This window comes from Candidatus Palauibacter scopulicola (assembly GCF_947581915.1).
Classification (GTDB): Bacteria; Gemmatimonadota; Gemmatimonadetes; order Palauibacterales; family Palauibacteraceae; genus Palauibacter; species Palauibacter scopulicola.
Map to the genome: position 1 here is coordinate 1 of NZ_CANPWG010000066.1, position 50,266 is coordinate 50,266.

At 70.2% G+C, this 50,266-nt stretch carries 41 protein-coding genes and 1 pseudogene; 17 read left to right on the forward strand and 25 right to left on the reverse strand.

What is annotated here, in order from left to right:
- Positions 1-602: 602 nt before the first annotated feature.
- The 6 genes from RN743_RS13790 to RN743_RS13815 all read right to left on the reverse strand — a co-directional run bounded on the left by RN743_RS13790 (position 603) and on the right by RN743_RS13815 (position 6,201).
- Positions 603-893, reverse strand: coding sequence for a BrnA antitoxin family protein (locus RN743_RS13790; RefSeq protein WP_310780679.1), 291 nt, complete (start codon positions 891-893; stop codon positions 603-605).
- Positions 874-1,152 carry a BrnT family toxin gene (locus RN743_RS13795; RefSeq protein WP_310780681.1) on the reverse strand — a complete coding sequence of 93 codons (279 nt, stop codon included), beginning with the start codon at positions 1,150-1,152 and terminating at the stop codon, positions 874-876. Before RN743_RS13795 ends, RN743_RS13790 begins: the two co-directional genes overlap by 20 nt.
- A gap of 186 nt (positions 1,153-1,338) precedes the next feature.
- Positions 1,339-2,892 (reverse strand): FAD-dependent oxidoreductase, encoded by a 1,554-nt coding sequence (locus RN743_RS13800; RefSeq protein WP_310780740.1) that lies wholly within the window; start codon positions 2,890-2,892, stop codon positions 1,339-1,341.
- A gap of 6 nt (positions 2,893-2,898) precedes the next feature.
- Entirely contained in the window at positions 2,899-3,579 is a 681-nt protein-coding gene (locus RN743_RS13805) for a hypothetical protein (RefSeq protein WP_310780683.1), read from the reverse strand.
- A 26-nt stretch (positions 3,580-3,605) separates the two neighbouring features.
- Positions 3,606-4,631 (reverse strand): peptidyl-alpha-hydroxyglycine alpha-amidating lyase family protein, encoded by a 1,026-nt coding sequence (locus tag RN743_RS13810; RefSeq protein ID WP_310780685.1) that lies wholly within the window; start codon positions 4,629-4,631, stop codon positions 3,606-3,608.
- 124 nt (positions 4,632-4,755) lie between these two features.
- The gene (locus RN743_RS13815) at positions 4,756-6,201 is read right to left on the reverse strand and encodes a HupE/UreJ family protein (RefSeq protein WP_310780687.1); all 1,446 of its coding nucleotides are present in this window, start codon (positions 6,199-6,201) and stop codon (positions 4,756-4,758) included.
- A 147-nt stretch (positions 6,202-6,348) separates the two neighbouring features.
- On the opposite strand from RN743_RS13815, the gene RN743_RS13820 reads away from it, so the two are divergent.
- Both RN743_RS13820 and RN743_RS13825 read left to right on the forward strand, forming a co-directional pair.
- Positions 6,349-7,545, forward strand: a complete 1,197-nt coding sequence (locus RN743_RS13820) for a hypothetical protein (protein ID WP_310780689.1) — start codon at positions 6,349-6,351, stop codon at positions 7,543-7,545.
- A 56-nt stretch (positions 7,546-7,601) separates the two neighbouring features.
- Positions 7,602-8,819 (forward strand): hypothetical protein, encoded by a 1,218-nt coding sequence (locus RN743_RS13825; RefSeq protein ID WP_310780691.1) that lies wholly within the window; start codon positions 7,602-7,604, stop codon positions 8,817-8,819.
- Positions 8,820-8,832: 13 nt separating this feature from the next.
- Here the strand turns inward: RN743_RS13825 and RN743_RS13830 are convergent, their stop codons facing one another.
- The 3 genes from RN743_RS13830 to RN743_RS13840 all read right to left on the reverse strand — a co-directional run bounded on the left by RN743_RS13830 (position 8,833) and on the right by RN743_RS13840 (position 13,541).
- The gene (locus RN743_RS13830) at positions 8,833-10,080 is read right to left on the reverse strand and encodes a DUF4325 domain-containing protein (protein ID WP_310780693.1); all 1,248 of its coding nucleotides are present in this window, start codon (positions 10,078-10,080) and stop codon (positions 8,833-8,835) included.
- A gap of 74 nt (positions 10,081-10,154) precedes the next feature.
- Positions 10,155-12,728 (reverse strand): TonB-dependent receptor, encoded by a 2,574-nt coding sequence (locus RN743_RS13835; protein WP_310780695.1) that lies wholly within the window; start codon positions 12,726-12,728, stop codon positions 10,155-10,157.
- Positions 12,729-12,740: 12 nt separating this feature from the next.
- Complete coding sequence (locus RN743_RS13840) at positions 12,741-13,541, reverse strand: TonB-dependent receptor plug domain-containing protein (RefSeq protein ID WP_310780697.1); 801 nt, start codon at positions 13,539-13,541, stop codon at positions 12,741-12,743.
- Positions 13,542-13,735: 194 nt separating this feature from the next.
- Here RN743_RS13840 and RN743_RS13845 point away from each other — a divergent pair, with 194 nt between their 5' ends.
- The 4 genes from RN743_RS13845 to RN743_RS13860 all read left to right on the forward strand — a co-directional run bounded on the left by RN743_RS13845 (position 13,736) and on the right by RN743_RS13860 (position 19,426).
- Entirely contained in the window at positions 13,736-15,082 is a 1,347-nt protein-coding gene (locus tag RN743_RS13845) for an alkaline phosphatase PhoX (protein ID WP_310780699.1), read from the forward strand.
- A 23-nt stretch (positions 15,083-15,105) separates the two neighbouring features.
- On the forward strand, positions 15,106-15,735 hold the full coding sequence (locus RN743_RS13850; protein WP_310780700.1) for a septal ring lytic transglycosylase RlpA family protein: 630 nt from the start codon (positions 15,106-15,108) through the stop codon (positions 15,733-15,735).
- A gap of 168 nt (positions 15,736-15,903) precedes the next feature.
- Entirely contained in the window at positions 15,904-19,068 is a 3,165-nt protein-coding gene (locus RN743_RS13855; RefSeq protein ID WP_310780701.1) for a BamA/TamA family outer membrane protein, read from the forward strand.
- Positions 19,069-19,075: 7 nt separating this feature from the next.
- Complete coding sequence (locus tag RN743_RS13860) at positions 19,076-19,426, forward strand: phage holin family protein (RefSeq protein WP_310780703.1); 351 nt, start codon at positions 19,076-19,078, stop codon at positions 19,424-19,426.
- Positions 19,427-19,465: 39 nt separating this feature from the next.
- Here the strand turns inward: RN743_RS13860 and RN743_RS13865 are convergent, their stop codons facing one another.
- Genes RN743_RS13865 through RN743_RS13880 form a run of 4 tightly spaced genes read right to left on the reverse strand, consistent with a single transcriptional unit; the run spans position 19,466 to position 21,994 of the window.
- Entirely contained in the window at positions 19,466-20,062 is a 597-nt protein-coding gene (locus RN743_RS13865; protein WP_310780704.1) for an iron-sulfur cluster assembly accessory protein, read from the reverse strand.
- A gap of 51 nt (positions 20,063-20,113) precedes the next feature.
- Positions 20,114-20,683: an orotate phosphoribosyltransferase gene (pyrE, locus tag RN743_RS13870; protein WP_310780741.1), complete on the reverse strand. Its 570-nt coding sequence runs from the start codon at positions 20,681-20,683 to the stop codon at positions 20,114-20,116.
- 27 nt (positions 20,684-20,710) lie between these two features.
- A complete protein-coding gene (locus tag RN743_RS13875) occupies positions 20,711-21,211 on the reverse strand; it encodes a Fur family transcriptional regulator (protein WP_310780705.1) in 501 nt (166 codons plus the stop codon).
- A gap of 48 nt (positions 21,212-21,259) precedes the next feature.
- Positions 21,260-21,994 (reverse strand): hypothetical protein, encoded by a 735-nt coding sequence (locus RN743_RS13880; protein ID WP_310780707.1) that lies wholly within the window; start codon positions 21,992-21,994, stop codon positions 21,260-21,262.
- 132 nt (positions 21,995-22,126) lie between these two features.
- Here RN743_RS13880 and RN743_RS13885 point away from each other — a divergent pair, with 132 nt between their 5' ends.
- Both RN743_RS13885 and RN743_RS13890 read left to right on the forward strand, forming a co-directional pair.
- Positions 22,127-22,639, forward strand: a complete 513-nt coding sequence (locus RN743_RS13885; protein WP_310780708.1) for a DUF192 domain-containing protein — start codon at positions 22,127-22,129, stop codon at positions 22,637-22,639.
- Between the two features lies 1 nt (position 22,640).
- On the forward strand, positions 22,641-24,029 hold the full coding sequence (locus RN743_RS13890) for a class II fumarate hydratase (protein WP_343219042.1): 1,389 nt from the start codon (positions 22,641-22,643) through the stop codon (positions 24,027-24,029).
- 5 nt (positions 24,030-24,034) lie between these two features.
- On the opposite strand, the gene RN743_RS13895 is transcribed toward RN743_RS13890, so the two are convergent.
- The 3 genes from RN743_RS13895 to RN743_RS13905 are packed head-to-tail and all read right to left on the reverse strand — an operon-like array spanning position 24,035 to position 28,280.
- Positions 24,035-24,985 carry a DUF4340 domain-containing protein gene (locus RN743_RS13895; protein ID WP_310780711.1) on the reverse strand — a complete coding sequence of 317 codons (951 nt, stop codon included), beginning with the start codon at positions 24,983-24,985 and terminating at the stop codon, positions 24,035-24,037.
- Complete coding sequence (locus RN743_RS13900) at positions 24,982-27,237, reverse strand: Gldg family protein (protein WP_310780713.1); 2,256 nt, start codon at positions 27,235-27,237, stop codon at positions 24,982-24,984. Before RN743_RS13900 ends, RN743_RS13895 begins: the two co-directional genes overlap by 4 nt.
- Positions 27,234-28,280 carry an ATP-binding cassette domain-containing protein gene (locus RN743_RS13905; RefSeq protein WP_310780715.1) on the reverse strand — a complete coding sequence of 349 codons (1,047 nt, stop codon included), beginning with the start codon at positions 28,278-28,280 and terminating at the stop codon, positions 27,234-27,236. The genes RN743_RS13900 and RN743_RS13905 overlap by 4 nt, the downstream gene beginning before the upstream one ends.
- 162 nt (positions 28,281-28,442) lie before the next feature.
- On the opposite strand from RN743_RS13905, the gene RN743_RS13910 reads away from it, so the two are divergent.
- Positions 28,443-30,389: a hypothetical protein gene (locus RN743_RS13910; protein ID WP_310780716.1), complete on the forward strand. Its 1,947-nt coding sequence runs from the start codon at positions 28,443-28,445 to the stop codon at positions 30,387-30,389.
- Between the two features lie 61 nt (positions 30,390-30,450).
- On the opposite strand, the gene RN743_RS13915 is transcribed toward RN743_RS13910, so the two are convergent.
- The 5 genes and pseudogenes from RN743_RS13915 to RN743_RS13935 all read right to left on the reverse strand — a co-directional run bounded on the left by RN743_RS13915 (position 30,451) and on the right by RN743_RS13935 (position 35,070).
- Positions 30,451-30,867: a PIN domain nuclease gene (locus RN743_RS13915; protein ID WP_310780717.1), complete on the reverse strand. Its 417-nt coding sequence runs from the start codon at positions 30,865-30,867 to the stop codon at positions 30,451-30,453.
- A 275-nt stretch (positions 30,868-31,142) separates the two neighbouring features.
- Positions 31,143-31,280, reverse strand: a pseudogene (locus RN743_RS16050) (antitoxin); the annotation flags it as partial.
- Positions 31,281-31,357: 77 nt separating this feature from the next.
- Positions 31,358-32,362 carry a sugar phosphate isomerase/epimerase gene (locus RN743_RS13925; protein WP_310780719.1) on the reverse strand — a complete coding sequence of 335 codons (1,005 nt, stop codon included), beginning with the start codon at positions 32,360-32,362 and terminating at the stop codon, positions 31,358-31,360.
- Positions 32,359-33,573: a Gfo/Idh/MocA family oxidoreductase gene (locus RN743_RS13930; protein WP_310780720.1), complete on the reverse strand. Its 1,215-nt coding sequence runs from the start codon at positions 33,571-33,573 to the stop codon at positions 32,359-32,361. The genes RN743_RS13925 and RN743_RS13930 overlap by 4 nt, the downstream gene beginning before the upstream one ends.
- An 18-nt stretch (positions 33,574-33,591) precedes the next feature.
- Entirely contained in the window at positions 33,592-35,070 is a 1,479-nt protein-coding gene (locus RN743_RS13935) for an MFS transporter (protein WP_310780722.1), read from the reverse strand.
- 178 nt (positions 35,071-35,248) lie between these two features.
- On the opposite strand from RN743_RS13935, the gene RN743_RS13940 reads away from it, so the two are divergent.
- The 3 genes from RN743_RS13940 to RN743_RS13950 all read left to right on the forward strand — a co-directional run bounded on the left by RN743_RS13940 (position 35,249) and on the right by RN743_RS13950 (position 40,706).
- Positions 35,249-37,618 carry a DPP IV N-terminal domain-containing protein gene (locus RN743_RS13940; protein ID WP_310780723.1) on the forward strand — a complete coding sequence of 790 codons (2,370 nt, stop codon included), beginning with the start codon at positions 35,249-35,251 and terminating at the stop codon, positions 37,616-37,618.
- 25 nt (positions 37,619-37,643) lie between these two features.
- Positions 37,644-38,876 (forward strand): hypothetical protein, encoded by a 1,233-nt coding sequence (locus tag RN743_RS13945; protein WP_310780725.1) that lies wholly within the window; start codon positions 37,644-37,646, stop codon positions 38,874-38,876.
- 255 nt (positions 38,877-39,131) lie between these two features.
- Positions 39,132-40,706: a serine hydrolase gene (locus RN743_RS13950; protein WP_310780726.1), complete on the forward strand. Its 1,575-nt coding sequence runs from the start codon at positions 39,132-39,134 to the stop codon at positions 40,704-40,706.
- On the opposite strand, the gene RN743_RS13955 is transcribed toward RN743_RS13950, so the two are convergent.
- Entirely contained in the window at positions 40,703-41,593 is an 891-nt protein-coding gene (locus RN743_RS13955; RefSeq protein ID WP_310780728.1) for a 5'-3' exonuclease H3TH domain-containing protein, read from the reverse strand. The two genes, RN743_RS13950 and RN743_RS13955, sit on opposite strands and share 4 nt — an antisense overlap.
- A gap of 201 nt (positions 41,594-41,794) precedes the next feature.
- Here RN743_RS13955 and proB point away from each other — a divergent pair, with 201 nt between their 5' ends.
- A complete protein-coding gene (gene proB / locus RN743_RS13960) occupies positions 41,795-42,964 on the forward strand; it encodes a glutamate 5-kinase (protein ID WP_310780729.1) in 1,170 nt (389 codons plus the stop codon).
- Positions 42,964-44,310, forward strand: coding sequence for a glutamate-5-semialdehyde dehydrogenase (locus RN743_RS13965; RefSeq protein WP_310780730.1), 1,347 nt, complete (start codon positions 42,964-42,966; stop codon positions 44,308-44,310). The genes proB and RN743_RS13965 overlap by 1 nt, the downstream gene beginning before the upstream one ends.
- 78 nt (positions 44,311-44,388) lie before the next feature.
- Here RN743_RS13965 and RN743_RS13970 read toward each other — a convergent pair whose 3' ends face one another.
- Entirely contained in the window at positions 44,389-45,180 is a 792-nt protein-coding gene (locus RN743_RS13970) for a DUF1080 domain-containing protein (protein ID WP_310780732.1), read from the reverse strand.
- Positions 45,181-45,326: 146 nt separating this feature from the next.
- On the opposite strand from RN743_RS13970, the gene RN743_RS13975 reads away from it, so the two are divergent.
- A complete protein-coding gene (locus tag RN743_RS13975) occupies positions 45,327-45,545 on the forward strand; it encodes a DUF6290 family protein (RefSeq protein WP_310780733.1) in 219 nt (72 codons plus the stop codon).
- Positions 45,546-45,594: 49 nt separating this feature from the next.
- On the opposite strand, the gene RN743_RS13980 is transcribed toward RN743_RS13975, so the two are convergent.
- A complete protein-coding gene (locus RN743_RS13980; RefSeq protein WP_310780734.1) occupies positions 45,595-46,830 on the reverse strand; it encodes an MFS transporter in 1,236 nt (411 codons plus the stop codon).
- A gap of 9 nt (positions 46,831-46,839) precedes the next feature.
- Positions 46,840-48,825 (reverse strand): acetate--CoA ligase, encoded by a 1,986-nt coding sequence (gene acs, locus RN743_RS13985; protein ID WP_310780736.1) that lies wholly within the window; start codon positions 48,823-48,825, stop codon positions 46,840-46,842.
- 187 nt (positions 48,826-49,012) lie between these two features.
- Between acs and RN743_RS13990 the strand changes: the two genes are divergently transcribed.
- Positions 49,013-49,330: a hypothetical protein gene (locus RN743_RS13990; protein WP_310780737.1), complete on the forward strand. Its 318-nt coding sequence runs from the start codon at positions 49,013-49,015 to the stop codon at positions 49,328-49,330.
- Between the two features lie 10 nt (positions 49,331-49,340).
- Complete coding sequence (locus tag RN743_RS13995) at positions 49,341-50,213, forward strand: cation diffusion facilitator family transporter (RefSeq protein ID WP_310780738.1); 873 nt, start codon at positions 49,341-49,343, stop codon at positions 50,211-50,213.
- Positions 50,214-50,266 lie beyond the last annotated feature (53 nt).

Consider the following 50,266-nt stretch of genomic DNA (forward strand, 5'->3'; position numbering starts at 1 on the left):
CCACCCCCGACCCCTCAACCCCCCAATGATCCCGTAGCCCGGCGACATGGGGGCGGATGGGGCCCCGCGGAAGCTTGACAACCACCGGAGTCATACCGAGAATCGAGGTGCGGTTGGGAGGGCTGCCCCGGCGGTCCGCTGAGCTGATCAGCTCGCCCGGCCGCTTTTTTTTCGCCCACCCAGGGTCAGCGGCCCGCACCCTTCCCGGTGTCGGCGGATTCTCCCGTCCTGTGCCGCACGTAGCTCTCACAACCGAACGGAAGAGGCCTTCTTCAGGGTCGGCGGACGGCCTGCTCCAGCCCCTGTTGCGGGTGCAGGCGCGTCAGCGTCGTCATAATGCGCGGCAAATTGACGACACCATCGTCATTCTGTCGACTCACCCCATGCTCCCCTCACATGGTCGGCGACTCGGGCGGCCGGGGGAGGACTCGTCCGCGTTCCCGCGGGAACGTCCCCGGAAGGTCGAAATAAAATGGGGCCCCGCTCAACGCGGGGACCCCAATAACAGGGCCGGAGAGGCCCCAGCCAAAACTCATTGCTGCCAGCGATGTTATGGTCCTGCGTTCGGGCTTCGCAAGATCAGATGCTACCGTCCGCGCCGGTCAGGGGCCCGCACTCTCCCCGGTGTCGGCCGATCCCCCGGTCCTGTGCCGCACGTAGCTCTCGAGCACGCGGTTCATTCGCGTCTGGTAGCCCTTCCCCGGAGCCTTGAAATAGGCCAGCACGGAGCGTTTGACGCGCATGGTGATCTGGTCGGTGAGATCGGGCTCGACAAGCTCGGCTCGCTCCCAGAACCCTTCGTCCAGTTCCGGGATGTCGCTGAAGTCGATGCTCTCGTCCTTCACCGCCGCAATCTGCTCGGGCGTGAGCGGCTTATCGTAGCGTCCGCTCATGGTAGACTCTCCTTTCCTTCCTCGACGCGGGGCGGGCAGAGATCAGACGGATTCGCCCACGGCGCTCGGTGTGGGTGACCACGATCAGCGCTCCGGGCCCTACCCGGCCAATGCTGATGCGGCGGTCCTCGCCGTAGTCGCGGCGTCGGTCGAGCGATGTCGCGATGATCCCCTCGAAGATGCGCTTGGCGGTGTCGAACCCGATGCCGTGCTTGCGGATGTTCGCCTGATTCTTGGCCTCGTCCCACTCGAATTCCATCGACCTATCATACATATAATTTGTAGTTATAGCAACCGAACGGAGAGGCCCCGGCCGGTCGAGCGGGCCGGCGCTCGGGCGGCCGGGGGGAGGATCCGTCCGCGTTCCCGCGGGAACGTCCCGGGCGTTGGCGTAGCACGCGGAAACGTGAAGCTTCCGCCTCCGGCGCGGGGTCAGCGGCTGACGTCAGGCGTCGCTTGCGAGGTCGAGGAAGCCGGCTCCGACGGTGAGCGCGAGGGCGGCGAGGAAGTCGGGGAGAGGCGCCGGGTCCGCGCGCCGGTTGTAGGCCTCGTAGATGTCGGGCACCTGGTCGAGCGTTGGTGCCACTTCGACGAGTAGCCGGAGGTCGACGTTGCGCACGTAGCGCGCGCCGCCCGGCAGCCGCTCCGAGACGAGGTGGGGTTCGAGGGCGATCCGGTCTCCGGCCACGGCGGGGGCCGAGACGATCTCCAGCCCGGCGGCCGGGCGAAGGCGCACGGACGGGAGCGCGCGGATGGTCTCGTACGCCGCCCGCACCTCCTCGCTTCCGAGGAACGCCTCGGCCCGATCCTCCGCGAGCGAGCGCTCTCCGGGCTCCAGCATCCCGGACGCTCCAGACGCTCCGGGCGCGGCCACCGGTTCCCGGATCCCGCCCCCCGCCGCGCGCGCGGCGTCGAGCCGGGCCTCCCAGAAGGGGTGGTCGTTCGCGGCCGCGGCCTGCTCGAGGAAGGGGACGGACAGCGCCCGGTAGGTGCGGTACACCTCGCGTTCCCGGTCGTCGTACAACTCGCACGCGGGGCCGGCCATGGCGTCGTCCTCGAGCCCCGTGTGCGCCACGATCGCGGCGAGCCAGGCGGAGGCGAGCGCCTTCTTGACGCCGTACGAGGAGAGGGGGTCGATGAAGGAGCCGGCGTCGCCGACGAGGAGCAGGCCCGGCCGGCCATGCAGGGTCGCGCCGTAGAGCGACGCGGGGCATGCCCGCACGGGCCCTTGCAGCCGGCCGCCCTCGAGGCGCCGCCCGAGCCGCGCCGCCTTGGCCAGTTCGGCGCGCCACATGCCGTCGAGGCCCCGTTCGCGCGCCAGGTGCGTGCGGCGCGGGTCGACCATCGCCGTGACGCAGCGGGTACGCGGCGAGGTCGGCACCGACCAGGCCCACCCGTCGCGGTAGCTCTCGATCAGCGTACAGCCGGGGTCCGGTGGAGCGTGGCCGCGGTTCGGGGTCCAGCGGCCGACGAGCGCGAGCGTGGCGATCCCGCGTTCGCGCGTCCGGAGCCCGCGCCGGGCGAGCACCCCGGCCCGTCCGGAGGCGTCGAGCACCCAGCGCCCCCGGTAGCGCGCGCCCGAGGTGCCCACGCGCCAGCCATCCGGCTCGGCGGCCGTCGCCACCACCGGCCCCTCCGCCACCAGGCGCGCCCCCGCCTCGCGCGCCACCCCCTGGAAGGCGGCCTCCAGCGCCGCCCGCTCCGCATGGAAACCGCGCTCGGGCGCCCCGAACCGCTCGTCCCGCCGCGGCTCGCCGGCCCACCACACGGTGTTGCCCTCGTTCGGCACGAGGCCCGCCGCGTCCAGGGCGTCCAGCGCGCCCACGCGTTCGAGGAGCTTCCGCGCCGAGCCGGGGATGGATTCGGCGAGCCATTTCGCCGGCGGCGCAGGCCGCGTGATCAGCGCGACATCGTGCCCGCGCCGCGCCAGCGAAGCCGCGGCCGCGCAGCCCGCCGGCCCGCCGCCGACGATCAGGACATCAAAGAAGGTGTTTGTCAGGCGAGCTCAGTTCGCCCGCGGCCGCAGCGCGAACGCCCCCGCGCCGCCCGGCCCGTCCATGGCGAAGCAGTAGAAGCGCCCGTCGCCGCCCGTCCCGCGCAGGTCCTCGAGGCTGCAGCCCCGCGACCCGTGCGCCTCGTTCCACGAGGTCGGGTTCTGTCCGCCCCCGGTGCGGTCGTGGTGTCCGACCAGCGCGCTGCCCTCGCCGCCCGACGTCCAGTTGCTGCACGTCGTGTCGCCGTCCGCGCCCGAGGCCATGCCGTTCATCAGCGTCCCGGTGAGGATGTCGTGCTGGTTCGGCTGGTCGCCGCGCCCGTTCACCTCATCGCCGTTCTCCGTGAGGATCGTGGCCTTGGTCAGGTTCGGGCCGTTGCTGTGCAGGTGCTCGACGTCCCGGGCGATCATCGTGCCCGCGTGGTTGAACCACGGCCCGTCTCCGATCCGGTCGCGCGCGTTCACGCCGCCCGTGCCCGTCGTGCTGAGGTAGGCCCGCCACATGCGGTCGGGCAGCCCCGCCGCGTCGGCCAGCGTCGCGCAGTAGGCGTCCGCCCCCTCGAGACCGCCGAGATCCGCGCCGTCCCCCGGATTCGAACTGGTGATGAAGAAGCTGACGTTCTCGTCCTGTGCCGCCGCCCCGCTCGCGCCGAACGCGAACAGAAGGGCCATGCAACCGATCGTGCGTCTCATTTTCGACTCCCGTGCTTGGTGCTGCCTTAACGGCGGATGTATTTCCTCATCTGTCGGGGCCCGACCTCGGCCCCGTAGAGGTTGCCGTGCGCGTCGACCGCGATCCCCTCCGCCCCGCTCGTCCCGGACGCGTCCTGGTTGGGCTCCGGGTCCGGGATGAAGGTCGTCACCCAGCCGGTCGCCGCGTCGCCGATGTAGATGCCGCGGAGCCATCCCTTGTTGCGGCGCGCGTTCGACTCGGAGTCCGTCGAGTAGAGGACATCCTCCTCGTCGATGAACAGCCCGCTCGGCCGCCCGAACTGGTGCCACGTCTCGAGGTGGTTCCCCTCCTGGTCGAAGACCTGGACGCGGCTGTTGCCGCGGTCGCCGACGAAGAGGCGTCCCTGCGAGTCCATGGCGAGCGCGTGCGGGTCGCGGAACTCCCCGTTCGCCGTCCCCGCGCGTCCCCACTCCATGAGGAAGGTGCCGTCCGGCGCGAACTTCACGATGCGGTTGTTGCCGCCCGCGTCGTGCCCGTCCGCCACGAAGATGCTGCCGTCCGGCGCGATGAGGATGTCCGACGGCTTGTTGAAGTGATGCGGGCCGTCCCCCGCCACGCCCTTCTCGCCCAGCACCATCAGGACCTCGCCCTCGGGGCTGAACTTGTAGACGACGTGTCCCCAGCCATCCGGCACGGGCGCGTATCCCACCGCGTCGGCCACCCACACGCTGCCGTCCTCCTCGACGAACATCCCGTGCGGCCACGCGATGAGCCCCGAGCCGAAGCTCCGCACGACGTTCCCCTCGGTGTCGAAGAGCAGGATCGGGTCGACGTCGCTCTCGACGCACAGGTTCGCGCCGCAGCGCTCGCCCACCCAGATGTGCTCGCCGTCCGGGGCCGGGTAGACGGCGCTGGTCGCGCCCCACGAACGTCCGTCGGGAAGCTCCCCCCAGCCGTCCATGGCCCTGTACGGGTTCGGCGCCGTCAACTGCGCCGCGAGCGCGCCGGCGCCCAGGGCGGCCGCCGTGAGCGCGAGTACCGCGCCGAGTCCCATTCGCCTGAAGCTATGCATCCAGTCCTCCTGTCGGTGCAGTCTGTCGCATCCGTACCGGACGGGTGACGATGGACACGACCGGCGGGACCGGCAAGCGCGCCCGGACGTTCCCGCGGGAACGCGTGGGGCCTCGGCGCGCCGGTCAGGTCGGATCCCGTCCGTCCGTGGCACGAGCCGCTGCTCGCGCCGGTGCCTTCCCGCCGCCCGTCGCTCTGGCGGCCAGCTTGCCGAAGGGTCCGCTGATCGCCCACGCCGCCCCGACGACGATCACCGCCAGCGCCCCCCACCGCATGAGCGCCGCACCCAGCGCCCCGTCGAAGGCGGGCCACGTGAAGCGGTAGGCCAGCAGGTCCGAGCCCCGGTCCGTCATCCAGTGCCAGCCCGTGTGCGCCAGCAGCGCCGACCCGATGATCGTCCCCATCCGCTCCGCCACCACCTTGCGGAACAGCACTTCGACCACCGGCACGGCGACCGCGACCACGACGAGTTGCCCCAGTTCCACGCCCACGTTGAAGGCGAGCAGGGAGGCGAGCAGGTGTCCGCCCGCGAACTGCAGAGACTCGCTGAGCGCGAACGAAAAGCCGAACCCGTGTACGAGCCCGAACCCGAACGCGAGCAGCCAGCGCTTCCGGGGTCTCGCCCCGACGATGTTCTCGAGCGCCATGTAGACGATCGAGAGCGCGATGAGGGTCTCGATCAGCGGCGGGAACCAGAGCGCGCGCGGCGCGATGCCGAAGGCGGAGGCGATGAGCGTGATCGAGTGCGCGATCGTGAAGGACGTGATGACCGGGACCAGACCCCACAGCGTCCGCAGCGGGATGACGAGACAGAGGAGGAAGAGGAGGTGGTCGATCCCGTCCAGGATGTGCGTGAAGCCGAGCGACACGAAGCGCAGCGCGGCCTGGTGCCAGCGGGGGTCGAGCCGCACGAGGCCCGGGTCGCCGACGTACTGGAAGGCGCGCTCCGGGCGGTCCGGCGGCCGCAGGCGCAGCACCGTGACCGTGCGCAGGCCGAGGTGCGCGAAGCCGGGGTCGATGGAGAAGCGGGATTCGTCGGACTCGATGTCGTATTCCAGCAGCACGTCGAGCAGCGCCTGGCGCCACGGAAGCTGCAGCCCGGGGTCGAGCGGCGGGTCGTCGAAGTGCGCCAGCGCCGTCTCGTAGCTGGCGAAGGACCGGTCCGAGGGGAGGGAGACGCGGGTCGCCACGATGCGGGGCGCGGCCAGGCGCCGGTCCTCCTCGTAGAACGTCACGTAGTCGGCGAGCCAGAGTTGCGCGGCATCGCGGAGGAAGGGGTCCGCCGCCTCCAGTTCCAGGTACCCGAGTCCGTACGTGGGGAACTCGATGTCCCGCATCGCCTCGAGGGGCGCCCGCACGAGGAAGCGCAGGCGGGAACCCTCCGGCACGACGAACGCCTGCACCGTGACGTCCGCCGGAATCTCGTGCGGCAAGGCGCCGCCCGCCTCGCCCGCCCGATCCGGCGCCGCCCGCGCCGCCCCGGCCAGACTCGTCAGCCCGTAAAGCGCGAGCACGCACCCCATCAGGGGCGCCGTGCGCCGGCTTGGATGCCGTGTGTGGCCTCGCTTCATCCGCGATCCCCGAACTTCCTCGAGCGTTCCCGGTCCGCCCGCACGATGGCGCGGCCGGCGCGCGCCGTCGACCCCGGCCGATCTCTGGACGAACGCGAACGGCATCGGTAGCGTGAATCACTACACTATTCGCAAGGAGAGACGGCCATGAATGGAAAGCGGCGAACCCTCATCTTCGGCGTGGTTGCGGGCATCGCCCTCGCGCTGGCGTGCGGCCAGGCGGCCATGGACGACGGGGCCCAGGCCAGCGAGGGACAGGGCGTCGAGGCGCCGATGTTCGAGGTCGATCCGTTCTGGCCGAAACCGCTGCCGGACCACTGGGTGCTCGGCTCGGCGATCGGCGTGGGCGTCGACTCGCGCGACCACGTCTTCATCGTGCACCGGGGCAACCTCACCGAGCGCACCGAGGGCGGGGCCGACGCCGACCCGCCGATCGGCGACTGCTGCCGCGCCGCGCCCCCCGTGCTCGAGTTCGATCCCGAAGGGAACCTCGTCAACGCCTGGGGCGGCCCCTCCGAGGATTACGTGTGGCCGGGCTCGAACCACGGGATCACCGTCGACCACATGGACAACCTGTGGATCGGCGGCAACGGGCCGAACGACACGCACATCCTGAAGTTCTCGCGCGACGGCGAGTTCCTCGCCTCCTACGGCGAGCCGGAGGCGGGGCCCGCGGCCGACAGCCACAGCGAGACGCGCTTCAACCGGGTGGCGAAGCTCGCGTTCGACGCCTCGGCCAACGAGGCCTACCTCGCGGACGGCTACGGCGGCCGCCGCGTCGCGGTGCTCGACGCCTCGACCGGCGCCTTCAAGCGCTACTGGGGCGCCTACGGCAACGCGCCCGACGACACGCCCACGCCGCCCTACGACCCGGACGCGCCGCTCATCCAGCAGTTCCGCACGCCCGTGCACTGCGCCGAGCCCTCGCTCGACGGCCTCGTCTACGTGTGCGACCGTCCCAACGACCGCATCCAGGTCTTCCAGACGGACGGGACGTACGTCGATGAGGTGCGGATCGCGCCGCGCACGCTGGGCGACGGGTCGACGTGGGACGTCGCCTTCTCGCGCGACGCGGACCAGAAGTACATGTACGTCGCCGACGGCAAGAACATGCGGGTCTACATCATGGACCGCGCCTCGCTCGAGATCCTGACCAGCTTCGGCGACGGCGGCCGTCAGCCGGGCCAGTTCTTCGCCGTCCACAGCATCGCGACGGACTCGAACGGCAACATCTACACGACGGAGACCTACGAGGGGAAGCGCGTCCAGAAGTTCGTGTACATGGGCTTGGGCCCGGTGCCGGCCGAGCACCAGGGACCGCCCTGGCCGCGCGGCGACCAGTAGACGGAAGGACCGGCCCGAAAGGACCGGCACGGAAGGACCGACGAGGAGGTATGGCCATGAACGGCAAGCGGCGAGTCGTCATTGGTGGCGTGGTTTCCGGCGCGGTCATCGCGCTCGCCTGCGGGCAGGCCGCGATGGACGACGCGGACTCGACCGCGGGCTCGGCCGACCCGGGCTCGGGCGGCGCGGGGCAGGGCGTCGAGGCGCCGATGTTCGAGGTCGACCCCTTCTGGCCCAGGCCCCTGCCGGAACACTGGCTCCTCGGTTCCACGGTCGGGGTCGGCGTGGACTCGCGCGACTACGTGTTCATCATCCATCGCCGCGCCTCCATCAACCCCGGCACGGAACTGGGACTCGACGCGGATCCGCCGACCAGCGAGTGCTGCCGGGCGGCGCCGGAAGTGCTCGTGTTCGACCCCGAGGGCAACCTCGTGAACTCGTTCGGAGGCCCCTCCGACGACTACGTGTGGCCCGAGTCGAACCACGGGATCACGGTCGACCACATGGACAACGTGTGGATCGGCGGCAACGGGGCGAGCGACTCGCACATCCTCAAGTTCTCGCGCGACGGCGAGTTCCTCGCTTCCTACGGGCAGCCGCAGGTGGGGATGGAGCCCGACAGCCACAGCGAGACGCGCTTCAACCGGGTGGCGGAGGTCGGCTTCGACGCGGAGGCGAACGAAGCCTACGTCGCGGACGGCTACGGCGGCCGCCGCGTCGCCGTGCTGGACGCGTCGACCGGCGCCTTCAAGCGCTACTGGGGCGCCTACGGCAACGCGCCCGACGACACCCCGCCGCCCCTCTACGACCCGGACGCGCCCCCCTCGCAGCAGTTCCGGACTCCGGTGCACTGCGCGCAGCCCTCGCTGGACGGTCTGATCTACGTCTGCGACCGCGCGAGCGACCGCATCCAGGTCTTCCAGCGGGACGGGACGTTCGTCGACGAGGCGATGATCGCGCCGCGCACGCTGGGCGCCGGCTCGACCTGGGACCTCGCCTTCTCGCGCGATCCGGAGCAGCGGTACATGTACGTCGCCGACGGGTCGAACCACCGCGTGTACGTCATGGACCGCGCCTCGCTCGAGGTGTTGACGATGTTCGGCGACGGCGGCCGCCAGCCGGGACAGTTCATCGGCGTCCACAGCGTGGCGACCGACTCGAGGGGCAACGTCTACACGACCGAGACGTACGACGGAAAGCGCATCCAGAAGTTCGTGTACATGGGCATGGGCCGCGTACCCCCCGAACAGGGCCCCCTCTGGCCCGGCCGCTAGTTCGACTGCGCGTTCAGCCGTTCTCCGCTTCGTGTTTGACTCTTTGGAGAATTGCTTGATCAACCACGGAACGAACCGTCGGAGAGACCCCTCTCAGCCGGATCGCGTTCATGAATCGTAGCGCGCCGATCCGCACGAAGAGCTTGCCGAGGAACTCGTCGGCAAAGCTGCTGGAAACGATGGATACGCCATCGAAGTCCACGTTGATCGGGTGGGTCGGGTACATGGCCATGAGCTTCTCGATCTTCGTGCGGGTCGATCTCCCCGAGAACCTCGACCCCACCGAGCCGGCCTCTTTCCTGACGACGAAGTTGAGAACGTCGTCGGTCGCGTCTTCGTAGCGAAGCTCGACGTAGTCAGCCGAGTCAAGCCGCTCCGGATTCTCGAGAGCGCGCCACAATGCCTCGGGCTCCGAGTAGTCCAGCCGGACGACCACGAGTGTGCCGGTGACGGGGATACTTTCGTCGCGGGCGCCGGCATCTGAACCGATACTGGCGTAGCCGGAGTGGATCTCGAAGTGGCCCGCGCCCACGCTGGAGGCCTGGTGGGTGCCGAACAGACCATGCCCCATTCCCTCGGCGGTGCTGGTGACTCCGCGCTCGATCGAACGTTCAAGAGCTTCAACGTCGGATAGCTTGGGCATCGTCGTTCTCATCGCGCGTGGGATTCCCCGTCCCCCATCGGCGACGACGAACTCCAGTTGCTGTCTCGCCGGATACTGACTCAACTGAACAAGTCCGCCCTGGGAACAATCAGCATGCCGAAGCACGTTGTCCACGACCTCGAACACCGTCCAGTCGAAAGCAGCCAGGTCCCGCTTCGTCAGTTCGGCCGAGGAAGAAAGCACCGCGTCATTGATTTGAGATACGATCTCCTCCTGCTCATCCGGGGACGTAAACCGCCGCGCCGGAAGAACATCGGTGGGTTGCCACGTCGATCTCTCGAATTTCCCTGGAGTTGCCAGGTGCGCCCAGTTGGCGTTGGTAAACAGGCGTCTCAGCTTACCCTCGGCGGGACGAATCAAAGTGAAGTCTACATCCAGTTCGTCCCGCAGCCGTGCGCATGTGGCCAGGACCGCGAGCATCGGGCCGGGGAACGCGAGCTTGGCCTCAGAGAAATCCAGCTTAACGTCCGTAAATCCCTTGACGTGCGTAGCTTGGTGCATTGCCGCGAGGACAACCCGGAACGAACCGAGGACGAGGTCGCCCGCGATCCGAACGTGACCCCCTTCGCGCTCAACATGGAGACTGCCGGGATTCATCGTACTCGTCTCGTGGAACGGGTGCGCTTTGGCCCGCCAATGCTACCGTTGGCAGACATGTCCAACAAGCTTGATCAGGAGACCTGCAGGCGGGCGTAGAGGTAGCGGCCGTTGAACCCCATCGCCGAGAAGGAGCGGTAGGGGAAGATCCCTCCGAACGCGTCCACCCGCGCCGGGAAGGCGTCGAAGAGGTTCTCGCCGCCGACCGTGAGCCGCCACCCTCCCGCCACGTCGACGTGGACGCGCGCATCGAAGGCGACCTTCGGCTGGAGGAGCCGGATCCTGTGGGGGTGCTCGCCGACGCCGAGCGCGCGCAGTTCCTCCTGCGCCCCGTAGACGTTCGCCCCGAGGCCGACCTCGAACGCCCCGCTCGTGAAGCTAGTTTCGAACCTGCCGCGCCAGTCCGGCCGCCCCTCCTCGAGGAAATGGACGTCGAACCCGTCGTAGATCCGGAACGATTCGTCCCGCAGCGCCTCGTTTTCATGCACGCAGACCGCGATGTCGTCCTCCGGGCAGCGCCCGCGCACCTGCCCCCAGCCCACCGAGGCCCCGAGTTCGAGGCGTGAGGCGTCCCCGAGCCGCCGCCCCCACGTGAGCGCCGCGTCGACGCCGTACGAGCGCAGGTCGATCGCGTTGGCGAAGAAACGGACCGATTCCGCGGCGAAGTCCGCCAGCAGGTGATCGACCAGGCCGCTGGCGCCTTCCGCGAGCGGGTTGGAGAGGAGGATGGCGTCGTCGACCTCCGTCGCGTAGCCGTCGATCGTGAAACGCAGGCCATCGGCGGGCGCGAGCGCGAACCCCGCGCTGACGGAGCGCGACTTCTCCCCCCGGAGGGGCGACGCGCCGACCGCCCCGGCTTCCGGAGCGTCCACCGGGAACGTGCCCGCCTCGAACCCGGCGATCGCGCCCGGCTCGTCCGGGTCCTCGCGGCGTCCCGCCGTGACGTGTCCGTAGCGGGACTGGCTCAGCGCGGGCGGCCGGAATCCCGTGGAGGCGCTCGCCCGGAAGGCGGCGGCCCCGGAGAGGGCCAGGCGCAGCCCGAGCTTCCCGGTCAGCGCGCCGCCGACATCGCTGAAGCGCTCGTAGCGTCCGGTCGCGGAGAGCAGGAGCGGCCGCAGGAGCGGCGCGTCGACCTGGCCGTGGAGGCTGTAGCTCGACCGGTACCAGATCCCGGTCTCCTCGGGCCGGAAGCCGGTGAAGCGCTGGGAGCCCGCCGCCGCGATGCCGCCGCTCTGGGTCGGGTGGAAGCCGTCCACCCTCGACGCGGGTTCCCCCGCCAGGATGCGGTAGCCGTCGAGGCGGAACGTGGCCCCGAGGGCGACGCGTAGCGGCCCCGCGCCGAGTCCCGTCTCGATCCGGCGCCCGATGTCCGCGTTCGCGAGCAACTGGTGGGTCTCGAGCGCGCCCGTGGAGAACCGGGTCCGGTTCGGAATCCCCGGGTCGTCCGCGGTCCCCGGGATCCCGTCCGCGCCGGGGGCGCACGCCGTGTCGAGACAGGGCCCGAGCGACGGGTTGAGCGTGTCGAACAGGTCGTGGTCGACCCGGTTCGAGCCGTACTGGGTGCTCAGGTCCCAGCTCCACCCGCGCCCCGCGTCCGCCTCGGAGCCGATCTCGGACCCAGCCTCGGGGCGGCGCCGGAAGCCGGTGACGAGCGACACGTCGCGGGTGTCGGCGTCGAACTGCGGCAGGAAGCCGAGTGGATGGATCCCCGGCCAGTTACGGTCGTCCATCGAGCGCACGAAGAAGCCCGCGTGCCGGTCCCGGCGCCGACTGTAGCCTCCGAAGGCGTAGAACTCGGCCCCGCCGGGGCGCTCGCCCGCCGCCGCGAGGGGGAGTTCGAAGTTGGCGAACAACATGAAGTTCGAGGACTCGCCATCGCCCCACAGGTGGTTCGGCTGCGCCACCTCGTTGTGCTTGAGGATGACGAGACCGCGGTCCACGAAGTCCGCGTCCCCGGGGAGGACCTGGTCGCGGCCGTCGGCCCCCGCGCGGTTCGTCGGCTCCCGCTGGCTGAACGCGCCCGTGAGGTTCAGGACGCCGCCGCGTCCGACCCCCAGCCCCCAGTGCCCCGAGAAGTCGTAACGCAGCCCGTCGTCATCCCATTCGTCCGGAAAGTGGTGGCCGACGGAGGCGATGAACTCGGGCGCCGAGACCGCGTTCCGGAGACGCAGGTCGATGACCCCCGCGATCGCGTCGGCGCCGTGCCGCGTCGGGCCCCCGCCGCGCGCGACCTCCACCCGGTCGATCGCCTGCAGCGGAAAGGCGTTCATGTCCACGCCGCTCGCGCCTGGAAAGGCGCCGGCGCCCCGCGTGTGCACGACCGCGGTGGCGTGGCGGCGCTTCCCGTTCACGAGGACGAGCGTGTGGTCCGCCGACAGCCCGCGCAGTTGGAAGGGCCGCACGCCCGACGTAAGGTCCGCGACCTGCCGGCGCGGGAAGTAGGCCGACGGCAGAAGTTCGTTCAGGACGGAGGCGAGTTCCGCCTGTCCGGCCTCGAGAATCTCCGCCCCCGAGAAGACCTCGACGGTGTCGGCGCCGCCGCGCTCCGCCTGTCCGGTCTGCGCCGCGGCGGCCCGGGGCGCGGCGGCGGCGTACGCCACGGCGCCGGCAAGGAGCAGCGTCCCGAGCGCGAACCGCGCGCCGTTCAAAGACGCGTTCTGCTAGCGGTCTCGCGTCGTAATGGCGATCGCGCCGACGAAGCCGTCTCCGCCGTAGCGAGCGGACGCCTCGGTACGCGACAGGATCTCGATCCGGCGGATCTCATCGATCGACAGGTCGCGGATCGCCCCGATCGCGTCGGGTTCCCGCCGCTCGTTGATCATCACCTGGACCGACTGAATCGTGCCGGCGCGGGCGCTCGACGACGTCGCCGCCATGAGGAAGATCACCTCCCCCCTCCCGCTCAGGCGGTCGAACCGCAGCAGCTGGTGCCGCCGCAGCAGGTCGTACACGCTCATTTCGGGCAGGTCGAGGAGATCGTCGGCGCGGATGATCTCGGAGCTGAACGCCCGCCCGGAGCCCCCGCTGCCCCCTCCGGAAAGCGACCCGACCTCCTCCCTCACCTCGGGCTCGCCGGTGAGCGAGATGAAGAGGTCCTGCTGGGCGAGCGGCGCCGCCGTCGCGTACGGGACGGCCTCGCCGCGCCGGTCCCCGAGCAGGGCCCGCAGCGAGACCTCCATCTCCTTCGGCAGACCGCACAGGATGTAGAGGCCTTCGAGGTTGGTCTGGACTTCGATGCGCTGCCTGGCGTCGTCCTGCACCCAACTGGCGGCGACGGTCGCGCCGGGAACGGGGATTTGCGCCTCGGGATCCGTCAGGTAGCCCACGACGGCGGCTTGCGTCGCTTCGTCGCCCCCCGGACAGAAATCGACGAACGACTGGGCCGCCGCCGAATTCGCGATGACCAGAAAGATGATCAGAAACAGGACAGGCCCCGGAAGGCGCTGGAGCAGGTGCCGCATGTCGATCTCTCTCCTCTCCGATGGTTCTCTCGGCCGCAGGACGCCCGTAGAATACTCCCCGTCCGATTCGCGTTTAGTCGGGGGCCCGGTCTGAAAGCCGACCGCCCCGATCTCTACTGACCCCGCAACATACCGTGGGTGCCGCCCCGCGCGTCACGGAGGGACCTCTGAACAATATCGACCGACGAGACTTCGTGCGCCGCGCCGGACGCTGGGCCGGGACCGCCGCGCTCGCGCCCTCGCTCGCGGGTCTCGCGGCGCGCGCCCGGCCGGCGGCCGCGTCCACGCGCGGGACGGCTCGCGGATCCGCCGCATATGGACCCCTGCGCCCTGCGGGTCCGGAACTCGCGCTCCCCGAAGGGTTCTCCTACGCCCTCCTCAGCGTGGAGGGCCGCCCGATGTCCGATGGCCGGCCCACGCCCCGCGCGCACGACGGCATGGGGCTCTTTCCGGTGAGCGACGACGTCGTCCGCCTGGTCCGAAACCATGAGGATCAGGACCCGCCCGGCCTCGCGGTCCCGCTCGTGTCCCCCGAACTGGCGTACGATCCCCTCGCGGGCGGCGGCACGACAACGCTGGAGGTCCGGATCGAGGCGGATGGGCGTGCGGTCCTCGTGCGCGACTTCGTGAGCGCGGGGGGGACGATGATCAACTGCGCCGGGGGGACGACGCCGTGGCGCAGTTGGCTGACGTGCGAGGAGACGACCTTCGGACAGGGGCGCGGCTGGACCGTGCCGCACGGGTACGTGTTCGAGGTCCCCGCCGATGCGGACGAGCCGGTCCGGGCCGAGCCGCTGCGGGACATGGGACGGTTCACGCACGAGGCCATCGCGGTGGACCCCGCGACGGGGTTCGTCTACGAGACGGAGGACTACAACCGCCGCTCCGGCTTCTATCGCTTTCGGCCGCATACGCCCGGCGTCCTCCGGGACGGGGGCGCGCTGGAAATGCTCGCCGTGCGGGGGGAGCCGCAGGTGGATCTCCGCACCGGCCAGCGGCCGGGCGAGTGGCGCGGGGTCGAATGGGTGCCGATCGAGAACCCCGACCCGCCCGAGGCCGAGCGCAACGCGACCACGGTGTGGATGGAGGGGTTCGAGGCGGGCGGGGCCCGGTTCTCCCGGCTCGAGGGCTGCTGGTACGCGGACCGGAGCATCTACTTCCATGCGACGAACGGTGGCGACACCCAACTGGGCCAGGTGTGGCGGTACGTGCCGGACGAGGAGGCGCTCGCCCTCGTCTTCGAGTCGCCCTCGGAGGAGGTGCTCTCCGGCCCGGACAACATCACGGTGAGTCCCCGCGGCGGCATCCTCATCTGCGAGGACAACTCGGGCGAGACGCACCTCCACGGGTTGTCGCCCGAGGGGGAGATCTTTCCCTTCGCCCGGAATATCCTGAACGCGCGCGAGTTCGCGGGCGCGTGCTTCAGTCCCGATGGACGGACGTTGTTCATCAACCTCCAGGGCGACACGATCTCGATGGGCCCCGGGAATCTCGGCTACACGTTCGCCATCTGGGGGCCCTGGGAGCGGGGGCCGCTCTGAGCCGGCGCGGGGCGGCGCTGGGCGTGGCGCTCGCCGGCGCGCTCTCCGCTCAGGCCTGCGTGTGGTCCGTCCCCCTCGCGACGACGCCGTCCGCCGGCCCGACGACGCCCGCCGACCCGTCGAGCTACGCCGTCGGCTGGACGCAGACCGGCATCGCCTCGTGGTACGGGGAGCCGTTTCACGGCCGGACCACGGCGTCCGGCAACACCTACGACATGGATGCGATCTCCGCCGCCCACCAGACGATCCCGTTCGGGACCCGGATCCGCGTGGACAACCTCGACAACGGGCGCTCCATCGACCTCGACGTGACCGACCGCGGCCCCTTCGTGGCCGGCCGCATCCTGGACCTGTCCCGGGGGGCGGCGAGGGAGCTCGAGATGATCGGGCCCGGTACGGCCCGCGTGCGGATCACCGTCATCGGGACGGCTACCCCGGTCACCGCGCGCGGCGGCTGCGTCGTCGTCCAGGTCGCCTCCTTTCGCGAGCGCGGGAACGCCGAGGCGAAGCGGGACGAACTCGTGCGGGCGGGGTTCGAAGCCTCGATCGAGCCGTACGAAAACATGTACCGCGTCGTGGCCGGCCCCTTCGCGGATGAGCCGGCGGCCGGCCGCGCCCGCGAAACGCTGGGCGGGTTCCTGCGCCGCTGCTGACCGTGACCTCGCCCCCACTTCAGTCGTGCTAGACCGGAATAGCGAAGGTCGGGTGCCTCGGGTAGCTTTCGACACCCCCTGACTGCTTGCCGTCCGCGTGGCGGCACGGCCCCCCGGGGTCCAGGAACCCGGACGGGCCGAAAGCAGCGGTCTCCTGGTGGAGGATGTATGCTTCGCAGAACTCACGCGCTCGCCGCGCTTGCCGCTCTCGCGGTCTTCTCGGGTCCCGCCGCAGCCGCGCTGGAAGGGCAGGCCGGCCGGTATTTCGGCCGGAACAAGGTCGTCTACGAGTCCTTCGACTTCGAGGTGCTCAAGACGCAGCACTTCGACATCTACTACTACGAGGAGAGCGCCGTCGGCGCGCAGATGGTCGGCCGCCTGGCCGAGCGCTGGTACGCCCGCCTCTCCCGGGTGCTCAATCACGAGTTCCGCCAGCGCCAGCCGATCATCCTCTACGCCGACCACCCGGATTTCGAGCAGACGAACACCTCCGGACAGTTCATCGACGAAGGCACGCAGGGCTTCACGGAGATCCTGAAGCGGCGGCTCGTCATGCCGATGATGGTGTCGCTCCACGAGACCGATCACCTGCTCGGCCACGAACTCGTGCACGCCTTCCAGTTCGACATGACGGGGCAGGGGACCGGAGGCCCGGGACTGGACGTTCCCGGCGCGATCCGGCTCCCGCTGTGGTTCATCGAAGGGATGGCCGAGTACCTCTCGATCGGGCCCATCGACCCGTTCACGACGATGTGGATGCGGGACGCCCTGGACCTGGAAGACGGGTTCCCGACGATCCCGGAACTCGCCGACCGGCGGTACTTCCCGTACCGCTACGGCCACGCGTTCTGGTCCTACATCGGCGGCGCGTTCGGGGACGACCGGATCGGCCGGATCCTCAACCTCGCCGCGCGCACGGGGAATGCGCTGGCGGCGATCGAAGCCGTCCTCGAGGTGCCGATCGGAGAGCTTTCGGACCGCTGGAAGAGCGAACTCGAGACCTACTTCGCGGACGCGCGCCAGGAGACCCGCTCCCCCGACGACTACGGGCGCCGCGTCGTCTACGAGCCGCCCGATGAGGGCAAGCTCCACCTGGGCCCGGCTCTGAGTCCCAACGGCCTCGACATGGTCTACGTCTCGCAGAGCGACCTCTTCTCGATCGAGATGTTCGGGGCCGACGCGCGCACCGGAGAGGTGAAGCGCCGCCTCACGAACAACGCGGTCGACCCGCACTTCGAGAGCCTCCAGTTCATCCACTCGGCCGGGGACTGGCACCCGAACGGCCGGCTCTTCGCGGTCGCCGGCATCAAGACGGGCAACCCGTTGCTCACGATCATGGAGGCGGAAAGCGGGAACATCGTCCATGAGATCCCGGTCGAGGGGTTTCAGCTGGGCGCGATCTTCACGCCGAGCTGGTCGCCGGACGGGTCGCACATCGCCTTCAGCGGCCACTCCGCCGGGTTCACCGACCTGTACGTGATCAACGTCGAGACCGGGCAGCTGAGGCGGCTCACGGAGGACCCGTACGCCGATCTCCAGCCCGCCTGGTCGCCCGACGGCCGGTCGGTGGCGTTCGCGACGGACCGCTTCACCACCGACCTGGAGTTGCTCGTCCCGGGGACGTACCGGGTCGCGCTGCTGGATCTGGAAAGCGGTGAGATCGAGCCGCTGCCGGGCTTCGACGACCAGTTCCGGAACTACAATCCGCAGTGGTCCCCGGACGGCGAAAGCCTGTACTTCGTGTCGGACCACGACGGGATCGCCAACCTCTACCGGCTCGACCTCGAGACGCGGGAGCGGTACCTGGTCACCGACCTGTGGACCGGCGTGAGCGGACTCACGGCCATCAGCCCGGCCGTGTCCGTGGCCCGCGGTACGGGCGATGTCGCGTTCAGCGTGAACAAGGGCGGGCCGTTCAGCTACGAGATCTACGTGATCGACGATCCGGAGGTCCTGGCCGGAGTGCCGGCGCCCGAAATGCTCGTGGGCGTCGACGCCTCGATCATCCCGCCGCGCGAACGGCTGTCGACCGCGCACGCGGAGCTGCTCGACAACGCCCGGCTCGGCCTCGCCGACCCGATTACCTTCGAGGACGCCGAGTTCCGGTCCCCGCTGTCCCTCGACTTCATCTCGCAGCCCACGATCGCCTTCGGGGCGAGCGACTTCGGCGTCTTCTTCGCGGGCGGCGCGGCGCTGTTCTTCTCGGATCTGCTCGGCAACCGCACGCTCCAGACCATCCTCCAGGTCAACACCAGCTTCGGGGATCTGCTTCAGGGCACGGCGGCCCTCGCGGGTTACGAGAACCGGTCGAGCCGCTGGAACTGGGCCTTCATCGGGGGGCAGGTGCCGTTCGTCACGCGCCAGCTCGGGCTCCAGCGGGTGACGGTCGGGGGCAGGCCCGTGAACGTCATTCGGGACTTCCGCTGGTTCGAGATCAACCGGGAGCTGACCGGGATCGTCGCCTATCCGTTCAACCGGAACTCGCGCGTCGAGTTCTCCGCCTCGGCCCGCCAGATCGACTTCTCCGGCGAGATCGAGGAGATCGCCTTCGACTTCTTCACGGGTCAGCCTCTGGTCAACGAGGTCACGGACCTGCAGGACTGCGAGGGAGACGTGCTGTCGTTCAGCGCCGGGCCCTGCGCCTTCGCGTCGCTGTACACGGCGAGCGCAAGCGCGGCCCTCGTATACGACAGTTCGATCTTCGGCGGCACGAGCCCGATCGCCGGACAGCGCTACCGGCTGGAGGTGGAGCCGGCCGTCGGAACGCTGAATTTCCTGACGGTGACGGGCGACGTCCGCCGATACGTCCGCGCCGGGCCGTTCACGGTGGCCGGACGGGCGCTTCACTTCGGCCGTTGGGGAGGCGGTTCGGAGGACCCGCGGCTGGGCCGGCTCTATCTCGGGGTGCCATCCCTCGTTCGCGGGTACGACAACCGGTCCATCGACGTCGCCGAGTGCACCGTCGCGAGCGGCCAGGCCGGGTTCTTCAGTTGTCCTCTCATCGGGAACCTCATCGGCAACCGCGTGGCGGTGGGCAACGTGGAACTGCGGCTTCCTCTCCTGGGCGGAATCGGCGTGGTCCGGGCCCCGGGGGTACCGCCGGTCGAGGTCGGCCTCTTCTACGACATGGGCAAGGCGTGGTCGGGCGAGACGCCCCTGAACTGCCCGGAAGGAAACTGCGCGTTCGAGGACCGGACCTGGGTGTCGAGCGCCGGCTTCCTGACGAGGGTCAACGTCTTCGGCCTCATGATCGCGGAAATCAATTTCGTTCGGCCCTTCGATCGCCCCGACAAGGGCTGGATCTGGCAGTTCAACCTGACGCCCGGCTTCTGACGGATTCGTGGGCCTGATCCGGAGCTGGCTCGTCAACGCGGCGGCGCTGTACGCGACCGCATGGCTCCTCGCCGGGGTCCGGGTCGACAGCCCGCAGGCGCTCATCGGCGGGGCGCTCGCGATCGGTCTCATCAACGCGACCGTCCGGCCGGTTCTGCGTCTCGTGACCTTCCCGATCACGGTCCTGACGCTGGGGCTGTTCTACTTCGTCCTCAACGGCCTGATGTTCTACCTGGCCGCGTCACTGATCCCGGGGTTCGAACTCGCCGGTCTCGTCACGGCCATCGGCGGCGCGCTCGTCATGTCGATCGTCGCGACCGTGCTGCACGTCTTCCTCAAGCCGCGCAAGAAGAAGTAGCCGACGACGGCGCTCCGGGCAGCGTGTGAGAAATCCGGGCTAGGCGTAATACGGATTGCTGCCGGCGGCGTGGTCGGTCACGTCCTGCACGTCGACGATCTCCGGGGCCGCGTCCCGGATCATCTGCTTGATCCCCTGCGTGAGCGTCACGGAGGCCATGCCGCAGCCCTGGCAGCCGCCCCCCATCGTCACGTAGACGACGTTGTCGCGGATGTCGACGAGGCGCACGGTCCCGCCATGCGACGCCACCCCGGGGTTGATCTGCTCGTCGATGACGCGGCGCACGCGGTCGACGAGCGGCCCGCCCAGCGGCGCGGAGCCGAGCGGCTGGATGTTGGGGTTATTGAAATGAAAGCCCGAGCCCTGGAGCGACTCCACCCAGTCGATGCGGGTTCCGGAAAGGATGTCCACGCTCTTCGAATCGACGACGACCTCGAAGCCGGGGGTGTCGAACGACTGGTCCTCGGCTTCCCGCTCGAAGGGTTCGATGAGCGCCATCTCGTACTCCGGCGCGATGGGGCTCGCGTTTTGAACGCTGACCCGTACCGCGAGGCCTTCCGCGGGGTCCTCGCTGATGAACGATCGGATCCGCTCGCTGGCGGCGTCCGTGAATGTCAAAAGATCCTTGTCGGACACGTTCTCTCTCTCTCTCTCTCTCCTTGGCGGTCTTGGCGGCGACTGCCGCCCTCAGGTCGCCCCCGCGGCCACGGCCGCCCTCAGGTCGCTCGCCGTATAGAGGACCATGGTCCGCAGACCCGCCCCCTCCAGCGTGGCTTTCCCCCCCTCCTCGCGGTCCACGAGGCCGAGTACCCCGAGCACCTCGCCGCGGGCCCGATTCACCGCCTCGACGGCCTGGAAGGCGGACCCGCCGGTCGTGATCACGTCCTCCACGACGACGACCCGCGCGCCGGGCTCGAAGCAGCCCTCGATCAACTGTCCCTTGCCGTGTCGCTTGGCGCGCTTGCGGACCGAGAACGCGTGGATCGGGTCCCCCGCGCGCCAACTGGCGGCGGCGATGGCGTAGGCCAGCGGGTCCGCGCCCATCGTGAGGCCGCCGACCGCATCCGGCCGCAGTCCGGCGTCCCGGATGGTCGCGAGGCCGACCTCGCCCATCAGCACCTGGCCGTGCGCGTGCATGGTCGAGGTCCGGCAGTCGATGTAATAGTCGCTCCGGGCGCCGGAGGCGAGCACGAAATCCCCGAGCCGGAACGAGCGCTCGGCGAGCAGGTTCAGAAGTCTCGTATGGGCGGAACTCAGCGGAACCTCCTGGTGTCGTGTGCCGAACTAGCTGACCTGGCGAAGCGCCTGGCCGGATTCGACTTCGCAGCGGGCACAGAGCCCGTACAGCTTCAGTTGACGGTTCAGTACGTGGAAACCGAACTGCCCGGCGACCTCCGTCTGGAGCCGGTTGAGTTCATCGCGCTCGAACTGGACCACGTCGCCGCACGCCGTGCAGATGAGGTGGTCCTGGTGCGCCCCGCCGATCTTCGCCTCGTACCGCTTGAAGCCCTCGTCGAAGTCGTGCTCCGTGGCGAGGCCGACGCGCACGAGGAGGCCGAGGGTCCGGTAGACCGTCGCCTTGCCCGCGCGTTCGCCGTCCTCCCGGAGGCGTTCCACGATCTCGTCCGCCGAAAGGCGCTGCCCGGACTCGAACAGGGCGCGGGAGATCGCTTCCCGCTGATGTGTGACGGGCAGATGATGCTCCTGCAGCGCGGCCCGGAAGAGGCCGAGCATCACGGCGGCGCAGCCGAGAGGCGGTCGGGGGGTGAGGGTGTCCGTAGTCATGGTGCTGGTGGTCGTGTTCTCAACGCGCTGAGAAAATACGCGCGCTCGTCACGCCTGCAACCAGCGCGCCTCGAAGTCGTCCACGACCTGCCTCAACAGCCGGTCGACGGGGGAGGCCGGCCGGGGCGTGAGGTAGCGGTCCGAAAAGCGGTTCAGCGCCACGCGGAGGGCCGTGAAGGCCTTCGCGGCGTCGCGATAGCAACCGTCGAGTTGCTGGCGGCGGGCGAAGGGGGCGTCGGCGGCCAGCGAGAAGCCGGTCTGGCCCATGGCCTCGTAGTAGCCGAGGTCGGGTCCCCCTCGGCGTCGCTCCCGCGTGCTGATCCAGTCCGGGAAGAGGCCCGACAGCCAGAGCGCGAAGTTCCCGAGATGCGCGCTGAGGAGAAAGCCGCGGCGGCCGTCGGATTCGGCGATCTCCGCCACGAGGTCGACGAGATAGCGGTACTCGCAGTCGTCGTATTCGGCGATCCGGTGGGCCCGCGCCTCCCTCGCGAAGTGAAGGAAGATCGAGGTCACGTAGTCGGCCATGAGGCGGGACTCGACGCCGCCCTCGAGCAGGCTGTGACGCAGCGACACGTAGGAGAAGAGCGCCAGCGGCAGGGCCGCGAGTCCCGGTTCCGCGGCGAGCGCGCCGGGGGCTTTCGGGTGGTCGAGCAGCGCATCGATTCCCCGCTCCGAGACCAGCGTCTCGAGGCGGGTCCGGTCCTCGCCCTCGCGCGCGAGCAGGTAGACGAGTCGGGCCGCGTCATCCCGTCCGAAGGAAGCTCTGACATCCGGAAGAATCATGCCGCTCCCCCTTCCCGTGGTCCCCGTCCCGCCGGCCCCGCCACCTCGTTCCATACCCCAACCTCGCCTGCTAGTTTTGAGTTCGAGAGTGGCAGTCCGCAACGGAGTCGACCCGAATGACGACGATCTGACATGCTGAGAAAACGATGGAGAGAGCCCGGATTCGTGTGGCTGGCGGCGCTTGCGGCCGTGTTGCCGGGGTGCGGCTCGGTGGACGCGGGGGTTCGCGACGCCGGCGCCGCGGCGAATGGCGGGCAGGCCGCCGAAACGGGAACGGGCGCCGTCGCCCAGGCGCTGGAACTGGTCCCGCTCCGGGTGGGCGGGATCGAGATCCGGGTGGAGATCGCCGACGACGCCGACGAGCGCCAGCAGGGACTGATGTACCGCGAGTCGCTCGAGGAGAACCAGGGGATGCTGTTCGTCTACCCCGAGCAGCGCACGCTGGGATTCTGGATGAAGAACACGCTCATCCCCCTCGACATCGCCTACATCGACCGCGAAGGCCGCATCGTCGACATCCAGCAGATGGAACCGCAAACCACGGAGACCCACGACTCGGCCGCGCCCGCCATGTACGCGCTGGAGATGAACCAGGGCTGGTTCGAGGCCAACGGGATCCGCGTCGGAGACCTCATTGAGTTCTAGCATGGACCACCGCATAGAGAAGGACTCCATGGGGGAGATGGCGATCCCCGCCGACCGGCTCTACGGAGCGCAGACGGAGCGGGCCCGCCAGAACTTCCCCATCTCCGACCTCCGCTTCGGGCGTCGCTTCATCGAGGCGCTCGGCGCGATCAAGCTGGCGGCTTCCCGCGTGAACCGGGAGCTGGGACTCCTCGAGCCCGACCTCGGCGACGCGATCGAGCGGGCGGCCGGCGAGGCCATGACCGGGGAACTCGATTCCCACTTCGTGCTGGACATCTTCCAGACCGGGTCGGGCACGTCGACGAACATGAACGCGAACGAGGTCATCGCGAACCGCGCCATCCAGCTCCTGGGCGGGGTCGTGGGTTCGCGGAGCCCCGTCCACCCCAACGATCACGTGAACCTGGGGCAGTCGTCGAACGACGTGATCCCCACCGCCACCCACGTCTCGGGACTGGTCGCGGTCGAGCGCGAGCTGCTGCCCGCGCTGGAGCGGCTGCGCGCGGCGCTCGCGGAGAAGGCGGAGGAGTTCGATCACATCGCCAAGGCGGGGCGCACGCACCTGCAGGACGCGACGCCCGTCCGCCTGGGGCAGGAGTTCGGGGGCTACGCCAGCCAGTTGGGGCACGGGATCCGGCGCGTCGAAGCCGTTCGCCCCGCGCTCGCGGAACTCGCCATCGGCGGGACGGCGGTGGGGACCGGCATCAACACGCCCGCCGACTTCGGCGCGCGGATGTCGGCCGCGCTGAGCGAGATCCTCGGGGTCGATTTCGTGGAGGCGTCGAACCACTTCGAGGCGCAGTCGGCGCGCGACGCGGTGGTCGAGGCGAGCGGGGCGCTGCGCACGGTCGCCGTGAGCCTGACCAAGATCGCGAACGATCTGCGCTGGCTGTCATCCGGTCCGCGCACGGGCCTGGGCGAGATCAACCTCCCCGCGGTGCAACCGGGCTCGTCGATCATGCCGGGCAAGGTGAACCCGGTGATGGCGGAGTCGGTGCTTCAGGTCTGCGCGCAGGTCATCGGCAACGACGCCGCGATCGTCGTGGGCGGGCAGTCGGGAAACCTCGAGCTCAACGTCATGATCCCGGTGATGGCCCACAACCTGCTTGAGAGCGTCCGGATCCTCTCCACGGCGAGCGTCGAGTTCGCCGAGCGCTGCGTCCGGGGGATCACGGCGAACGAGGAGCGCTGCCTGCGGAACGCGGAATCCACCGCGGCGCTCGCCACCGCGCTCGCCCCTGTCATCGGCTACGACAAGGCGGCCGAACTGGCCAAGCTCAGCCTCGCGGAAGACCGCACGCTGAAGGAACTCGTGCTGGAACAGGGGCTCGTCGCCCCGGCGGAACTCGACCGCATCCTCGATTTCCGCGCGATGACCGAGCCCGGCTGACCCGGCTAGCCGCTGCCCGGCTCGCCGTCAGGGGAGGGGACCAGCGCCTCCGGGAGCAGGCGGTCCACCGTGAGACTTGAGAGCCGGAACGCCTCCGCGCCGTCCGCGAGGCGGGCGACCCAGTCTCCGCGTTCCTCGTCCTCCAACAGGAGGATCGAGAGTTCGAGTTGCCGGCCCGTCACGTCCGCGGAGCCCTCGGAGAACACCTCGACCCATCCGTCCGGGAGCGTGAAGTCGGCGGCCGCCTCTTCCTCCGCCGTGGGGAAGCCGGAAGCGGAGACGGAGGGCAGGACGGAGAGGAGCCGCTGCACGAGCGCCGAATCCGCCGGCGCGTCCCCCGCGAGCCATCCCTCGTCGCTCCGGCGCAGCACGGCCTCCCGGTCCCCGCGACGCATGAGGACTTCGCGTACGGCGGCGGTGTCCACCGAGGCGATCAGGCGCGGGCGCCAGCCGTCGCGCTCGCGGTTCAGGTAGCCTCCGGCCGGACCGTCCAGCCGATAGACGACATCGTCGGCGGGAAGGCGCACGAAGTAGCCCCCGGAGCGCGTGTCGCGGTCGCCGAGATGGAACCGCCGCACCTCGCCGCCGGCCGTCCGCACTTCAATGCGCCGGCCCCCCTCCGCGACGCCCAGGCCGGCGTGATTCGAGGGGTTGCGCGCGACGAGTTCCGAGGAGGAGAGCTGCCCGATCACGTCCAGCAGGTCGCGGATCTTGGGTTCGTCCGCCACGTAGCCGTCCACCGTCCACCCCGCGTCCGTCCGCGCGAGACGCACCGTCCCGGCGCCGTCCGCGAGGACGATGTCCACGCCCGCGATGGAGTCCGTCACCGCGAAGGAGAAGCCGTCCCCGACATCCAGCGTCCCCTCCTCGCCGCTGCCCCTGAACAGCCGGGGCAGGGTGAGAAGCACCGCCACGCCGAGCACGATCGCGATGACCTTCAACTGCTTCGCGTTCACAGGAGCGCTCCCCCTTCGGTGAAGGAACGCTGCTGCACCTGCCGCCGCCGTGCGAGCCGCAGCACGCCGATGAGGACGAAGAGCAGCGGGACGCCGGCCAGGTTCCCGTACCGCGTCAGGTCCGGAAGCCACTCGTTGGGGAAGAGGAGGAGCGGCGGCGCGCGGTCCTTGGACCGGATCGAGATCAGCGCCTCGTCCTGCGCGAGCCAGTCGACCGCGTTCTGGAAGAAGACCATCCCGGCCAGCCCGGCCATCGACTGCGAGAGCGTCTCGTCGTGGATGAACGACGAGGAGCCCGCGAGGACGATGCGGCCGCCGCCCGGTTGGGTGTATGCGACCGCCAGCGTCTCCATCGCCACGTCTTCCTCGGAGACCCGCCCATCCGGCGCGATGACCGCGTCCCAGTCCTGCATCGCGTCGATCGAGAGCGGAGTCGCCAATCGTCCGCCTCCGTCCGAGGTCGTGAGCAGCGGGGTGACCAGAGTGCTGTCCTCCACCTCGACGAGGAGCGGGCTTCCGAACCGGATCGGCACGTTCGCCACGCCGTCCACGATCACGTGCCCGGAGGCCGGCTGGGCGAGCATCCAGAGCGGATACGGCATGACGACGGCTCCGAGGTTGGACGGGACCTGCACCCGTTCGTGGAGCAAATAGTCGAAGGCCATCGACGGGACGATGCCGAGTCCGCGCGCCTGCAGCAGCGAATCGAGCGCCGGATCGAAGGTGGGGCCCGCGAAGCGCGCCTGCATGTCCGCCGTCACGCCGGACTTCAGGACGAAGAGGCTCCCGCCGCCGTCGACGAAACGGCTCAGGATCTCGCCCGCCGCGGGCTCCAGTGGCATCTGGCCGCCGGCGATCACGATGACGTCGATCGAGTCCGGCACCGCCACGGTCATCGAGTCGACGCGGAACTCCATCAGGTCGTACTCCAGGGCGAGGCGGCCGCGCGCGAGCCGCAGCCCCGCGTCCAGGCTCAGTTCGCCGTGCCCGCTCAGGATTCCGATGGTGGGGCGTTCCGGCCGCGTGAGGGCGCGGATCATCGTGGCGAGACGGTACTCGAGATCCGCCGTCTGCCGGATGAACGGGATCGTCTGGCTCTCGCCGGCGTACTGGACCGCGAGCGCGAAGTAGCGCTCCTGGTACGACACCTCGTCGTCGTCGAGGACCTGGAAGGGCACGGGCCGGATGCCGAGCAGTCCCGCCTCCTGCTCGGCAGCGGGATCCTCGTCGGGATCGAGGCGCACGAGGTTCACGTTGGCGCCGCCGGTCGCGTCGAGATCCCGGAGGAGGTCGTCCACGTCCCGGCCGATGGCCGCGAGTTGCGCCGGCAGTTCGGCGGACTGGAAGAGCTTGAGCGTGACGAGGTCGTCCACGCCGCGCAGCAGGTCGGCCGTCGGCGGGGACAGCGTGTAGACCTTTCCGGGCGTGAGGTCGAGCCGGCCGCGCACCTGCCCGCCCGCCAGCGCGGCGAAGACCGCGATCCCCACCAGGCCGAGCACGCCCACCCGCAGCCGCCCGTACGCCGGCCGCGCGCGGCTGAGGCGTTCGCGCATGACGGAGAAGTACGTGAGCGAGAGGAACGCCGTCCCGAGGGCCGCGAAGTACAGGATGTCCCGCAGGTCGATCACGCCGCGCGCCACGTTCGAGAAGTGCCCGAGCACGCCAAGTCGCGCCGCCACCGCCGCGAGCGGGCCGGGGAGGGAGAGGGTGACCGTGGGGAGCCCGATGAGGTAGAGGGCGAAGCTGACCGTGACCCCGATGATGAACGCGGTCACCTGGTTCCTCGTGAGCGAGGACGCCCACAGGCCGACCGCGATGAGGGCCGAGATGAGGAACATCGACCCCAGGTACTGCGAGAAGACGACGCCCCACTGGAGGTCGGCGCCGAGTGCGAGGCCGAGCGGGATGCCGAGCGTCCCCGCCATCGCGACCAGCAGGAAGAAGAGGACGCCGAGGAACTTGCCGAGCAGGAACTCCACGACCTGGATCGGCTGCGAGAGCACGAGTTCGAGCGTCCCCGCGTTCCGCTCCTCCGCGAACGACCGCATGCAGACGGCCGGGATGAAGAAGAGCAGGAGCCACGGGAGGAGAGAGAGCATCGGCCGCAGCGACGCCTCGCCCAGGAGGTAGGCCTCCTGGAAGTAGAAGTAGAAGTTGATCCCGAGGAAGATGACGAGGAGGATGTAGGCGGTCGCGTGGTCGAAGTACCCCGCGAACTCCCGCTTCGCGACGGTGAGGACGCGGCCGATCATCCCTCCACCTCCTCGCCGGCTTCCGGCGCCTCGTCGCCCGTCGCGTCAGGGGTCTCGCCGCTGGCTTCGTCGGCCGTCTCGTCGCCCGTCTCGCCGGGCGGTCCCGCGCTCTCGGCGGTGAGCCGGTGGAAGAGATCCTCCAGGCTCGCCTGGGCGAGGTGCAGTTCCCACAGCGGCCACCCCCGCGCCGCGGCGAGTCGCGAAAGGTCCGGCCGCGGGTCCTGGCCGGGGGCGCCCTCCACCGCGAACCGGGCCCGCCCGCCGGCATCCGCCTCGACGGCGTCGGCACGCGCGACGGAGGGAAGATCCCCAATGGCCTCCGCTACGGCGTCCGCGGGCGCGTCAAGTTCGACCATCACGCGGGCGCCGCCATGTCCGGCGACGAGCGCATCGACGGAGCCATCCGCGACGATGCGGCCCTCGTTGATGATGACGACGCGCGAACACGTCTTCCGCACCTCCTGCATCACGTGGGTGCTCAGGAGGACGGTGCGGTCGGTCCCTACGTCGCGGATGAGGCTGCGGATCTCGACGCGCTGGTTCGGGTCGAGCCCTTCGGTCGGCTCGTCGAGGATGAGGATCTCCGGCTGCGAGAGGATGGCCTGCGCGAGGCCCACGCGCTGCCGGTATCCCTTCGAGAGCTGGTTGATCGGACGGTAGTAGACGGCTTCGATGCCGGTCTGCGCGACGACATCGTCCGTCCGCGCCCGGATCTCCTCGGTGCCCATCCCGCGCAGCCGGCCCATGAACGTGATGTACTCGCCGGCGAGCATGTCCCGGTACAGGGGGTTCGTCTCGGGCAGATAGCCGATGCGGCGCCGCAGTTCGACCGGGTGATCCTCGATGGACAGGCCATCGATGGAGATCGTGCCCCCATCGGGTTCGAGATACTGCGTGAGCAGCCGCATCGTCGTCGTCTTGCCCGCGCCGTTCGGCCCGAGGAAGCCCACGACCTCGCCGCGGTCGATCGAGAACGTCGCGGAATCGACCGCAACGGTCTCGCCGAACCTCTTCACGACATCGGTCAGCGCTACGAGTGACATGCGAGTGACATCGGATCCGGTTTTGGAGGTCTGCGACGGGGCGCAAAAGGTAGATCGGGCGCGGTGCGAGTCAAGCACCGACCGGGCATTGGACATCCCGCGGCCGTCCTCCACGGGCGGGGATCGCAGACAGACGGGCGGCGTGCCTGTAGCTTCGTTCGCATGAGCGTGTTCCTCGATGCGGGCCGCCGGGTCCTCGGACTCTGTCTGGTCGTGCTTGTCACCGCCCCTGTGTTTCTCATCCTCGATCCCACCGGGTCCACCACGCCGCTCGATGTATCCATGCGCCGCGCGGGGTGGGATTACTGGTCGCACACGTGGGGCGCGTCGACCGGTGTCTGGACTCTCCTCGTGCTTGGAGCCGCCATCCTTGCCGGGTTGCTCGCCAAGGGGAGGGTGTCCCGCGCCCTGTCCCGGACGGGTCGGGCCATCGCACGTCCGCCAACGTGGTCCGTGGCCGCGTTGATGGGGCTTTTGGGCGCCGCGCTCACCGCCGCGGTGGCGGTGCTGGTCTTCGATGGACGCGCGCTCTTCAACGACGCGAGCGTGCAACTCGTGCAGGCCCGCTATTTTGCGGGCGGGAAGCTCTCCGGGCCGCCCCTCGCGTTGCCCGAGTTCTGGACGATTCAGTTCATGGTGCCAACGGCAGCCGGGTGGGTGTCCCAGTATCCGCCGGCCCACGCCCTGTGGCTTGCGGCCGGCTTCAAGCTGGGAGGTCCGTGGATCGCGGTGGCGGCGACCATGGGAATGCTCGGCGTCTTCTCCGTTCCGTCGTTCGAGCGCCTGCTGCCCGGTCGGATCGCGGCCGCCCGCCTCGGCGCCCTGCTCGCCGTCACGAGCCCCATGCTGCTGGCCCTCGCCGGGACCTACATGAACCACGCGACGGTCGCGGCCTTCGCCGCGCTCGCCCTCTGGCTGTCGCTTCGGGCCGAGACGGGCCGGGCCGTGTGGGCGCTGGCGGCGGGCGGCGCGATGGGCGTCATGGTCACGACGCGCCCCATCTCCGGCCTGCTCATCGGCGCCGCCGTGACGGCCGGCGTGTGGCTCACCGCGCCGCGCCGGGAACCGGGCCTGCACCGGCCGTGGCTTCTGCGCCGCTTCGCCTGGTGGGCGTTGGGCGGCCTCCCGTTCGCGGTCGGCTTCGGCTGGTTCAACGCCCGCTTCTTCGGCAGCCCGCTCACCCTCGGCTACACGGCCGCCGCCGGCCCCAGCCACGGCCTCGGCTTCCACATCGACCCCTGGGGCCGCGTCTACGGATTCACGCAGGCGCTCGGCTACACATCGACCGAGCTCATTGCGCTCGGGCGCGAGCTTTTCGGTACCGTGCTGCCGGTTGCCGCGCTGATCGGACTCTACCTTCTACTCGCGCGCCGCCTGGAGCGCGGCGAGCGCATCCTCGCCGCGTGGGCGTTGCTACCCGTTTTGGCGAGCGCGCTGTACTGGCACCACGACCTCATGGTCGGCCCCCGCATGCTCGGCGAAGCCGTCCCCGCCTGGTGCGCGCTCCTCGTGCTGGCGACGATCGGCGTCGCGCGCGCCGCGCGTCGCGACTGGCTTTCGGACGCGGTTGCCGTACTCGTCGTCATCGCCATCGGCTATGGTCTCGCAGCGGGAGGGCAGGGGCGCGTCGTGCGCTTGACGGGCCGTCTCGCGCCCGTTCCCGAGGTCCCGGAGCCCGGCCCGTCGCTCGTGTTCGTGCACGAATCGTGGCAGGACCGGATCGGGGCCCGGCTCGCCGCCCGGCCGATGCGCCTCGACAGCGTGCGCGCGCTCATCAACCAGTTCGATCCGTGCCGCCTTGAGGGCGCCCTCGTGGGCGCGCAGCGGCCGGAAGAGGTCGCGGATCGTTGCCAGCGGGAGATCGGCTCGGATCGGCTCGGCCGTCTCGGCCTCACCGACTACCTGTGGCGTGGCGACCTGCCCGGGCTCGGCGACTCGGGCGTGCTATGGGCCCGGGATCTCGGTCCCGAAGCGAACGCGCACCTCATCGAGGCCTACCCCGATCGAACGCCGCTCCTCGCCATGCCCGACCCTCAGCGCAGGGGCGACGGCCTCGTGGTCCCCTACCAGATGGGCGTGAATGCACTCTGGGGCCCCACCCCGCCGTAGCGGCCCGCGACACAGCTCCGCCGTGTTCGGAAGGGGCCTCGATTGGGACGGGGGACCTTGCTCAGGCGTGCGATTCCGGCGCCGTCGGAACGACGAGTTCGAGGTCCGTGTGGCGGGCGATCGTGTCGAAGTCGCGATTCCGGGCCAGCAGCGGGCGCTGCGCATCCAGGGCCGCGGCGGCGACCATGCAGTCTACCGAGGACCGAATCGTACGTCCCGCCCGCTGACACGCGCGGTAGATCCGCGCCGCGCTCTGGAACTGGCCCAGCGAGTGCGGGACCAGGATCTCGAAGCGGCCGAGCAGCTTCAACAGATCCCGCTCCTCGGTTTCATTGCGACAGCCCGAAAGGAGTTCCATGACCGCGGGAGCGGGCGTGGCGATCGCGCTCCCGGTCCGTACGGCGTGTCTCAAAGCAAGGTGGACGGGGCTTTCCGTGCAGCGCAGGTACTCGATCCACGCGGACGTGTCGACGATCACAGGGGCTCGATTGTGTTGCCGTCTCGCATCTCATCCAGGTCGCCCGCCCAGCCCACACCCTGCATGGCGAGTGCCTCCTCCTTCGTCATCGGGACGAAGGACTGGCGGAACACCGCTTCCTTCACGGCCGCCGACCAATTGGTTCGACCGTACCGCTTGCGCACCGCCTCCAGGTGGTGCTCCGGCAACCTCACTTCCAGATCGACGAACCGCAGGCCGGCGGACTCGGCGGCGCCGTATCGCGGCTCCGCCTCGCGCACGGCGAAGACGGCGCCACCCCTCAACTCGCGTTCCCGCGCCTCCCGCAGCGCCCGCCGCACCCACGCGGACACCGTGACGCGGTTGCGCCGCGCCGCATCGCGGATCTCATCCAGCTCCGCCTCCGGCATCACCACCTGCAGTCGTTTACTCATATCGTGAGTATGATATACTCATCGGGTGTCATCTCGCAACGGTCGCCGGGGGTTCGACCCCCTTCGCGGGGCGGAAGTCAGTCCTCGGAGAAGGCGGCGTCGAAGGCGGTGGCGGAGGGGGGGAAGGTGAGGGCCCGGAGCCGTTCGCAGGCTTCGCGGGCGCCGTGTTCGCGGTCCATGCCGCTGTCCTCCCACTCGATCGAGAGGGGGCCGTCGTAGCCGATCCGGTCGAGGGCGCGCAGTACCTCCTCGAAGTCCACGCGCCCGCGCCCGATGGAGCGGAAGTCCCAGCCGCGGTCGGCGTGCCCGAAGTCGAGGTGGCCGCCGAAGACGCCGGAGCGGCGCGGGGTGTCGGACCACCACACGTCCTTCATGTGGGCGTGGTGGATGCGGTCGCCGAACTCGAGGATGAAGCCGACGTAGTCGACGCCCTGGTAGGCGAGGTGGCTGGGGTCGTAGTTGAAGCCGAACGCGGCGTGCCCGGCCACGGCCTCCACGGCCCGCGCCGCGCTGGCGGCGTCGAAGGCGATCTCCGTGGGATGCACTTCGAGGGCGAACTTCACGCCGGCCGCGTCGAAGGCGTCGAGGATCGGGTTCCAGCGGTCGGCGAAGTCGGCGAACCCGGCCTCGACGAAGCGCGGCGGGTGCGGGGGGAAGGCGTAGGCGGCGGCCCAGATCGAGCTGCCGGTGAAGCCGTTCACGACCGGGACGCCGAGCGCAGCCGCCGCGGCCGCCGACCGGCTCATTTCCGCCGCGGCCCGCCGCCGCACGGCCTCGGGGTCGCCGTCGCCCCACACGCGCTCCGGCAGAATGAGCTGGTGGCGGGCGTCGATCGGATCGCACACGGCCTGGCCAACGAGATGGTTGGAGATCGCGTGCACCTCGAGGCCGTGGGCCGCCAGCAGGTCCCGCTGCCCGGCCGCGTAGCCCTCCTCCTCCGTCGCGCGCACGACGTCGAAGTGGTCGCCCCAGCAGGCAAGCTCGAGCCCGTCGTAGCCCCACGCGGCTGCCTTCGCGGCGAGCGTCGCCAGCGGCATGTCCGCCCACTGGCCGGTAAACAGCGTGATCGGTCGTACACTCATCGCGTCGGCTCCCCCGGCTCTCCCGACTCCCCGGGCTTCCCCGGCCCTCCCGGCGGTTCGTAGCGCGCGTCCACCCACGCGCCGCGGCGTCCGCTCTCCACCGCCCGTTCGAGGAAGTGAACCCCGCGGGCCCCGTCCCACACGGTGGGGAAGTCGAGGTCCGCAGCGTCCGGCGTCCGCCCCTCATCGAGCGCTCCGATGGTCGAGATCACGTTCCGGTACAGGTTCCCGAACCCCTCGATGAACCCCTCGGGATGCCCCGGCGGGACCCGCGACGCCCGGGCGGCCTCGGGCGAGATCCAGCCGTGTCCCCGGCGCCGCGCCCGCGCCTGCCCGTCCGGCGTCCGGTGCCACAGCGTCTCCGCGTCGTCGTGCCGCCAGGCGATCGAGCCCTCGCTCCCGAACACGCGGATCGCGAGCCCGTTCTCCTCGCCCGCCGCCACCTGCGACACCGTGAGCGTTCCCCGCACCCCACCGCTCCAGCGCAGGAGCAGGCTCGCGTCGTCCTCCAGGCGCCGCCCCGGCACGAACGTCGTGAGCTCGCCGCACAGCGCCTCGACCTCCAGCCCGGTCACGTAGCGGGCCAGGTGGTGCGCGTGCGTCCCGATGTCCCCGAGCGCGCCCGCCACGCCCGCCCGCGCCGGATCCGTGCGCCACACCGCCTGCGGGTGCCCCGTCTCCTCCAGCGGCGTCGCCAGCCACCCCTGGAAGTATTCGAGTTGAACGCGGCGGATCTCCCCCAGCGTTCCGCCGCGCACCAGGTGGCGCGCATCCTTGATCATCGGATAGCCGCCGTAGTTGTGCGTGAGGGCGAAGACGCGGTCCCCGCCCGCCACGAGCCGGCACAGGGCCTCCGCGTCCCCCAACTCGGTCGTCAACGGCTTGTCGCACACCACGTGGAAGCCCGCGTCGAGAAAGGTCCGCGCCACGTCGAAGTGGAGATGGTTCGGCGTGACCACGATGACGAAGTCCAGCCGGTCCTCTCCGGCGCGCGCCGCCTCGGCCTCCGCCATCTCCGCGTAGCCGCCGTACACGCGCTCCGGGTCCAGTCCGATCTCGGCCCCCTTGGCCGCCGACCGCTCCGCGTCCGACGAGAAGGCGCCGGCCGCGACCCGCGCGAGACCGTCGAGTTCCGCGGCCATCCGGTGTACGTCTCCGATGAAGGCGCCGGGTCCGCCCCCCACCATCCCGTAGCTGAGCCGTCGCCTCATCCGTGCCTCATCCGTGCCTCATCCGTCGCCCGACTCCGTCCCGATCCGAACCGCCCGGTACCCGCCGGCCCGACGGTCGCGCGCATGGAGGAAGCCGAAGATGAGAATGAGCGCCCCCGTGAACGGAAGGATGTACCGGAACGAGACCCGTCCCCCGTAGTTGTCCGCCGGCCCGAGGATGGCGTTGGCCCGCTCCGCCAGCGCCTCATCCCCCCCGGAGTTGATGATCGCCCGCAGCGCGTTCGCCGTGACCGACTCCGGCAGCGCGCCGTCCGGCCCCACCCCGGCGAGCGCCTCGCCCGCCGCTTCGCCCGCCGCCGCCAGATCCGGGGCGGTGCTCTCGTCGGCCCCGGCGAAGGCCGCCGCCGCATCGGCGAAGAGCGCCTGCGTCTCGACCGCCGGGAGCCGCTCGTGCCCCACTTCGTCGGCGATCCTTCCCATCCACGGCGTCGTCCACAGCCCGACGACCGCCATGCCCGTCGCCCCCATCATCCCCAGCCCCAGCGCGCCGGAACGCGGCACGCGCTCCGACACGAAGCCGAGCATCGTCGGCCAGAAGTAGCACACGCCGACCGCGAACACGGTGGCCGAGGCGAACGCCATCACGGTCGTCTCCGCGTAGCTCAGCCACAGCAGCCCCACGACGGAGATCGCCGCGCTCGCCGACAGCACGCCGGTCGGCGAGAGCCGCTCCACCGCGAACCCGGCCCGGTACCGCAGGATCGCCATCAAGCCGTTGATCCAGGCCAGCACGAGGATCCCCGGAATCCCGCCCGCCTCCAGCACCGCCGGCACCCAGCGGTTCGGCCCCAGCTCCGTCGAGGCCGTGATCGCCATGCAGAAGAGCATCAGGATCATCAACGGCGTCATGAACGTGGCCTTGAACATCGCCCCCATGCCGACGCCGGCGCGCACGCCTTCGGTCGGCGGGAACTCCTCCCGCCACATCAGGTGGCCGTAGATGAGGGTGGGGATGAGGATGAGGCCGATCTTCAACTGCCACGCGGTGAGCCCTGCCCAGTCCAGGCCGAAGGCGAGCACGGAGCCGATCACGATCCCGCCCGGGAACCAGACGTGGAACTGGTTCAGCTTGACCGTCTTTTGTTCCGGATAGAGCGCCGCCACCAACGGGTTGCAGGCGGCCTCGACGAGCCCGTTCCCCAGCGCCAGCGTCAGCGCCCCGGCGAACGCCTGCCAGAAGCCGCCGGCCGTGATGAGCACGGCCGCCCCCACCAGGTGACACGCGAAGGCGAGCCGCAGAAGGAACCGCATCCCCAGCGTGTCGCAGAACGGCGCGAACACCAGTTGCGACACGGCGAAGCCCCAGATCCCGGCGCCCGCGATCCAGCCGATGTCGGAGTTCGTGAGCGTGAATTCGCCCTTCAGCGTGAGCATCACCGCGCTGACCACCGCGAAGGTGACGGAGGTCGCGATGAGCGACACGCAACTGGCCAGGAAGAGCCGCTGCGGGCGGACGGAGGACGAGGTCGTATCCACGGAACACTCCTCGGATGGGGTCGGCGGGCACGCTAGCCCCGCCTCGTTCGACTCCGCAACGGCGGCGGCGAGCCCCGCGACCCTACCGGCCGGCGAACGCTTCGGTCTATTCTTCCCGGGCAGTCCATGGCAGGGCTCCTGCCGCGGGCTGCCAGGTCCGAAAGCCCAGGAGGATCCCGTGAAACGCCGCTCGATTCGTCGCCCGTCGCCCGCCGCGCTGGCCGTCCTCGCGCTCGCCCTCGCCGTCCTCGCGCCTGCCGCGCTCCCGCCGGCCGCCGCCGCCCAGTCCCGGCCCTACCAGCCGGAATCCGTGAGCGCGAGCGAGTACGCGCGCGCCGAGCAGTTCCTGCCCTGGCACGCGGAGAAGCTCACGTCGGGCGTCACGGTGAACCCCCGCTGGGTCGACGCGAACCGGTTCTGGTATCGCAACCAGGTCTTCGGCGGCCACGAGTTCATCATGATCGACGCCGCGGCCCGCACCCGCCGGCCCGTCTTCGACCACGACCGGCTCGCCGCCGCCCTCTCCGAGGCTTCCGACGCGAGCCACGAGGCGACGGATCTTCCCTTCGAGGAGTTCGAGTTCAACGCGTCCGGCGGGATCCGCTTCTGGACGGACACCCACGAGCGCTGGGACTGCGACATCGGCGCCTACCGCTGCACCGGTCCGGACTCGGTCGCGCGGGCGACGCATGAAATCGATTCGCCCGATGGCGCGCTCGCCGTCTTCTCGCGCGACGAGAATCTGTGGGTCCGCGACACCGGTTCCGACGAGGAGCGCCAACTCTCGACGGACGGCGAGCCGCACTGGGGCTACGGCGTCGCGCCGGAGGGCTGCTGCCAGGAGATCTCGAACCGCCGCCGCGAGTTCAAGCCTCCCCCGGTCGCCGAGTGGTCCCCCGACGGCCGCCGGATCGTGACCCACCGCTACGACGAGCGCGACGTCGAGGACCTTCACCTGCTCGAGGCCGCCACCGGGCGCCCGATCCTCCACAGCTACCGCTACGCGCTCCCCGGCGATTCCATCGTCCCCACCTGGCAACTCCACATCTTTGACGCGGAGACCGGCGCCCAGGTGCGGGCCGACTACGACCCCGTGGTCGGCTACTTCGGCGGCGCGGACACGACCTGGCACGCCGCCCAGTGGACCCCGGACGGCGCCCGCGTCCATTTCTCGCACCATTCGCGCGACTTCAGGAACCAGACGCTCGTCGAGGTCGACGCGGCGACGGGCGCGTCCCGCAAGGTCATCGTCGAGAGCGGCGACACCTGGGTGGAGCTGAACCAGCTCCGCACCCCCTACAACTGGCGCGTGCTCGACAACGGGAGCGAGTTCATCTGGTTCTCCGAGCGCGAGGGCTGGGGCCACCTCTACCTGCACGACCTCGCCTCCGGCGAGATGAAGAACCGGATCACGCAGGGGTCCTGGCTCGTCGTCCAGATGCTCGCCGTCGATGAGGCGGCGCGGCAGGTCTACTTCACCGGCGTGGGCCGCGAGTCCGGGCGCGATCCGTACCGGCACCACCTCTATCGGGCGTCGCTCGACGGCGGCGGGGTCACGCTCCTCTCGCCGGAGGACGCGCACCACGCGGTCTCCGCCTCCCCCGACGGCCGCTACTTCGTGGACACGTACTCCACCCGCTCGACCGCCCCGGTCACGGTCCTCAGGGACAACGCCGGACGATCCGTGATGACGGTCGAGCAGGGCGATATCTCCCCGCTCCTCGAGGCCGGATGGGAGCCCCCGGTGCGCTTCTCCGCCAAGGCGCGCGACGGGGTGACCGATGTGTACGGCTATCTCTGGCTCCCCCCGAACATGGAGGAGGGGGCCGTCTATCCCGTCATCGACTACGTCTACCCCGGCCCCCAGATCGGCCCCATCCGCACGCCCGGCTTCACCTCCGGGCCGCGGGGTCAGGGCCACGCGCTCGCCCAGCTCGGGTTCATCACCTTCGCGGTCGACGCCATGGGCACGCCGTACCGCTCGAAGGCGTTCCACGAGAGCTACTACGGCGACATGCGGGACAACGGGATCCCGGATCACGTCTCGGCGCTCAAGGCGCTCGCCCTCCGCTATCCCATCGACATCGAGCGGGTGGGGATCTTCGGCCACTCCGGCGGCGGCTTCTCCTCGACCGACGCCATCCTGACCTTCCCGGACTTCTTCAAGGTCGCGGTGTCGGGGGCGGGGAACCACGACCAGCGGGGCTATCACTTCCCGTGGGGGGAGAAATACCACGGGCTGCTCGAACGGAACCCGGACGGGACGGACAGTTTCGACTCGCAGGCGAACCAGAACATCGCCTCGAACCTCAAGGGGAAGCTGCTGCTCCATTACGGGTCGCTGGACGACAACGTGCACCCGAACATGACGCTGCTCGTGGCCGACGCCCTCATCGAGGCGAACAAGACGTTCGACATGCTCGTGTTCCCGAACCGGAACCACGGTTACGCGCGCGAGCCGTACCTCATCCGGCGCACCTGGGACTACTTCATCGAACACCTCATGGGCGCCCAGCCGCCGGTCGACTACCGGATCGTCCAGCCGTAGGCGACGCGCGCCAGGCTGGGTACGCATGAAGGCGCGAAGCGAGCACGCTCGGAAACGCCGGCGCGGGAGCGGAACGGCCTTCGTCCGGTCGCTTCTCCTTCCCGTCCTGCCCTTTCTGCCAGCCTGTCAGGGCAGCGAGGCCGGTCCGCCCCTCGTCGTGCAGCGCGACAGCGCCGGCATCGAGATCGTCGAGGCCATGCGGCCGCTCTGGGGCGACTCGAGTCTCTGGAGCATCGACCCGGATCCGCTCGTCGACCTCACGCTCTCGGGCAATGGCCCCCACCACGAGTTCCATGGGCTCCGCGACATGAAGCAACGCCCGGACGGTTCGCTCATGGTTGCCGACGGGAGTTCCAACGAAGTGCGAGTATTCTCGGCGGCTGGTGAGTTCCTCGGGTCGTTCGGCGGGAGAGGCGATGGTCCCGGCGAATTCAGAACCCTGCGACGGATCGAGAGCGCGGGCGACACCCTCCTGGCCCTCGACCGCGGACGCCTCACCGTGGCCGCCCACGATCTGACGGTGGTCGGGACCTTCGACATCGACCCCTGGACGGTCGACCTGCACTACGTCGACGGGGGCCGGATCCTGCCGGAGATATCGCGGCCGGTGCTGCCGATGGATGGCCTGACCGGATCGGTGCGGCCTCCGCAGCCCCTCGTGCTCCTCGACCTGAAGGGGGCCCGGATCGACAGCGTCGGCGAACTGCGGGGCGCCGAGGTGCACGTCCTCGTCCGCGACGGCTCGTACGTCGGGACCGCGCCCCACTTTTTCGGCAAAGCGTCCCACGTGGCCGCCCTGGGCGGGCACATCCTGCGGGGATCCTCCGACGCGATGCGGCTGGAGGAACTGGACCTGTCCGGAAACCTCGTGCGCATCCTGCGAATCCCCGGCTATCCCCTGGATCTGAGCGACGCCCTGATCGCCGCCGAGCGGGACTTCCTGCTCGACGGCTTCACGCCCGGACACCCGTTGCGGGCGCCCTTCGAGGCCGCTCCCGTTTCGGACACCCGACCCGCCTTCACCGACATCCTCGTCGACCCCTCGGGAGCGGTCTGGCTGGAACTTCACCGGGGAAGAACCGAGCAGGACCAGCCGGAGAAGTGGCTGGTGCTGGACGCCGATGGCACGTGGCTCGGGACCGTCGAGATGCCGGACCGCTTCCGTGTGGCGCAGATCACCATGGACGCCGTACTCGGGGTCCGGGAGGACGCCCTCGACATCCAGCACCCCCAGCTCCTCCGCCTGACGAGGAACTGACCGGGAGACGTTCCCGCGGGAACGTCCCGCACCCCCGGGTGGGACCTCGGTGGCGGATTTGGTATACATTTTTCTCCACGAGAGACGCCGCGCGACGTTTCGTGGCGACAACCGCGTCGGGGATCCCGATCGATCTCACGGTCCGCTGCTTGTCAGGCGCGGTCGCTCTGACCACGTTCCACCCGACGTCCGTGACTCGAAGCCGAGGCCGGGCGTCTGGCAACCGACCGTACCCGGATGACCCGGAGGATCCCGATGCGCCGCGCCCTTGATCGAACGTTCGTGACGCACCTCTGCTGTGTGCTTTCCCTCTCCCTGTTCGGCCTCCTGGCCTGCGCGCCGGAGGACGGTGGCGAGGCCGGCGGCGGGGATGCCGGCGGCGGGGATGCCGGCGGTGGCGAGGCCGGTGCCGACGAAGCCTCCGGTGAGAGCCTCACGGAGCGCCTGATCGCGCGCGGGGAGTCGCTCGAGCTTCCGACGGAGTGGGATCCGCCCCCGGGCGAGCCCATCGTGCACCACACGGCGGGCTTCGCGAAGACGCTCTGTTCCGGGACCTTCATCACGGGGCTGGACTGGCGCGACGCGGCGGCCAACGTGGGCGGCTTCACGGCGCCCTTCCAGCACCGGGGCGCGGTCGTCGATACGGTCGTCGACATGGAGGCACAGACCGTGAGCCTCACCCTCGGCTCGGGGATCACGCGCACCGCCAAGCTGTACGGCAGCCAGGGCTGCATCACGCACCCGCTGGGCCAGGACTCGATCTACTTCACGCCGTCCGTCGTCGAGCCGATGACGCCGGATCCGGCGACCACGCCGTGGCCGATGGGGGACGTGCTCCCGGACGAGCCGTACCCGCCCGAGATCGACATGGACAAGGTCGGGCAGGCGGTCGAGACCGCGATGGACCAGGAGGGGATGACGCTCGGCTTCGTCGTCACCTACAAGGGGCGGATCATCGGCGAGGATTACGGCCCCGGCGTCGACATGCACACCCCGTTCGAGAGCTGGTCGAAGGGGAAGTCGCTCACCGGGACGCTGATGGCCGTCCTCATCCAGCAGGGCGTGTACGAGCTGTGGCAGCGCGCCCCGATCCCGGAATGGCAGGATGACGAGAGGAGGAACATCCGCATCGCGGACATCATGCGCATGTCGAGCGGCATCCGGATCGTCGCGCCGCAGGACCCGGACTACACGGAAGAGATGGGGTATCCCGACCACCTCTATCTCTACACCGGGGAGAACGCCTTCGAGTGGGCCGCGACCCGCCCGCAGCAGTGGGAACCCAACACGGTGGGACGATACCGGAACACCGACCCGGCGCTGACGAACTACCTGGTCCGCCTCGGCGTCGAGGGGCGCGGCGACGACTATCACGCCTTCCCGCAGCGGCACCTGTTCGACAAGCTCGGGATCCGGAACTTCATCATGGAGACGGACCCGAACGGCAACTTCCTCACCCAGGGCTACGAGTTCGGCTCCGCCCGCGACTGGGCGCGGCTGGGCAACCTCTACCTGCAGGACGGCGTGTGGGAGGGCGAGCGCATCCTCCCCGAGGGCTACGTCGACTACGCGATGGAGATCGCCCCCGCCTGGATCGCGGACGGACGGCCGACGTACGGCGGCGGCTTCCTGTGGAAGGACCTCGGCTTCCCGATCGAGGATGACTACGGCGGCTTCGCGGGCGCCGGCGGCCAGTACACCGTGTTCATCCCCGCGCGCGGTCTCGTCATCACCCGCCTCGGCAAGTACACGGGGGCCGGCCCCGGCGGAGAGAACCTGAGAGCCGCGATCGCCCTCCTGATGGAGGCCGTCCCCCCGATCGGCGACTAGCCGGCCGGTTCCCGGCGCGCCGCCGCGAGGCGACCCGCGCGGGAGGGCAGGTCCGGGGCGTCGAGGATTGTGGCGACGAGGTCGAAGTCGTCGCGGGGGCCCGTCCATTCGAGGTCGTCCACGCTCGCTGACACCGGGGCGTCCCGGACGAGCGTGGCGAGGCGCCGGAAGAGGAGCGCGTCGTCCAGTCCGTTGCGCAGCGTTTGGGCGAGGCGTTCGGGGCCGCGCACGGCGACGTCCCATTCTCTTCCATCCGAGGGGATGTCCTCGATGCGGCCGTAGCGCGCGAGGACGGCGGCCGCCGTCTTGGCGCCGAAGCCTCGGATGCCGGGGAATCCGTCCGCGGAGTCTCCCACCAGGGCCAGCCAGTCGGGGATCGCGGCGGGCGGGACCCCGAACTTCTCGATGACGCCGGCCTCGTCGCGCAGGAGCCGCTGCCGCCGGTCGAACTGCACGATGCGGTCGCCTTCCACGCACTGGGCGAGGTCCTTGTCCGGCGTGCAGATGAAGACGCGCTCCACGCGCGGGTCCGCGGCGGCCATCGCGGCGCCGGCGGCCATCGCGTCGTCCGCCTCGTGCTCCACCATCGGCCACACGACGAACCCCGCCGAGGCGAGCGCCTCCTCGACGAGCGGGAACTGCGAGAAGAGCGCCGGGTCGATGCCCGAGCCGTCCTTGTAGCCGGGCCACAGCTCGTTGCGGAAGGATTCAATGACGCGGTCGGTGGCGATGGCGACGTGCGTGGCCCCGCCCTCGAGGAGGCCGAGCATCGAAGCCACGACCCCGCGTGCCGCTCCGACCTCATGACCCCCGGCGTTCTTCGCCGAGGGCGCGCCGTAGAAGTGCCGGAACAACTCGTAGGTGCCGTCGATGAGGTGGACCTGCACGCGAACTCCGCCTTCCGCTGACGCCCCGCCGCGACCCTCCGCCCCGTCCCGCTCCCGCCTCCGAAGCGTCGTGCGTCAGAGCGCAGTGTGCAACGGCCCGGTCCGGGGACTGGTGCCGAAGGGGCGCCGGTGTACCTTTGGTGGCCTTCCGCCGGCCCCGCGGCCGGCTGTGGGTCCCGGTCCCGCTGTGAGGCGTTCGACGTGAGCCAGCTCCAACCAGTTCCGACCCCCGAGGGCGCCGCCGCCGCGCCCCCGCTCACGCGCGAGGCGATCGCGACGGCCGACCGGGTCGTCCTCAAGGTGGGGACGGGTGTCGTCACGCATGATGATGGGACGATCGCCCTCTCACGTCTCTTCCGCGTGGTGGAGAGCGCGAGCCGCCTGCGGCAGGAAGGTCGGGAGGTCCTCATCGTGACTTCGGGAGCGGTGGGCCTGGGACGCGTCGCCCTCCAGCTCCCCGAACCGCCCGAGACGGCCCAACTGAAGCAGACGTGCGCCGCCATCGGCCAGAGCCGGCTCATGGAACTCTACCAGCAGGGGTTCGCCCGGCTCGGCGTCACCTGCGCGCAGATCCTCATCACGTGGACGGACTTCGACGACCGCGTGCGCTACCTGAACCTGCACGAGACGCTCCAGAGCCTCTTCCGGCTCGGCGTCGTCCCGGTGGTGAACGAGAACGATGCCATCTCGCTGAACGATCGCGTGTACCGGGGGACGGGCAAGCGGCCGATCTTCGACGACAACGACCGGCTGGGGGCGCTGGTCGCGAGCGAACTGGCGGCGGATCTGATCGTGCTTCTCACGGATGTGCCGGGGGTCATGACGGCCGACCCCAGGCGCGACCCGGACGCGCGGCTGGTCGCCCGGATCGACCGGCCCGATGAGCACGGACTCGACGTGGACGGCCGCTCCGGGCTCGGCCGGGGCGGGATGGCGAGCAAGCTGGAGGCGGCCCGCGTCGCGTCGCGCGGGGGCTGCCACACCGTCATCGCGTCGGGGGTCGATCCGGGCGCGCTCGACCGCGTCCTGGCCGGCGAGGAGGAGGGAACGTGGATCCCGCCGCGCGCCGCCCTCTCCTCGCGCAGCCGCTGGATCGCGTACTGTTCGCACCCGCGCGGAACGCTGGTCCTGGCGGAGGGGGGTGCCGAGCGTCTCCAGGACGGCGAGCCCGTGAGAGCCGGGGACGTCGCGCGGGCGGAAGGCGAGTTCCGTCGCGGCGACGTGGTCGAGGTGCGGGCGCTCGACGGATCCCTGGTCGGGCGGGGCGTCGTCGCGCTCGACTCGCGGCTCGTCCTCCAGGCGACCTCCCACCAGGCGGGGGCCGGCGTCCAGATCGTGGGGCGGGAGCATCTCATCCTCAAGGAATCCTGATGGAAGCAACGACGATGGAAGCGACGACACTGAAGCGGGAAGCGACGGAGCGGGCACCGACGGAGACGCTGAGGAAGCGGGCGGCCGGCGTACGGGCGGCGCAGCGCACCATCGGGAGCGCCGAGGCGGAGCGCAGGACGGCGGCGCTCCGCGCGCTGAAAGCGGTCCTGGTGCGCTCGCGGGCCGAGATCTCGCGGGCGAACGACGAGGACCTGGCGCGCGCGGCGGAGGAAGGGCTTTCGGGGTCCCTCCTCCACCGGCTGGGGCTGCCGGACGCGAAGTTCGAGAGCCTGCTCGAAGGGATCGACGCGCTCGTAGACGGCGAGGACCCGATCGACCGCGTCCTCACGCGCACGGAGCTCGACGAGGGGCTCGTGCTCGAGCGCGTGCGCAGCCCTCTGGGCGTCCTCCTCATCATCTTCGAGAGCCGGCCCGACGCGGTCATCCAGATCGGGTCCCTCGCCATCCGCTCCGGCAACGGCGTCATCATGAAGGGCGGCCGCGAGGCGGCCCGCTCCAACGAGGCGCTCGTCGGCTGTCTGCGGCAGGCGCTGGAGGAGGCCGGCCTCGATCCCCGCGCCGTCCTCGGCGTCCCGGACCGCCGGGATGTCGACGAACTGCTCGCGCTCGACGACCTCATCGACCTCGTGATCCCGCGGGGGTCGGGGGCGCTGGTCCGCTCGATCCAGGAGCGGAGCCGGATCCCGGTGCTGGGGCACGCGGAGGGCGTGTGCCACCTCTACGTGGACGCGTCGGCGGACCCGGAGATGGCGCTACGGCTCGCCGTGGACGGGAAATGCGACTACCCGGCGGCGTGCAACGCGACCGAGACGCTGCTCGTCCACGAGGCCTTCCTGCCGCGGCTGGGCCCGGTCGGAGAGGCGCTCCGCGAGCGCGGCGTCGAACTCCGCTGCGACGAACCCTCGCGCCAGGTCCTGCCGTGGGCCGAGGCCGCGTCCGAGGAGGACTGGGGGCTCGAGTTCGGCGACCTCACGCTGGCGGTGCGGACGGTGGCGGGCCTGGAGGAGGCCGTCGACTTCATTCACGCGCACGGGAGCAGCCACACGGACGCGATCGTGGCCGAGGACCCGGCTGTCGCGGAACGGTTCCTGAAGGCCGTGGACGCGGCGAGCGTGTTCCACAACGCAAGCACCCGCTTCGCGGACGGCTTCCGCTACGGGCTCGGGGCGGAGGTCGGGATCAGCACGGCCCGCATCCACGCACGCGGCCCGGTCGGCGTCGAGGGCCTCCTCACGACGCGCTGGCTGCTGCGCGGCGAAGGACAGGGCGCCGCGGACTACGGCCCAGGCAAGCGCAGCTTCACCCACCGCCCTCTGGACGGTTGAATACGGTCTGAACGCGCGGGACGTTCCCGCGGGAACGCCGCCGACCAGCCGCTGCCGCCGGCCAGCCGCCGCCGGCCGCTACGGAATGCGGCGTACGCGGATGTTGCGGTACCAGACGGGGTCGCCGTGGTCCTGGACGCCGAGATGGCCCTCGTGGTGGCGGCCGTAGTCGGGCCACTCCACGAACTTGCTCCCCGCCACCAGCGCCTCCCACTCGTCCGAGCCGATTTCGTACTCGACGACCTGAACGCCGTTCAGCCAGTGGACGACCTGGTTGCCGTGGCGGACGATCCGGACCTCGTTCCACTCGCCGGCCGGGTTCGAAACGTCCTCCGGCGGCGCGTGCAGGCCGTAGTTCGATCCCGCCGAGGTGAGCGGATTGCCGCCGTCGTAGTGCCCCGCGTTGTCGAGCACCTGCATCTCCGGGCCCGATTCGAACGCGCGTTCGGTGTTCTCGGAGATGCCGAAGAAGATCCCGCTGTTGCCGCCCTCGCCGACCTTCCACTCGAGGCGCAGGTCGAAGTCCGCATAGGTTTCACGCGTGATGAGCGTCCCGCCCCCGACGCCCGGCGTGAAGGCGAGCGCGCCCTCCTTCGCGCTCCAGCCCGCGGGGACGTCATCCATCCGGAACCCCCGCCACGCGTCGAGCGATTCCCCGTCGAAGAGGAGTTCGAAGCCCTCCGCGGCTTCCTCGGCGGAGAGTCGGTTGGCGGCCATTTGCGCCTCGACATCCGCGTCGGCCGGCGCCGCGTCCCCCGTCTCCGACCCCGCCTCCGCCTGCCCGCACCCGGCCGCGCCGACCGCGCCGAAGGTCAGGAGGGCCGACGTTGCAGCGGACGACAGCTTGAACGAATCGATACGTCGCTTCACGGATGAACTCCACGTTCCGAACCGAATTGAGTGGCTCGCCTCACGGTAGACCCCGCGCCCGACCGCCACAACCACGCGGGCGCCGAAACCGCTAGCTTCCATGGCCAGGGTTCGGTACGCTGCGCTGGAGTCTGAAGGGGGTTTACATGTTGTCCATACAGCTTCCAGAAGAGATCGAAGCGCGACTCGACCGTCTCGCAAGGAAGACGGGTCGCACGAAGAGCGACTATGCGTGTGAAGCCATCCTCGAGAAGATCGAGGATCTGGAAGACGTGTATCTGGCCGAACAGGTTCTGGACCGCATCCAGAAGGGGGAGGAAGAGGTGGTGAGTGCGGAAGAGATATGGCGTGAGTTGGAGGATTGAATATGCTCATCGCCGCGACATATACCAGTAGAGGGTACCGCTACAATCGCTAGCGGCGGCCGCCGGCGATGCGGGTGGCTTCGGGGCGGCGGCGCAACGCAAGCATGCTCCAGGTGCCGAGGGCGGGGCCGATGGCGAGGGGGGCGAAGGCCCACTCCCAGCCCAGCGCCGCCTCCCACACCGGGACGAGGCGGATGGTGGCGACGGTAAGCAGGAAGCCGATCGCCGTCTGCAGCGTGAGCGCGGTGCCGACGTACTCGGGTTCGGCGAGTTCGCTCACGCAGGCGGAGAACTGGGCGGAGTCGGCGACGATCGCGAACCCCCACACGAGACAGATCCCCGCGACCGGCCAGACGGGGCCGCCGAACAGGGGCCCGATGGCCAGGCAGCAGGCACCGCTCAGCACCATGCTCCAACTCGTCACGGCGGTCCGCCCCACACGGTCCGCGAGCACGCCGGCCGCGGCGGCGCCCAGCCCTCCGGCCGCGATCGTCCCGAAGGCCAGGTAGGAGGCGAGGGAGGGGGTCGTGCCCCCGCTCGCGTCCGCCGCGAAGCTCGCCGCCAGGAAGGCCGGGATCCACGTCCACATGGCGTAGAGTTCCCACATGTGCCCGAAGTAGCCACCGTTGGCGAGCATCGTCGCGCGATCGGCGATGATGCGCCGCACGGCCCGGGGGTCGAACGGCGCGGCTGGCGCCTGGTAGGGACCGGTCCGGAGCCCGGTCGCGGCGAGGACCGCCGCCACGACGGCGAGGCCCGAGGCGAGCAGGAGCACCGGCTGCCAGGCGCCGATCCCTCCGAGCGGACGCAGGAGATGAGGCGTCGCGCTCCCGACCGCGAGGGCGCCGATGAGGATCCCGATCGCCGTCCCGCGCCCGCCGCGGAACCATCCCGCGACGATCTTCATGCCCGGCGGATAGACGCCCGCCAGCGCGACCCCCGTCGCGAACCGGAGCACGACCGCGAGGGCGAGGCCTTCGGCGAAAACCGCGATCGCCGCCGTGGCGGCGGCGCCGAGAAGCGCCGACCCCGCGATGAGCCGGCGCGGGTCCCACACGTCGGACAGCGTGAGCAGCGCGGAGAGGACGGCGCCTGTCGCGAAGCCGAGTTGGACCGAGGTCGTGAGCCACGCGGCCCCCGCATCGTCCAGATCCCACGCCTCGCGAAGCTCCGGCACCACCGCGCTGGCCGAGAACCAGAGCCCCATCGCGAGCAACTCGAGCAGCGCGAGCAGGGCAAGCTGTCCTGCCCTCCGCGAGCCAGGGTCCGGAGAGGGCGGGGTCATGGGCGTCGGCTACGCCTCGCTGTCGGCGAACTGTTGCTGCAGGCTTCGCACGACGGCGGGGTCGGCGAGCGTCGTCGTGTCGCCCAGCGCCCTTCCCTCCGCCACGTCGCGCAGCAGGCGGCGCATGATCTTCCCGCTCCGCGTCTTCGGCAGTTCGGCGGCGAAGATGAGGTCGGCCGGCCGCGCGATCGCGCCGATCTGCGCCGCCACGTGCCCCCGCAGCTCCTGGCGCAGCGCCTCGGACGTCTCCGTCCCCTCCACCACGCTCACGAACGCGGCCACCGCCTGTCCCTTGATCTCATCCGAACGCCCCACGACCGCGGCTTCCGCCACCGCCCCGTGGTCGACCAGCGCGGACTCCACCTCCATGGTCCCGATCCGGTGGCCGGCCACGTTCAGCACGTCGTCCACGCGGCCCATGATCCAGTAGTAGCCGTCCTCGTCCACCCGCGCCCCGTCGCCCGGGAAGTAGATGTCGGGCCATTTCGACCAGTACGTCTCGCGGTAGCGTTCCTCGTCTCCCCACACCCCCCGCAGCATCCCCGGCCACGGCGAGGTGATGGCCAGGTAGCCGGACTCCGCCGGGTTCCCCTCCTCGTCGAGGATCGCTGCCTCGATGCCGGGGAAGGGGACCGTAGCCGTCCCCGGCTTCGTGGTGATCGCCCCGGGGAGCGGCGTGATCATGATTCCGCCCGTCTCCGTCTGCCACCACGTGTCGACGATCGGGCAGCGGCCGCCGCCGATGTGGCGGTCGTACCACACCCACGCCTCGGGGTTGATGGGTTCGCCCACCGTCCCGAGCAGCCGGAGCGCGGAGAGGTCGTAGCCCGCCGGCCAGTCGTCCCCCCACCGCATGAAGGCGCGGATCGCCGTCGGCGCCGTGTAGAACACCGTCACCGCGTAGCGCTCGCACAGCTCCCAGAAGCGGCCCCGGTCGGGCCAGTCGGGCGATCCCTCGTACATCACCACCGTCGCCCCGTTCGAGAGCGGGCCGTACACGATGTAGGAGTGGCCCGTCACCCACCCCACGTCCGCCGTGCACCAGTAGATGTCGTCCTCCCGGAGGTCGAACACCCACTTCGCGGTCGCGGTCACGTGCGTCATGTAGCCGCCGGTCGTGTGCATCACGCCCTTCGGCTTCCCCGTCGTCCCCGAGGTGTAGAGGATGTAGAGCAGGTCCTCGGAATCCATCGGCTCGGCGGGGAAATCGGCGTCCGCCGCGGCGATCAGGTCGTGGTACCAGTGGTCCCGGCCCGCGGTCATGTCGCACGACGGCGTGTCCACCGCGTCTCCGTGGGGCGCGGCCCTGGGGTCGGTCACCGCGGAACGCCGGACGACGACGACGCTGTTCACGTAGTCGAGACCCTCGATGGCCGCGTCCGTGCTCGCCTTGAGCGGGATGATCCCCCCGCGGCGATATCCTCCGTCCGCCGTGATCACGCACGTGGCATGGGCGTCCTCGATCCGGTCGCGAAGGGACTGCGGCGAAAAGCCTCCGAAGACGACGGAGTGCGGGGCGCCGATGCGCGCGCAGGCGAGCATGGCGACGGCGGCTTCCGGAACCATGGGGAGATAGATCGCGACCCGGTCTCCCTTCCCGACGCCGAGCCCCTTCAGTGCGTTCGCGAAACGGCACACTTCCTCGTGCAACTCGCGGTAGGTGTAGCGCCGCACGTCTCCCGGCTCGCCCTCCCAGATCAGCGCCGTCTTCGAGCCGCGCGCCTGGAGGTGGCGGTCGAGACAGTTGTACGCGGCGTTGAGCGTGCCGCCGACGAACCACTTCGAGAACGGAGGATCCCACTCCAGCACCGTGTCCCAGGGCGTGAACCAGTCGAGCCGTCGCGCCCACGCCTCCCAGTACGCCTCGCGGTCCCGGCCGGCCTCGTCGTAGGGGCCGCGATCGCCCACATGGGCGGCCGCCACGAAGTCCGCCGAGGGTTCGAAGGTCCTCTGTTCGTCCAGCAGGACGTCGATTTCCCGGTGCTGTTCTGTCATGGAATCGCTCGAATGGGAGGGGAGGAAGGGACGGGCGCGCTTGTCACGGAGCCGCCGGCGACGCCATCTAGTGTCGACCTTGGTGTGCCGGCCGGGGGCCGCTTGGCGTGACAGTAGACGACGTCCGGCGGCGCAGGCAAGCACCCGGCGCCGCAGGCAGGCACCCGGCGACGAAGCACGGAGTTTCATGACGGAAGACACGCTGGTCCTCATCCTGATCATCGCCGGATCGCTGGGCGGGCTCCTCGCCCTCGCCTTCGGCATCTGGGTGGGACTCGGCTCTCCGGGGCTCTACGACAAGTACGCGCCGACGGGACGGGCGCCGCGCGAGTCGCCCTGGCGCTGGTTGCTGGGGGGGCGGCAGCGCGCCCGTTCGAGCCGCTTCGATGCGGTGATGCGGGAGGCGGAAGCCGACGGGGAGGAAGACGGGGAGGACGAGCGGGAAGAGCCCGAGCGGTACTCATCGAAACCGGACTTCAGCCGGGGGCGTCGCTTCCAGCGATGAGTCCGAAGCGGTGAATCTGCCGGCGGACCGTCACGGACGGGTGCGCCGCATACTCCTGTGGGTGCTGCTCGCGAACGTGGGGGTGATCGCGGCGAAGCTGATCGTGGGGCTGCGCTCGGGGTCGATCGCCGTGCTGGGGGACGCGGCCCACTCGGGCGTGGATGCGATCAACAACGTCGTGGGTCTCGTCGCGATGCGCCTCGCGGCCGCCCCCCCGGACGCCGAACATCCCTACGGACACGGCAAGTTCGAGACGCTCGCGGCACTCGCCGTGGCGGCCTTCCTCTCGGTCACCTGCTTCGAACTCGTTCAGAGCGCCTTCGAGCGTCTCATCCGCGGCGGCGCTCCACCGGATCTCGAACCGGCGATGATGATCGTGCTCCTCGCGGCCCTCGTCGTGAACGGGGCGGTCGCCCTCGGCGAGGCGAGGGCGAGCCGGAGGTTGTCGAGCGACATCCTCGCCGCGGACGCCCGGCACACGGCGTCCGATGTCCTGGTGACGGCGGGAGTTCTGGTCGGGCTCGCGATCACCGACTGGACCGGCTGGGCCCCGGCCGATGCATGGCTCGCCCTCGCCGTGGCGCTCGTCGTGGCCCGATCCGGATACAAGATCCTCCGCGAAACCATCCCCGTCCTCGTCGACGAACGGGCGGTCGATCCGCGCGAGATCGAAGACGTGGCGGGCCGGGTGCCCGGCGTGCGCGCCGTGACCCGGGTCCGCTCACGCGGCAAGTCGGTCGGGCGCTTCGCGGAACTCACGATCCGGGTCGCACCGGAGGAAACGGTCGTCAGCGGCCACGAAATCGCCGATGAAGTGGAGCGGCGGGTCGCGGCCCAGATCGGATTCACCGACGTGACCGTGCACGTCGAACCGCACGGCTAGCTAGTTCTCGTCCGCAAACTCGCAAGTTGTTGATGTATTGTTAGATGTATCAC

Coding starts and splice junctions, on each gene's coding strand:
- RN743_RS13905 (WP_310780715.1), bottom strand. CDS start 28,280: ATGTCACTCGTAGCGCTGACCGATGTCGTGAAGAGGTTCGGCGAGACC.
- RN743_RS13965 (WP_310780730.1), top strand. CDS start 42,964: ATGGAAGCAACGACGATGGAAGCGACGACACTGAAGCGGGAAGCGACG.
- RN743_RS13945 (WP_310780725.1), top strand. CDS start 37,644: ATGAAGGCGCGAAGCGAGCACGCTCGGAAACGCCGGCGCGGGAGCGGA.
- RN743_RS13880 (WP_310780707.1), bottom strand. CDS start 21,994: ATGATTCTTCCGGATGTCAGAGCTTCCTTCGGACGGGATGACGCGGCC.
- RN743_RS13795 (WP_310780681.1), bottom strand. CDS start 1,152: ATGGAATTCGAGTGGGACGAGGCCAAGAATCAGGCGAACATCCGCAAG.
- RN743_RS13790 (WP_310780679.1), bottom strand. CDS start 893: ATGAGCGGACGCTACGATAAGCCGCTCACGCCCGAGCAGATTGCGGCG.
- RN743_RS13815 (WP_310780687.1), bottom strand. CDS start 6,201: ATGAAGCGAGGCCACACACGGCATCCAAGCCGGCGCACGGCGCCCCTG.
- RN743_RS13950 (WP_310780726.1), top strand. CDS start 39,132: ATGCGCCGCGCCCTTGATCGAACGTTCGTGACGCACCTCTGCTGTGTG.
- RN743_RS13855 (WP_310780701.1), top strand. CDS start 15,904: ATGCTTCGCAGAACTCACGCGCTCGCCGCGCTTGCCGCTCTCGCGGTC.
- RN743_RS13990 (WP_310780737.1), top strand. CDS start 49,013: ATGACGGAAGACACGCTGGTCCTCATCCTGATCATCGCCGGATCGCTG.
- RN743_RS13875 (WP_310780705.1), bottom strand. CDS start 21,211: ATGACTACGGACACCCTCACCCCCCGACCGCCTCTCGGCTGCGCCGCC.
- RN743_RS13825 (WP_310780691.1), top strand. CDS start 7,602: ATGAACGGCAAGCGGCGAGTCGTCATTGGTGGCGTGGTTTCCGGCGCG.
- RN743_RS13840 (WP_310780697.1), bottom strand. CDS start 13,541: ATGCGGCACCTGCTCCAGCGCCTTCCGGGGCCTGTCCTGTTTCTGATC.
- RN743_RS13810 (WP_310780685.1), bottom strand. CDS start 4,631: ATGCATAGCTTCAGGCGAATGGGACTCGGCGCGGTACTCGCGCTCACG.
- acs (WP_310780736.1), bottom strand. CDS start 48,825: ATGACAGAACAGCACCGGGAAATCGACGTCCTGCTGGACGAACAGAGG.
- RN743_RS13980 (WP_310780734.1), bottom strand. CDS start 46,830: ATGACCCCGCCCTCTCCGGACCCTGGCTCGCGGAGGGCAGGACAGCTT.
- RN743_RS13900 (WP_310780713.1), bottom strand. CDS start 27,237: ATGATCGGCCGCGTCCTCACCGTCGCGAAGCGGGAGTTCGCGGGGTAC.
- RN743_RS13820 (WP_310780689.1), top strand. CDS start 6,349: ATGAATGGAAAGCGGCGAACCCTCATCTTCGGCGTGGTTGCGGGCATC.
- RN743_RS13805 (WP_310780683.1), bottom strand. CDS start 3,579: ATGAGACGCACGATCGGTTGCATGGCCCTTCTGTTCGCGTTCGGCGCG.
- RN743_RS13925 (WP_310780719.1), bottom strand. CDS start 32,362: ATGAGTGTACGACCGATCACGCTGTTTACCGGCCAGTGGGCGGACATG.
- RN743_RS13885 (WP_310780708.1), top strand. CDS start 22,127: ATGCTGAGAAAACGATGGAGAGAGCCCGGATTCGTGTGGCTGGCGGCG.
- RN743_RS13975 (WP_310780733.1), top strand. CDS start 45,327: ATGTTGTCCATACAGCTTCCAGAAGAGATCGAAGCGCGACTCGACCGT.
- RN743_RS13930 (WP_310780720.1), bottom strand. CDS start 33,573: ATGAGGCGACGGCTCAGCTACGGGATGGTGGGGGGCGGACCCGGCGCC.
- RN743_RS13830 (WP_310780693.1), bottom strand. CDS start 10,080: ATGAATCCCGGCAGTCTCCATGTTGAGCGCGAAGGGGGTCACGTTCGG.
- RN743_RS13890 (WP_343219042.1), top strand. CDS start 22,641: ATGGACCACCGCATAGAGAAGGACTCCATGGGGGAGATGGCGATCCCC.
- RN743_RS13910 (WP_310780716.1), top strand. CDS start 28,443: ATGAGCGTGTTCCTCGATGCGGGCCGCCGGGTCCTCGGACTCTGTCTG.